Below are 57,671 nucleotides of genomic sequence, written 5' to 3'. Positions count from 1 at the left end.
CCGGCGACTGCCTCTTCCCGGGCGGCATCGGCAACACCCGGAAGGACCCGGACGCCTTCCACAGCCTCTACCGCGACGTCACCGAGAAGCTCTTCGTCCTCCCCGACGAGACCTGGGTCTACCCGGGCCACGGCAGCGACACCACCCTCGGCACCGAGCGTCCGCAGCTGCCGGAATGGCGCGCCCGCGGCTGGTGACGATCCATCGGTTTCCGGAGGCCCGCCCCCACCCGGGGGCGGGCTTCCGGCGTCGACCGGGATATTTCATACCGCCGCAACACCGCTGCCAGATCGGTGCGGAACGATGAATGCCATTCGAACCGCGTCACGAGGGCCGGGAGAGGGGAAGACCATGACCAGTCGCTGTCCGCTTCCCCGTACGCGCTGCTGTTGTCGCCGCAGCCCGTCCGCCCGCTGATTCCGCGCATCCACGTTCCCCCCACCCGCTCGGGCCGAATTCGCCTGCCCGGGGCGGGAGTTCCACCGCACTGTTCTGGAGGACAGCCATGACCACCGCTGCCATCGACCTTCGTCTCACCCCCGCCGCCGGCCGGATCGGCGCCGTCGTGCACGACATCGAGCTGAGCGGCTCGCTCGACCAAGAGACCGTGGCCGCGATCGAGGCCGCGCTGTACCGGCACAAGGTGCTGTTCTTCCGCGGCCAGCGGCACCTGGACGACGCCGGGCACGAGGCGTTCGCGCGGCTGCTCGGACAGCCGGTCGGCCACCCGACGGTGCCGAGCGCGGACGGCCGGTACATCTTCGAGCTGGACGCCACCAAGGGCGTCCGGGCGAACAACTGGCACACCGACGTGACCTTCGTGCCGTCCTACCCGAAGGCGTCCATCCTGCGCTCGCTGGAGCTGCCGGAGGCGGGCGGCTCCACGGTCTGGGCCAACACCGCCGCCGCGTACGAGGACCTGCCCGCGCCGCTGAAGGTGCTGGCCGAGAGCCTGCGCGCGGTGCACACCAACGACTACGACTACGCCGCCAGCCTGGCGCTGACCCCGGAGCTCGCGGACAACAAGGAGATCGCGGCGCTGTTCCGGCAGGTCTTCGTCTCCACCGCGTTCAAGACCGAGCACCCGCTGGTGCGGGTGCACCCGGTGACCGGGGAGAAGAGCCTGCTGCTGGGCGCCTTCGCGCAGCGCATCCAGGGCGTCTCGGGGGCCGACAGCCGGGCGCTGATCGAGCTGTTCCAGCGGTACGTGGAGCGGCTGGAGAACACCGTCCGCTGGGACTGGCAGGTCGGCGACGTGGTGATCTGGGACAACCGGGCCACCCAGCACTACGCCGTGAACGACTACGGCGACCAGCCGCGCCTGGTCCGCCGGATCACCCTGGACGGCGACCTGCCGGTGGGCGTGGACGGCACCCCGAGCCGCCTGCTGGAGCCGACCGAGCCCCCGGCGGTGGCCGGGCTGGTGCCGGCCGAGCAGTTGGAGGCGGCCGCGCTCGGCGCGTGAGCCGGAACGTGGAAGGGGCGCCCCGGCTGACCGGGGCGCCCCTTCCGTCGATCGACCGTCAGGCGTCGATCTCGTCCTTCGCGGCGGCGGCCTCGGCCGCCGCCTGCTTCTTCGAGGCGATCAGGCTGGTGATGGTGGTGATCACCAGCACGCCGCCGATCACGCCGAGCGAGAGCGGGATGCCGATCTCGGGGACGTGCACGCCGCTCTCGTGCAGCGCGTGCAGCACCAGCTTCACGCCGATGAAGCCGAGGATCACCGACAGGCCGTAGCTGAGGTGGACCAGCTTCTTCAGCAGGCCGCCGATCAGGAAGTACAGCTGACGCAGGCCCATCAGGGCGAAGGCGTTGGCGGTGAAGACGATGTACGGGTCCTGGGTCAGGCCGAAGATCGCCGGGATCGAGTCCAGCGCGAACAGCACGTCGGTGGTGCCGATCGCGAGCATCACGATCAGCATCGGCGTCATCAGCCGCTTGCCGTTCTGCTTGATCGTCAGCTTGGTGCCGTGGTACTGGTCCGTCGACGGGAAGCGCTTCTCGATCGACTTGAGCAGGCGGTTCTCCTCGAACTCCTCCTCCTCGTCGTCCCCCATCGCCTCCTTGACCAGCTTGTACGCGGTCCAGATCAGGAAGGCGCCGAAGATGTAGAAGACCCAGGAGAACTCGGAGACCAGCGCGGCACCGCCGGCGATGAAGACCGCGCGGAGCACCAGCGCGATGATCACACCGACCATCAGCACGCGCTGCTGGTAGATCCTGGGCACCGCGAACTTGCCCATGATCAGGATGAACACGAAGAGGTTGTCGACACTCAGCGACTTCTCGGTGATGTACCCGGCGAAGAACTCACCCGCCGGCTGCGAGCCGCCGTACCACCAGAGGAAACCGCCGAAGAGCAGCGCGAGGACGATCCAGACCGTGGTCCAGACTCCCGCCTCCTTGATGGAGACCTCGTGCGGTTTGCGACCACCGATGAAGAAGTCGGCCACGACCAGGGCGATCAGAACCCCGATCGTGCCGACCCAAAGACCTACGGACACGTCCACTAGCTGCTCCTCCGGCAGGTAGGCGAGACACACATCGTCACTGCCGGAGGTCTCTTCCGCCCGTCTGCCGCGCTCGGCCGGACCGGACCAGCGCCCCGGGGCACCCGGAAGGGCGCCCGTGATGACGGGAACGCTGCGGGGGAATACTCCCCTCCGCTGTCGGCAAGCCTAACAGGAACACCAAGAGAAGGTAAAGAAGGTAAAGGGCGAGTCGGGTCAGAGGTACGGCTCGATCGCGGGCAGCATGTCCTGGAACGTCCGCGCCTTCGCCGGGGCGCCGATCGCCTGCATGCCCCAGCCGCCCTCGCCGTCCCGGTACACCTTGGCCATGATCTGCCCGGTGTGCGGGCCGCCGCCGGTCAGCTCGTACCGGGCCAGCTCCTGGTCGGTGGACTCGTCCACCAGCCGGCAGTGCGCCTGCTGCACCTCGGCGAAGCTCTGGCCGGTGTACGAGCTGACCGTGAAGACCACCTGGGTGATGTGGGCCGGCACCTGGGCCAGGTCCACCAGGATCGACTCGTCGTCCTCCGAGCCCGCCCCGCCGACCAGGTTGTCCCCGGTGTGCCGGACGGAGCCGTCGTTGCTGACCAGGTGCTGGAAGAAGACCACGTCGGACGGGGTCCGCTCGGCGTACAGCAGGGCCGAGGCGTCCAGGTCGATCTGCCTGGTCCTGCTGCCGAACAGCCCGCGCTTGGGCGCGGCCTTCCACCCCAGGCCCATCCGGACCACCGTGAGCGACTCGCCCGAGCTCTTCTGCAGACTGACCCGTTGACCCTTGGCCAGATTCACCGACACGGTACTGCCCTCTCTCCTCAGCCCGGCCCTGCCCCGGACCGGCGCAACGGCGGAACACCCCCTTGCCGTCCCCCGGCTGAGGCCCCCTGCACGGGGTTTGCCCGCAGACCACCCTAGAGCCTGCACCCGGGCGCCCCTCGCAAGGGCGTACCCCGTGGCGCGGAAACCGGCTCCGCGCCACGGGGTACGCCCTTGCTGTGCTACTGACGGGCCCTCAGGCCATGCCCGCCTCGCGCATCTGGCGCAGCTCCTTCTTCAGCTCGCCGATCTCGTCCCGCAGCCGGGCCGCCAGCTCGAACTGGAGGTCGGCCGCCGCCGCGTGCATCCGGTCGGTGAACTGCTGGATCAGGTCGGCCAGCTCGGCCGCGGGCAGGCTCTTGGCCGGCTTCCGCCCGGCACCCAGTGCGGGGACCGCGGCCTTGCCCTTGCCGGTGCTCCGGTACCCGGTGGCGAGCAGCTCCTCGGTGTCCAGGTCCTCCCGGGAGAGGGTGTCCAGGATGTCGCCGATCTTCTTGCGGAGCGGCTGCGGGTCGATCCCGTGCTTGGTGTTGTACTCCTGCTGGACGATCCGGCGCCGGTTGGTCTCGCCGATCGCCAGCTCCATCGAGGGCGTGATCCGGTCCGCGTACATGTGCACCTGGCCGGAGACGTTGCGGGCCGCGCGGCCGATGGTCTGGATCAGCGAGGTGCCGGAGCGCAGGAAGCCCTCCTTGTCCGCGTCCAGGATCGCCACCAGCGAGACCTCGGGCAGGTCGAGGCCCTCCCGGAGCAGGTTGATGCCGACCAGCACGTCGAACTTGCCCGCCCGCAGCTCGCGCAGCAGCTCGATCCGGCGCAGCGTGTCGACGTCGCTGTGCAGGTACTGGACCTTGATGTCGAGGCCGAGCAGGTAGTCGGTCAGGTCCTCGGACATCTTCTTGGTCAGGGTGGTGACCAGGATCCGCTCGTCCTTCTCGATCCGCTTGCGGATCTCGTGCACCAGGTCGTCGATCTGACCCTCCGTCGGCTTGACGATCACCTCGGGGTCGATCAGGCCGGTCGGGCGGATGATCTGCTGCACCGTGCCGTCGCCCCGGGCCAGCTCGAACTTGCCCGGGGTCGCCGACAGGTAGACCGTCTGCCCGACCCGCTCCAGGAACTCCTCCCACTTGAGCGGGCGGTTGTCCAGCGCGGACGGCAGCCGGAAGCCGTGCTCCACCAGCGAGCGCTTGCGGGAGGCGTCGCCCTCGTACATCGCGCCGATCTGCGGGACCGTCACGTGCGACTCGTCGATCACCAGGAGGAAGTCCTCCGGGAAGTAGTCGAGCAGCGTGTTCGGCGGGGAGCCGGGCGAGCGGCCGTCGAAGTGCATCGAGTAGTTCTCGATGCCGGAGCAGCTGCCGATCTGGCGGAGCATCTCCAGGTCGTACGTGGTGCGCATGCGCAGCCGCTGCGCCTCCAGCAGCTTGCCCTGCTTCTCCAGCACGGCCAGGCGCTGCTCCAGCTCCTGCTCGATGTCGTTGACCGAGCGCTCCAGCCGCTCCGGGCCCGCGACGTAGTGCGAGGCCGGGAAGACGTAGATCGACTCGTCCTGGCTGATGATCTCGCCGGTCAGCGGGTGCAGCGTGTACAGCGCCTCGATCTCGTCGCCGAACATCTCGATCCGGACCGCGAGCTCCTCGTAGACCGGGAAGATCTCGATCGTGTCGCCCCGGACCCGGAAGGTGCCCCGGCTGAACGCGATGTCGTTGCGGGTGTACTGCATGTCGACGAAGCGGCGCAGCAGCGCGTCCCGGTCGACCTCCTCGCCGACGTGCAGCTGGGCCATCCGGTCGACGTACTCCTGCGGGGTGCCGAGGCCGTAGATGCAGGAGACCGAGGCGACCACGATCACGTCGCGGCGGGTGAGCAGGCTGTTGGTCGCGGAGTGGCGCAGGCGCTCGACCTCCTCGTTGATCGAGGAGTCCTTCTCGATGTAGGTGTCCGTCTGCGGGACGTACGCCTCGGGCTGGTAGTAGTCGTAGTACGAGACGAAGTACTCGACCGCGTTGTTCGGCAGCAGCTCGCGGAACTCGTTCGCGAGCTGGGCCGCGAGCGTCTTGTTCGGCGCCATCACCAGGGTGGGGCGCTGCAGCTTCTCGATCATCCAGGCGGTGGTCGCCGACTTGCCGGTGCCGGTGGCACCGAGCAGGACGACGTCCTTCTCACCCGCGCGGATGCGGCGCTCCAGCTCGGCGATGGCCGCCGGCTGGTCACCGCTGGGCTGGTAGGGGCTGACGACCTCGAAGGGCGCCACGGACCGCTCGATACTCGTGATGGGACGCACGGGGTCAACGGTACGACCCCGCACCGACAGCCCGGGCCCGGTCAGCGTTTCGGGCCCGCCGCCGCGTACAGCAGGGTGCCGGTGACCAGCAGCACCACCGGCGTCCAGGCCGACACCGTGGTGGCCGGGTCGAGCACCGGCCAGTGGCCGATCTCCCCCGCGACACCCGACAGCGGCGGGACGAAGGAGACCAGGGCGTACCACCCGACCGGCAGGGTCCAGGCGTAGTGCACCCCGAACAGCACCGCCCCGAGCGCGCCGAGACCGGCCAGGCCCGCGCTGTCGCGGAGCACCAGCGCGGTGGAGCCGAGCTCCGGCCCGAGGGCCCGGACCGCCAGCACCGCCGCCGCGGCGGACCCGGCGGTCAGCAGGACGTGCGCGGCCCGCCGGGGGGCCCAGCGGATCGCGGCCGTCCGGTCCAGCGCGGCGTCCTGCCCGGCCAGGCCGACGGTGGTGGCGGCCACGTTCGCGGTGAGCATCAGGACCGCGGTCGACGGGGCCGCCGGACCGTCCCCGGCCAGCACCAGCACCGCCAGGGCGACCAGGACGATCAGCGCGGCCGAGAGCGGAACCTGGCGCGAACGCCCGTACAGCAGCAGCCAGTTCACCGGGCCACCGCCCCGGCCGCTGCCAGTGCCGGTGCCGCTGCCGGTTCCGGTGTCGGCGAGCAGGCGAGGGCGGCGGTGCGCACCTCGGCGATCCAGGCGCGCTGCCCGGCCGGCGGCAGTGCCGCCAGCTTCGTCCAGGTGGCCTCGGCCTCCGCCCAGGTGCTGCGGTTGTAGTCGTCGGTGCCCGGCTGCTCCAGCGGGACCAGCCGGGGGTCGCCGAGCGCCCAGCTGGCGACGACGCTCTGCGTGGCGACGCCCTCCAGGCCGCCGCCCTCCCGGTCGTTGTAGCCGCGGCAGTTCGGCGCCAGGCCCTGGCCGACCAGCACCCGGGTCAGGTCCCGGCCGCTCGCCCCGGCGACCAGCCGTTCGTCGAAGTCGAGCAGTACCGTGTCGCCGGAGAGCGGGCGGGGGTCACCCAGCGCCCGGAGCGCGGTGTCCTCCCGGACCGTGGTCGGCGCCTGGTCGCCCAGCCGGTCCCGGAGCACCTGCAGCGCCTCCCGGCCGGACGGGGCGAGCCCGGCGAGCCGGAACCGGTTCGCCTCCGTCACGCAGACCGGGCCGTCGCAGACCGGGCTCGCGGCGGCCCGGTCGACCACGTAGGTGTCGCGCGGGTCGGCGGGGAGCACCAGCAGGGCCAGCGCGGTGAGGGCCATCACGGGCACCAGGGCGAGCAGCCGGGCCTGCCGGGTCCCCGCCGCCAGCAGCAGGAAGCCGGTGGCGAGCAGGCCGAGCAGCCAGAGCGTCTGGCCGAGGTGGACGGAGCCGGACAGGGTCAGCAGCATCTCGCGGGGTTCCGCGGTCACCGGCGTCAGCTGGGCGAACGGGCCGTTCGCCTGGCTGGTCGGCAGCTCCCCTTCGTTGACCGGACGCAGCAGGCCGGTCAGCAGCAGGACCGCCACCGTCAGGGCGGGCGGGGTGAGCACGGAGGGCAGGGCCCGGGCCACGCCCATCCCGAACACGGCACCCGCGACCAGCGCCAGCACCGCCACCAGCGAGATCGGCAGCCAGCCCAGCGGCAGGTAGGTGGTGCCGCCCAGTGCCACCTGGACACCGCCCACCAGGACCAGCAGGCCGAAGCCCACCACCAGCCCGAGTGCCGTCGCACCGGCCGGTACCGCCGCCCGGGCCCGGGCCGGGCGCGGCGTGGTGCCCAGCAGCTCGGTCATCCGCGAGCGGGAGTCGCGCAGCCCGTACAGCGCGCCGAGACCGACCACCAGGGGCCACCAGAAGCCCAGCAGGTACCTGGTCCACAGGGCCATCGAGGTCCACTGGGCGGTCCAGCCGGCGGTGCCGCGCCACCAGATCCCGTCGATCAGGCCGAACACCGCCAGGCTGGCGGCCAGCACGAGCAGGCCGGCCCACGGGGCCGCGGAGCGCCGCAGTTCGATCCCCAGCACACGTCCGTTCACCAGGTGCCCCCGGGCTGCTCGGAGTTGCGGAGCAGCGCCGAGTAGCCGCGCTCCAGCGGGCTGTCGCCCGGGTGTTCGGGGCCGCCCGCCGCGGCCAGCTCCGCCGGGGTGCCCTGGAAGACCAGCCGCCCCTCGGCGAACAGCACCACGTCGGAGCAGGCCGCCGCGACGTCCTCGACCAGGTGGGTGGAGACCACCACGCAGGCCTCCCGGCCCAGCTCCTGGAGCAGCTCGCGGAAGCGCAGCCGCTGCGCGGGGTCCAGACCGGCCGTCGGTTCGTCCAGCAGCAGCAGGTCGGGGTCGTTGACGATCGCCTGGGCGATGCCGGCCCGCCGCACCATGCCGCCGGACAGGGTCTTCATCCGGTGGTCGGCACGGTCCGCCAGACCCACCCGTTCCACCGCGCGCTGGACCGCCCCGGGGATCTCCGCCTTCGGGACCTCCTTCAACCAGGCCATGTACTCGACGAACTCACGCACCGTGAAGCGCTTGTAGTAGCCGAACTCCTGCGGCAGGTAGCCGATCCGGCGGCGCAGCGCCCGGAGGCCGCCCGGGCCGCCCGGGGAGCCGCCGAGCAGCTCCAGCTCCCCGGCGGCCGGGCGCAGCACGGTGGCCAGGGCCCGGATCAGGGTGGTCTTCCCGGCTCCGTTCGGTCCCAGCAGGCCGTGCGCACCGGTGCCCAGGGAGAGGTCGAGCCCGTCGACGGCCATCTTCTTCCGCCCGGCCCGGACCTGCAGGCCGGCGGCCCGGATCTCCCAGGCGTACGTCCTCGGCGCGATGTCGACCGCGCCCGTCGTGCGTGTCATGCGGTGATCCCCTTTCGAGGGGGTCGGATTCGAGGGGGGTCAGCGAGAGTTCCGGGGCACCGCGTACGCGCCCCTTCGGGCGGCCACGGCACCGCAGCCGAGCGCGAACAGCAGCCCCCACAGCGGCAGTTGCTCCGACTGCAGGGCGACCGGGAACCGGCTGGTGGCCAGTGTCGGCAGCACCACGGCGGCGGCCCAGGCGGCCACCAGGGCGAACGCGGCACGGGTCACGTCGACCACGCTGCCGAGCGCCAGGGCCGCCGTGGTGAACGCCAGCGCGGGCAGCAGCCACTGAGCGGCCGTCATGGCCCCGGTCAGCCAGCCCTCCAGCAGCAGCACGGGCAGCACCGCGCCCAGCACCGCCGCGGTGCGCCGGAGCAGCAGCGGCAGCCCGGCCCGGGCGGTCGAGGCGGTCAGCTCGTACGCCGGGTCCAGCCCGCGCGACCAGGAGGCGGCCACCGCGCACAGCGGCAGCACCGGGGCGACCAGCAGCAACGCCGAGGCGCCGCCGAACAGTTCGGGCAGACCGGCGCCGTCCAGCAGCAGCGCCAGCAGGGTGAAGGTGACGGTCATCATCAGCCACGGCGCCGTCGCCGGGGTCAGCCAGGCCGGCACCCGGTACCGGCGGTACCGCCCGGCCCGGGCCGGTCCTGCCGCCAACTCCGGTGCCAGCGCGGCCCGGACCGTCTCCAGCAGGGCGGCGGTGCCGGGCTCCCCGGCGGCCACGGAGGCCGCCAGCCCGGCCCGGCACCGCGCGCACCCCTCCAGGTGGGCCTCCAGCGCCCACAGCGTGTCCGCCGGCAGCTCCCCGCCGCCCGCGTACTCGCCGATCAACTGCAGCGACGCATGCTCCACGCTCATGCCAGTGCCTCCCGCATCGCGATCCTGGCCCGGCGGGCGCGGGTCTTGACCGTGCCCTCGGGGAGTCTGAGCAGGACGGCGGTCTCCCGGACGGACAGTCCGTCCAGCACCGTGGCCTGCAGTACCTGCCGGAGCTCCGGTGCCAGCCGCCGCAGCGCGTCGCCGACGTCACCGCCGACGGTCCCGGCCAGCACCTCCTCCTCGGCCGCGGGCACCACGGCCCGCTCGGCGGCGGCGACCGGGGGTTCGGCGTGGTGGGCCCGGCGCCGGAACGCGTCGACCAGGCGGCGCGCCGCGATCGTCCACAGCCACCCGACGGCCGAGCCGCCGACCGCGCTCCCGGCGAAGGCGCCGGCCGCGCGCCAGACCGCCAGGTAGGTCTCCTGCATCACCTCGGCGACGATCTGCTCGTCCGCGCAGCGGCGGCGCAGCCGGACCGCCAGCCACGGCGAGGTGCGGCGGTACAGCTCGTCGAACGCCCCGCGGTCGCCCTTCGCGACCAGCCGGAGGAGGCGTTCCTCGTCCAGCTGGTCCAGTGCTCTCCTGCGTGTTCTCACACCAGCCAGACGCCCGATCCCGCCTGCGGGTTCTTCCATCGCGGTGATCTGCGTCACAGCGGGGCGGAGGCCGTTCGCACGGCGGTCCGGGGCCGCCCGGACGGGTGCCCCATGCCGCGCACCGTTCCGGCCGGATCCGCCGGACCGGCGCTACGCGGCGCTGTCGCGGGCCAGTGCGACCAGGCGGGAGACGGCCCGGAGGTACTTCTTCCGGTAGCCGCCCTTGAGCAGCTCCTCGGGGAAGACCTGGTCGAACGGCAGGCCGGAGGCGGTGATCGGGAGCTCCCGGTCGTACATCCGGTCGGCCAGCACCACCAGGCGCAGCGCGGTGGACTGGTCGTCGACCTGGTGGACGCCGCGCAGGAAGACCGCCTGGACGTCGTCCAGCATCGCGCCGTAGCGGCTGGGGTGGACGGCCTTCAGGTGCTCCAGCAGCGCGTCGAAGTCGTCCAGGGCCGCGCCGGGGGTGGCGGCGGCGCGTTCGGCGACGGTCGCGTCGGAGTACGGCGGCGGGGCGTCCGGCAGGCCGCGGTGGCGGTAGTCCTGGCCGTCGATCCGGAGCGGGCGGAAGTGCGCCGACAGGCCCTGGATCTCGCGCAGGAAGTCGGTGGCGGCGAACCGGCCCTCGCCGAGCTTCTCCGGCAGCGTGTTGGAGGTGGCGCAGAGCTTGACGCCGTTCTCGACCAGGCGGCCGAGCAGGGTGGAGACCAGCACGGTGTCGCCCGGGTCGTCCAGCTCGAACTCGTCGATGCAGAGCAGCCGGTGGCCGGAGAGGGTCTGCACGGCCTGCTGGAAGCCGAGCGCGCCGACCAGGTTGGTCAGCTCGACGAAGGTGCCGAACGCCTTCGGGCCCGGGGTGGCGTGCCAGAGCGAGGCCAGCAGGTGGGTCTTGCCGACGCCGTAGCCGCCGTCCAGGTAGACGCCGGCCGGACCGGTCGGGGCGGGGGCGGAGCGGCGGAACCAGCCCTTCTTCGCGGGCTCGGCCGCGGCCGAGATCCCGGCCGCGAACTCCTCCAGCACCCGGACCGCCTCGTACTGGCTGGCCTGGGTCGGGTCGGGCAGGTAGCTGCCGAAGCTGACACCGGCGAAGCGCGGCGGCGGGACCATCTCGGCGACCAGGCGCTCGGCGGGCACGACCGGCCGGCGGTCGGTGAGCGCGACCGGGGTCGCGGGGGCGGAGACGGTCGCGGAAGCGGTCGCTATGGCATCGGGGCGGGAGGCTGCGGGCACGTTAGTAGAGGGTACTGCCCGTGGAAGACTCGAACTCATGCAGCAGCTGATCAGCCCGTCCGGCAACCGTCACGACGATCTCCACTCCCTGGAGGCGCTCGCCGAGGTCTACGCGTACCCCGACCAGGTGAACCACGGCCGCCCCTGGCTGCGGGCCAACATGGTCGCCGGGCTGGACGGCGCGGCCCGGCTGGAGGGTCTCTCCGAGGGGCTGTCGGGGGACGCCGACAAGCGGATCTTCGGGGTGCTGCGGGCGCTGTGCGACGTGGTGCTGGTAGGGGCCGAGACGGTCCGTGCCGAGGGGTACCGGCCGGCCAGGGCGCGGGCCGAGTTCGCGGCGGCCCGGGCGGCGGCCGGGCAGCAGCCCGCGCCGGGGATCGCGATCGTCAGCCGGAGCCTCGGACTGGCCCTGACCACGCCGTTGTTCACCGATCCGCCGGTCCGCACGGTGGTGATCACCACCGAGGACTCCCCCGCCGAGACCCGCCGGGAGGTGGCGAAGGTGGCCGATCTGATCGTCGCGGGCGAGCGGTCGGTGGACCTGCCGACGGCCCTGGCCGCGCTGGCCGAACGGGGCTGGACCAGGCAGTTGACGGAGGGTGGGCCCCGGCTGCTCGGGCAGCTGGCGGCGGCCGGGCTGCTGGACGAACTCTGCCTCTCGCTGGCCCCGCTGCTCACCGGTGGCGACGCGCCACGAATCCTCCACCATGCGGAAATGTCTGACACACAGTCGATGCGGCTGGTCTCATTGATCGAGCAGAAAGGTTTCCTCTTCACCCGCTACCTGCGTCCGGCCGAGCCGGCTCCCGTATCCCGCCCTTCCCTGTGATCCGACTCGCACGTGGCCCATGTGGCGCGTGTGCAGCGTGAGGAAAGCCTCCTCCGGGCACTATGGGAAGGGACACCGGACCCGGGGGCCTGCAACTGCGAAGGGACTCACGTGTTCAAGACCGTACTGATGATCGAAAAGGCGCTCTCCGACGCCGACGTGGAGCTGGTCACCACGCTCCACGGCGAGGAGAAGGTCTCCTTCGTCGTCCTGATGCAACCGCGCGGCAGGCAGGACGAGCTGCTCCGCGCACTAGACGACGTGGCACTCGGCCATCTCGACAAGGCGGTGCACGAGCGCGAGGAGAGCGAACACCCCACCCTGGCAAGCGAGTCGCTGGAGCACAGCCTGCGCCACCTGCGCGAGGCCGGGGCCGAGGCGGTCGGCCAGGTGGTCGAGGAGCACCCGTTGGACAAGGTGCGCGCCGTGGTCGAGGAGACCGGGGCGGACGAGGTGCTGGTGCTGACCTCGCCGCACTTCGTGGAGGAGTTCTTCCACCGCGACTGGGCCTCCCGGGCCCGGCACAAGGTGGGCGTCCCGGTGCTCAAGCTGTTCGCCAGCGACTCCTGAGCCCTGCTCCCGGTAGTGCAGAATCGTCCTTGCGGAACGCCCGCGAGGACGATTCGTCCTTGCCCCCGAATCCCCAAGGTACGGAGCCCTCCTTGAACGACGCCGCCCACGACCTGCACGCCCCGCACTTCATCGGCATCGGTGGCGCGGGCATGTCCGGACTGGCGAAGATCCTCGCGGTGCGCGGCGCCACGGTCTCCGGCAGCGACTCCAGGGAGTCCGAGACGGTGCTCGCGCTCCGGGCCCTCGGCGCGCAGGTCGCGGTCGGCCACGCCGCCGAGAACGTCCCGGCCGGGGTGAGCAGCGTGGTGGTCTCCAGCGCGATCCGGGCCGACAACCCGGAGCTGGCCGCCGCCCGCGAGCGCGGCATCCCGGTGGTGCACCGCTCGGACGCGCTGGCCGCGCTGATGGGCGGCCGCCGGGCGCTGGCCGTGGCCGGTACGCACGGCAAGACCACCACCACCTCGATGCTCGCGGTCAGCCTGGCCGAGCTGGGCCTGGAGCCCTCGTACGCGATCGGCGGCGACCTGGACGCACCGGGCTCCAACGCCCACCACGGCGCGGGCGAGATCTTCGTGGCCGAGGCGGACGAGAGCGACCGCAGCTTCCACAAGTACGCCCCCGAGGTCGCGATCATCCTCAACGTGGAGCTGGACCACCACGCCAACTACGCCTCGATGGACGAGATCCACGAGTCCTTCGAGACCTTCGTCGGCCGGATCGTGCCCGGCGGCACCCTGGTGGTCTCGGCCGACCAGGCGGGGGCCCGTGAGCTGACCGCCCGGGTGCGCGGCCTGGAGGGCCTGAAGATCGTCACCGTCGGCGCGGCCGAGGACGCCGACCTGCGAGTGCTCGCGGTCCGGCCGCACGGGATGACCAGCGAGGTGACCGTGCTGGTCGGCGGCGCCGAGCTGACCTTCACCGTCTCGGTGCCCGGCCGCCACTACGCGCACAACGCGGTGGCCGCGCTGGCCGCCGGCATCGCGCTCGGCATCCCGGCGGACGACCTGGCCAAGGCGCTCGGCGCGTACACCGGGGTCCGGCGCCGGCTCCAGCTCAAGGGCGAGGCCGGCGGCGTGCAGGTGATCGACTCCTACGCGCACCACCCGACCGAGATGCTGGCCGACCTGGAGGCGATCCGGGAGGCGGCCGAGGGCCGGGTGCTGGTGGTCTTCCAGCCGCACCTGTTCAGCCGGACCCAGCAGCTGGCCGAGGAGATGGGGCAGGCGCTGGCCCTGGCCGACGCCTCGGTGGTGCTGGACATCTACCCCGCCCGCGAGGACCCGATCCCCGGCGTCACCAGCGAGCTGATCATCGATGCCGCCCGCCGCGCCGGGGCCGACGTCCGCCCCGAGCACACCTTCGCCGCCGCCCCGGCGGTGCTGGCCGGGCTGGCCCGCCCGGGCGACCTGGTGCTCACCATGGGTGCCGGCGACGTGACCAACCTGGGTCCGGAAATCGTGGAGCGCCTCGCGGGCGTTGCACCTTCTGCCTGACGCCTGGTGTCCCCGAAGGAGCGACCGTGAGCTACGAGATCGAGAAGACCGACGCCGAGTGGCGCGACCAGCTCAGCCCCGCCGAGTACCACGTGCTCCGCGAGGCCGGGACGGAGCGCCCGTTCGTCGGTGAGTACACCGACACCAAGACCGTCGGCGTGTACGGCTGCCGTGCCTGCGGGGCCGAGCTGTTCAGCAGCGAGACCAAGTTCGACAGCCACTGCGGCTGGCCGTCGTACTACGCCCCGCTGGCCGAGGACCGGGTCCAGTACATCGAGGACACCACGATGGGGATGCGCCGGGTCGAGGTCCGCTGCGCCCGCTGCGGCGGCCACCTGGGCCACGTCTTCGAGGGCGAGGGCTACGGCACCCCGACCGACCAGCGCTACTGCATCAACAGCATCTCGCTGACCCTCCGCCCGGCGGAGTAGCAGCCGCCGAAGGCCCGGGGCGACCCGGGCCTTCGGCGTGTCCCGACCCCGTGCCAGACTTGATCAACCGTCAGGTGGGGAAGGGAAACAGTCATGGCCAGGCAGCGGAACCACGGGGTACTGGCCATGATCGCCGAGGCGCAGCGCCAGCAGGCCCGCGAGCAGGAGGCCAGGCACCGGGCGGCGGCCGCGGCGCAGCGCCAGTACGAGCGGGCGCAGCGGGAGGCGCAGCGGGCCGCCGCCCAGGGGGAGCGGGCGGCGCTGCGGGCGTACCAGCAGGGGCGGGAGGCCGATGCGGCGCGCCGGACGGCCGAGTTGGAGGAGCAGGTGCACCGGCTGCGGACGGTGCTGGCCACCGGCCTGGCCGGTCGGCCGTTCCGGCTGGCCGATGCCCCGGCCGCGTTCCAGCCGCCGCCGTTCGACCCGGGGCCGCTCGGCCGCCCGGTGGAGATGCCGGACCAGAACCGGTACCTGGTGCCCGCGCCGACCGGCCTGCAGGCGCTGAACCCGGTGGCCCGGCAGCAGTACGAGCAGCAGGCCGCACAGGCCAGGGCCGCCTTCGAGCAGGACTGGTACGGGGCCCGGCAGGCCGAGGACGAGCGGCTGCGCCGACTGGCCGACTACCGGGCGCAGTTCGACACCTGGGTGGCGCAGAACCAGCGGCTGGCCGCCGACCGGGCCGGGCAGGCCGCCCGGCTCACCGCCGACCTGGCGAACGGTGCGCCGGACGCGGTGGTGGAGCTGTTCGAGACGGTGCTGCGGGCCCGGAACGACTGGCCGGAGGACTTCCCCTGCGACGGCAGCGTCGGCTGGGACGCGTCCACCCGCCAGCTGGTGGTGGACTGGGAGCTGCCCGGCCAGGACTGCGTCCCGGCCGTCGCCCGGGTGCGCTACGTCAAGAGCGACGACCGCGAGGCCGAGGTCAACCGGCCCGCCGGGGAGCGCAAGGCGCTGTACCGCGAGGTGCTGGCCCAGTGCGCGCTGCGGGTGCTCGCCGAGCTGTTCCGGGCCGACCGGGGCGGGCTGCTCGCCTCGGTGGTCCTCAACGGCTACGTCGAGGGCACCGATCCGGCCAGCGGGCGGGACGAGCAGCGGTACCTGCTCGCGGTGACGGTCCGGCAGGAGGACTTCCGGGCGGTCGCGCTGGACCGGGTGGCCCCGGTGGACTGCCTGGTGGACGGGCTGCGCGGCCGGCTCTCGGCCCGGCCGGAAAAGCTGGAGCCGGTGCCCACCACCCGGCTGGCCGGGGAGATCGCCGAGTACCGGGAGGCGGGCGAGGACGAGCCCGACCTGTTCGAGATGGACCCGATCGCGTTCGAACACCTGATCGCCGAGCTGTTCCGCCGACGCGGTTTCCGGACCAGGACCACCGCCCGCAGCGGCGACCAGGGCGTGGACGTGATCGCCGAGGACCCGGACCCGGTGACGGGCGGTCAGATCGTGATCCAGGCCAAGCGCTACCGCCGGACGGTCGACCCGACGGCGGTCCGCGACCTGGACGCCACCCGGGTCCACCACGGCGCCACCAAGGGCATCCTGGTCACCACCGCCGGTTTCGGCCCCGACTCCCGCCGCTGGGTGGAGGGCAAGCCGCTGACCCTGGTGGACGGGCCGATGCTGGTCGGGCTGCTGCGCGAGCACGGGCTCTCCGGCCGGCTCGGCAGCGGCGGTGGTGGCGGCATCCCGGCCAGGCCCACCCAGCCGCCCGCCCCGGTCGGCGCGGTGGGCGCGGCCGAGCCGACCGTGCTGCTCCCCCGGGAGGACCTCGGGCTGTCGGCGCCGACGGGGCAGGAGCCGACCGTGCTGCTCCCCCGAGAAGACCTCCGGCCGGAGCCCGTCGAGCTGCTGCCCGGGCAGAACACCCGACTGTCGGAGGCGCAGGCCGCCGAGCTCTCGGTGTGCTTCGAGTCCGCCGGGCCCGAGACCGACCTGACCCTGCTGCTGCTCACGGCGGACGGCACGGTGCGCAGCGACGCGGACTTCGTCTTCTACCACCAGCCCGACGCGGCGGACGGCGCGGTGCGGCTGGCCCCGAGGGAGCACGCCGGGGAGCAGCACAGCGAGACCGCCACCGTCCGGCTGCCGGGCCTGCCGGCGGCGGTGGAGCGGGTGGCGGTCTCGGTCAACATGGACGCCGACGGTTCGGCGACCTGCGGCGAACTCCGCTCGGCCCGGCTCTCGGTGCGCGCGGCGGACGGAACGGCCTGGGACTTCCGCCCGCCGGCCGACCCGGAGGTCTCGGCCATGCTGGTGGCGGAGCTCTACCGGCACCAGGGCGGCTGGAAGCTGCGCGCCATGGGCCAGGGCTGGGCCGACGGCCTGGCCGGGCTGGCCCGCGCCCACGGCGTGGACGTCGGCTGAGCGGCTCCTCGGCGCACGCCCACCGGCTCGCGCAACGCCGGTGGGCCGGCCGGTCGTTGTCGGCCGGCATCGGGGCGTTGGTCGCGTCGTTGTTGCTGTACGCCTCGGCGCAGCCGCTCGGCCGGCTTGGCCAGGCCCCGGCCGTGGACCGCCCCCCGGCCGCTCCGCGAAGGCGATCGGGTCGGGGACGGCGGAGTCGACCCGGTGCCGGACGGCTGCCGGGCTCATCCGCGGGTGCGGGCGGCCGGCGCTGCAGAGGGCGGCGGCCGCCTCGGCGACGGCGGGCGGCGGTCACGAATCAGCGTCGTCGGCGGCCCACGGTAAGGTGCCGTCTGCCGCCCGGCCACTGAATATTCGGGTGACCTGAAGAAAGCTCAAGTTCAGCTCTGAGATTGGCTCTCCCGGGTTGGCAGCGGGGGCCGGGGGATACACCCTCTAGCAACGGGACGGCGTGCGAGGAAGCCGCCGGTCCCGTACTTGGATCTCCTCTCCGCCGGCCTTTCCGGCGAGCCCTCCGAAGGGGGCGTCACATGACATCTGCTGCACTCGGGGTCGGCATCGGCTGGCGCGCCGAGATCGACACCGTGGTGGAGCGGCTGCCCGGCCTGGACTGGGTCGAGGTGGTCGCCGAGAACCTCTGCACCGACGAACTGAGGGCCGGGCAGCTGCCCGAGTCGCTGCGGATCCTGCGCGAGCGCGGCGTCCGGGTGGTCCCGCACGGGGTCGCGCTCGGCCTCGGCGGGGCCGACCTCCCCGACCGGGCCCGGCTCGAGCGGCTCGCGACGACCGCCGAGGCGCTGGGGTCGCCGCTGGTCACCGAACACCTGGCGTTCGTCCGGGCGGGCGGGCGGGAGGCCGGGCACCTGCTGCCGGTACCGCGCTCCCGGGACGCGCTGCGGGTGATCGCGGAGAACGTCCGGATCGCCCAGCAGGAGCTGCCCGTCCCGCTCGCGCTGGAGAACATCGCCGCCCATCTGAGCTGGCCCGACGACGAACTGACCGAGGGCGAGTTCCTGGCCGAGCTGGTCGAGCGGACCGGTGTCCGGCTGCTGATCGACGTCGCCAACCTGCACACCAACCGGGTCAACCTCGGCCTGGACGTGGCGGCCGAGCTGGACCGCCTGCCGCTGGAGGCGCTCGCCTACGTGCACGTCGCGGGCGGCGTCGAGCGGGACGGCGTCTGGCACGACACCCACGCCCACCCGGTCACCGAACCGGTCCTGGCCGTCCTGGCCGAACTCCGCGCCCGGGCGGTACCGCCCGGCGTACTGCTGGAGCGGGACGACAACTTCCCGCCGCCCGCCGAGCTGGCGGGGGAACTGGACGCGATCCGACGGGTCCTGGAAGGGGCGCCGCACCATGTCTGAGCACGACGAGTACCTGATCCGGACCGGCGACCCCGCCCTGGTGCTGGCCCGGGCCGAACTGGCCCGGAAGCAGGGAGAGTTGCTCGACGCCCTGGTGGCCGGCGGGCCGATCCCGGCCGGCTTCGACCCGCGGCAGGTGCAGATCCAGGTCCGGGGCCTGGCCGCCAAGCGCCGCGACACCGTCGCCCGGGTCGACCCGGCCCTGGAGCTGATCCTCGGCCATGAGTTCGGACCGCTGTTCCTGCAGTACGCCGCCGACCACCCGATGGCCGACGGCTACCGCGCCGACGCCCGCTCCTTCGCCGCCTGGGCCGTCACCACCCGCCCCACCGCCGCCTGGCGCTCCGCCCTGGAACGCCACCTCCGCCCCACCGGCCCGTCGCACCGCCGCTGGTGGCGTCGCTGAGATTCCGACCGGGGCTCCGGAAACGTTCACCGTGCCGACCGGGCCGGGCGCTCCCGCCCGCTGCCCCGCACACTCGACCGCCGAGCCCCTGAGCACCGCACCAGTTCATCGAGATACGGGGGAAAGACCCATGTGGTACACCGAGTACGCCATCGCGGCCGGCGCCCAACTGCTGACCGGCGTGAACGCGTCGGTCGCCCTGAGCCGGATGCGCCGCGTCCCGCAGCCCCAGGGCCTCTCCGGCCGGGGACTGCCGCTGCTGGAGACCGCCTTCCTGGCCGGCGGCCCGGCCCGGGTGGTCGACACCGTGATCGTCCGGATGCAGCAGGAGGGCCGCCTGATCGTCTCCCGCTCCGGCCAGGTCACCGTGACCGACCGGAGCGCCCGGGACGCCGTCGAGGCGGTGGTCATCACCGCCGCCGGCGCGTACGGCCGGGTGGAACTGTCCGCGCTGCGGCGCGAGGTGATGCGCAGTGAGCACGTCCAGCGGATCGGCGACGGTCTGGCCGCCCGGGGGCTGATGCGCCGGCCCGACCTGCACCGGAAGGCGGTGAACGCCCGGCGGCTGCTCTGGTTCGCCCAGTTCGTCGTGGTCTTCCTCGGTGCGGTGGCCGGTTTCTCCTGGGCGACGGCCGCGCAGGCCACCGAGGTCGCGCCGTTCTTCCCGTTCCTCGCCCTGCTGCTGGTCGGCGTGATCTGGCTGGCCGTCGCCCGGCCCGAGCGGCGCCGGATCACCCCGGCCGGGGTGCGGCAGCTGGAGCTGATGCAGTCCGGCTCCCGCCCGTGGGAGCCGCACGACCTGGCGATGGCGGGCGGGGCCGTGCTGCTCGGCGCGGTCGCCCTGGAGGGCCTCGACTCGCTGGAGGACCAGGAGTTGCGGGCCGCACTGGCGGCCCGGCCGCTGGCCTCCAGCTCCTCCTCGTCCTCGTCCTCGTCCGACTCGGGTGCGGCCACCTGGTGCTCCTCGGGCGACCCGGGCAGCTCCGGGGACTCCGGGTCCTCGTCCGGCTGCGGCTCGTCGTCCAGCTGCGGTTCGTCCGGCAGCAGCTGCGGCTCCTCGGGCAGTTCGTCCAGCTGCTCCAGCAGCTCGTCCAGTTGCAGTTCGTCGAGCAGTTGTGGGAGCAGCTGCGGGGGCAGCTGATCCGGTACTCAACGGGGGGGAGAGCACCAATGCCGTACACCGAACTCATCATCGCCACCGGCCTGTTGGCCCTGACCGGGCTCTGGGCCGGCTTCACCGGCCGACGGATGGAGCGGGCCGGGAAGCACCCGCACCGTCCGCAGAACGGGCTGCCGCTGCTGGAGGCGGCCTACCTGGCCGGCGGCCCGGTGCGGGTCGCCGACGCCGTGATCGCGCGGATGGAGCAGGAGGGGCGCCTGATCGTCCCCCGCACCGGCCAGGCCACGCTGACGGACCGCACCTCGCACGAACCGGCCGAGGCCGACCTGATCCGGGTGGTCGGCCCGACCGGCCGGGCCCATCTCGCCACCATGCGGCAGGCCGTCCTGCGCAGCCCGCAGGTCCGCCGGATCGGCCGACGACTGGCCGACCGGGGGCTGTTGTACCAGCCCCGGCGGCAGCGGCGGGCGCTCCGGGCGAACCGGCTGCTGCTGATCGCCCTCGGGCTCGGCACGGCACTCGGCGTGCTCGCGGGCGTCCGACGGCTGCTCACCCCGGGCGGGAGCCTGCTGCCCGCGCTCGGCTTCGTGCTCCTGCTGCCGCTCGGCCTGCTCTGGCAGCGCCTGACCGCCCCCGCCCGGAGCCGGATCACCCCGGCCGGGATGGAACAGCTGGAGCACCTGCGCAAGGGCGTCGGCTGGGACCCGCACGGCCGCCCCAGGGCCGCCCGCACACCCGCCCGCCCCAGCACCGCGCCGCTCGGTTCGGCACCGAACTCGGGCATTCAACTGGGCGTCGCTCTGGCCGAGTTGGTGCTCTACGGAACACTGGCCCACGACCCGGACACCGACGGGTCCGACGGGTCCGGCGGCTCCGGCACGTCCGACGGACCGGACTGGTCGGCCTGGTCCGACTGGTCCGACTCCGGCGCGGCCGACGGCGGCAGCTCCTCGGACTTCGGCGGCTCCTCCTCCGACTCCTCCGACGGCGGCAGCAGCTGCGGAGGTGGCGGAGGCGGCGGCGGCGACTGAGCACCACCGGCGGTTCGGCGGGGCCCTGCGCGTGCTGCGGGACCGTCACAGTTCGGTACCGCAGTCCGGGAATCCTTTCCAACCGCGCAGGTGCCGGTCTAGAACGAACTCATGTGGTTGCTCCTGCTCGTCCCTGCCCTGCTCGCGGCCGTGCTGTCCTGCCTGCGGCTGGTCCGGGCCGCAGCCACCGCCGACTCGCTCGCCGGACCGGCCCGTTCGCACCCCGTCGACCAGGTCGGGGTCGGCCTGTACGAGACCGCCTACCTGGCCGGCGGCCCGGTCCGGGTGGTCGAGCTGGCCCTGGTCCTGATGACCGGCCGGGGGCGCCTGCACCTGGCCCACACCGGCTGGACCACGGTGGTCGACCCGCACGGCCGGAGCCGGCTGGAGCGGGCCCTGATCGCCGCGATCGGCCCCGAGGGCCAGTGCCGCACCGGCGAACTGCGGGACCGGCTGGCGACCCACCCGATCGTGCTGGAGATCGGCGGCCGCCTGGTCCAGGCCGGGCTGGCCACCCCGGCGATGATCCGGGAGAACACCGCGCTGGCGGTCCGCCAGGTCCGCCAGGCCCTGCTGCTCTCGGTCGTCCTGCTCGGCACCTCGCTGGCGCTGGCCGCCCCGGGCACCGGTGACGCCGGCTCCTCGGTCGCCTGGTTCTCGCTGCCGATCATCCTCACCAGCGGCACCCTGCTGATGGCCCGGGTCGACGTCCGCCCCTACACCCGCTGGGCCACCCCGGCCGGCCAGCACGTCCTCAACGCCGCCCGCCTCCCCCGCCAGGGCGGCGCCCCCGACGTCCCCCCGGCCGGACTCCCCGACGCGGCCGAACGCGAACTCCTCACCGCCGTCGCCGTGGTGGGCCCCGCCGCGCTCCCGGACGCCCGGCTCCGGGCGGCCCTGCGGAGCTGACGCCGTACCAACGGACCGGCCCCGCCCGGCGAAGTGCCGGACGGGGCCGTGACGGTCCGTCGACCAGGCCTGGAAGAGGGTCAGGCCAGCCCGTTGAGCAGGTCCGCGATCGGCTTGCGGCGCCCGGTGTAGAAGGGCACCTCCTCGCGGACGTGCAGCCGGGCCCGGGACGGCCGCAGGTCGCGCATCAGGTCGACGATCCGGTGCAGCTCGTCCGCCTCGAAGGCGAGCAGCCACTCGTAGTCGCCGAGCGCGAACGAGGCGACCGTGTTGGCCCGCACGTCGGGGTAGCCGCGGGCCATCTTGCCGTGCTCGGCGAGCATGCCGCGCCGCTCCTCGTCCGGGAGCAGGTACCACTCGTAGGACCGGACGAACGGGTACACGCAGACGTAGTCGCGCGGCTCCTCGTCGGCGAGGAACGCCGGGATGTGCGACTTGTTGAACTCGGCCGGACGGTGCAGCGCCATGTTCGACCAGACCGGCTCCAGCCGGCGGCCCAGGGCGGTGCGGCGGAAGCGGTTGTACGCCTCCTGGAGGTCGTCCGAGTCCTCGGCGTGCCACCAGATCATCAGGTCCGCGTCGGCGCGCAGGCCGGAGACGTCGTAGCTGCCGCGCACCGTGACGTCCTTGGCGGCGAGCTGCGCGAACAGCTCCTCGACCTCGGCGGCCAGCGCGGCCCGGTCGTCCGGCAGCTCGCTCTTGAGCTTGAACACCGACCACATGGTGTAGCGGATGACCTGGTTGAGGTCGCGGGCCTTCTTCTTCGCGGGCTGCTGTTCAGTGGACTCAGTCATGCGCCCATTCTCCCTTCCGTGACAGCCGCACCGGCGCCCGGGGTCAACACCTCGTTGACGGCGCGGCGCGCGCTGGCGATGCAGGCCGGGACACCGACCCCGTCGTAGGCCGCCCCGCAGACGGCCAGACCGCCGACCCCGGCGACGGTGGCGCGGATCCGGGCCACCCGGTCCAGATGGCCCACCGGGTACTGCGGCAGGCCGCCGGCCCACCGGGTCACCGCCGAGTCGTACGGCTTCGCGCGCAGGCCGACCGCCTCGGCCAGGTCGGCCAGCGAACGGGCCACCAGTTCCTCGTCCGCCAGCTCCAGTGCCGCCTCCTCCCGGTGCCGGCCGAGCGAGGTGCGGAGCAGGAAGGCGTCGGGGGCGGAACGCTCCAGCCAGCCCCACTTGTTGGAGGAGAAGGTGGAGGCCTTGATCTGCCGGCCGTCCACCGGCGGCACCAGGAAACCGCTGCCGGACAGCTCGGTCCCGAGGTCCGCGCGGCGGAACGCCATCGTCACCAGGGCCATGCCCGCGTACTCCACCGCGCCCAACTCGGCCGCCGCCACCGGGACCTCGGCCGCCAGCAGCCGGGCGGCCTGCGGGGCGGGGACGGCCAGGATCACCGCATCGGCGTACAGCACCTCGCCGTTGCTGACGATCCGCCAGCCCTCGGGGGTGCGGCTCAGCTCCTCCACCGGGCTGTCGGTGCGCAGGTCGGCGCCGTTCTTCCGGCAGGCGTCCGCCACCGCCTCCGGCAGGGTGCCGAGACCGCCGCGCAGACCCTGGAAGACCGGGCCGCCGCTGCCGGGCCGGCCGATCAGCTCGCGGACCCCGGCGGCCAGCGACCCGCCGGCCTGGGCCACCGGCAGCAGGGCCGGAACGGCGGCGCGCAGCGAGATCTCGTCCGCGTGCCCGGCGTAGACCCCGCCGAGCAGCGGCTCCACCAGCCGGTCCACCACCTCGCGGCCGAGCTTGGCCGCCACGTACGCCCCGATCGCGACGTCGGAGCCGACCTCGGCCGAGCCCTCGTGCCCGGCCCGCTCCACCCCGGCGGCGGTGAGCACCCCGGAGGCCGCCAGCGCCGCCAGGTCCCCCGGCACACCCATCAACTGCCCACCGGGCAGCGGCCGCAGCTCACCCCTGGTCCAGATCGCCGCCTTCGCCGTGGTCGGCGGCTCCAACTCCCCCGCCAGCCCGACCTCCCGGGCCAGCTCCACCGCCTCCGGCCTGCGCGCCAGCATCGACTCGGCCCCGAGGTCCACCCGGACCCCACCGACCTCACCCGCCAGCAGCTTGCCCCCGAACCGCCCGCTCGCCTCCAACAGCGTGACCTTCGCCGCCCCACTGCCCAGCCACGCCGCGGTCAGCCCCGCGATCCCGCCACCGACCACCACGACCCGCTGTTCTGCCATGCCTCGCAGTCTGGCAGAGCTCACCCAAAACCCATCAATCAGGGCGTTGTCCGGTCAGCAGGACGTCGAGATCCAGCGTGACCGGGAAGGGCACCGGCCGGGCCAACTCACCCCGGAAGATTCCCGCAGGCGCATAGCCGCCGGTGGGCCGGTCGAGCTCGTACACATGGACCACCGGCCGGTTGTCCTCGCGCTCGATCAGCCAGTAGTGGCCGATCCCCGCTTCGGCGTACTTGCGCATCTTCACCGTACGGTCCCGGTCCGCCGACTCGGGCGAAACCACCTCGGCCACCAGCAGCACATCGGACGGCGCGAACCAGGTGCGGTCCGGGTCGAACTCCGCCGAGGTGATCAGCAGGTCCGGTTCCGGCCGGTTCCGCCGGTCCAGGCGGATCGTCATCTCCCGCTCGACGGTGAGCCCCTCCGGTGCCAGCGCTCCCAGGGTGACCGTCAGGGCCGTTACGACCCGCCCGTGCCAGGCACGCTGCGGAGACATCATGAAGATCAGCGCTCCATCGATCAGTTCGGTGTGCCGGGGCGCCTCGGTCAGACGGTCGAGGTCCTCCGCGAACCAACCCTCTTCGCGCGGTGGGTACATCCAGTCGGGCAACACGCTCATGCGCTCAGCCTGTCACAAACGGATCGGCTGTTCAGTCTCCCTGACAGGACGTGTCGACGAGGAGGCAGAGATGACCGACGTGATGCTGGTGACCGGTGCGACCGGGGTGCTGGGGCGGGAGGTGCTGGCGCGGGTGCGGCGGCTGGGGGTGCCGGTGCGGGCGCTGACGAGGCGGGCGGAGCTGCCGGTGACCGAAGGGGTGGAGTGGGTGCGGGGGGACCTGCTGACCGGGGCCGGGCTGGCGGCGGCGTTCGCGGGGGTGGGGACGGTGATCCACTGCGCGACCGACATCCGGCACCCGAAGAACGACCTGCCCGGGTTCGAGCGGATGCTCGCGGCGGCGAAGGCCGCCGGGGTGGGCCACGTCGTGAACATCTCGATCGTCGGGGTGGACCGGATCCCGTACTTCTACTACCGGATCAAGCTCGCGGGCGAGCGGCTGCTCGCGGACTCCGGGATCGGCTGGACCAACCTGCGGGCCACCCAGTTCCCGACCCTGCTGAACGCGGCCTTCGGGGTGCTGTCCAGGCTGCCGGTGCTGGTGGTGCCGGCCGGGACGGACTGCCAGCCGGTGGACCAGGGCGAAGTGGCGGACCGGCTGGTCGAGTTGGCCCAGGGCGCACCGGTCGGACAGGCCCCTGACCTGGGCGGGCCGAAGGTGTACCGGGCCGAGCAGTTGGCCGAGGGCTGGCTGCGGGCGGCCGGGAAGCGGCGCCGGGTGCTGGCGGTCCGCCTGCCGGGCGGAGCCGCGGCCGGCTTCCGCAGCGGCGCGCTGACCACGCCGAACGCGGACGGGGTGCGGACCTGGGAGGAGTACCTGGCCGCCGAGGTGGCCCGCTGAGCGGACGCGGACGGCCGGTGCCTGACCTCAACGCGACCACGCCGTAACCGAGTTGCGATCACCGGAACGGATCCCCGGCGGGCCGGGCCGCGTCCAAGGTGCGCAAGCAGCGGACCACGGAGCGGGGAGAAGCAGATGACGGCAGGCACGGGATCCGGCAGAGGGCGGGCGGCACTGGCGGCGGCGGGGGTGGCGGTGGCCGTCCTGCTGGCCGGATGCAGCGCGGAGGCCGGTCACAGCGATGCGGCGGCCCGGTCGGCCCCGAAGGCCGAGGGGGCTGCGGCGGCGGCCCCCGCCGCGGGCGACACCAAGCCCGGAGCGGGCGGGGCCTCCGCCGCACCGACCGCACCGATCGCGCCGACCGGGGAGGCGAGCGCGGTCGCGGTGCCCCGGTTGATCGCGTACACCGCCCAACTCTCGCTCCGGACCAAGGAGATGGCGAAGACCCTGGGCGAGGCGCAGAGCCTGGCACTCGCGGCCGGCGGCTACGTCGGCGGCGAGAGCACCGGCGGCAAGGGCAGCGACGGCGTACCGACCGACGCCCGGCTGACCCTCAAGGTGCCCTCGGCCTCGTACCAGCAGACCCTGGACCGGCTCTCCGGGCTGGGTGAGGTGCTGTCCCGCTCCAGCCAGGCGGACGACCTGACCGAGCAGGTGGCCGACGTGGCGAGCCGGGTGAAGACCCAGCAGGCCAGCGTGGACCGGGTCCGCAAGCTGCTGGCGGAGGCCAAGTCGCTGTCCGAGGTGGTCTCGCTGGAGAGCGAGCTGACCCGCCGTGAGGCGGATCTGGAGTCGCTCCAGCACCGGCAGCAGGAGCTGTCCTCGCGCACCTCGCTTTCCACCATCACGCTGCAGGTGTACGGCGAGAGCGCACCGGTGCCGACGGCGCCCAAGGCCGAGGAGGGCTTCTGGGGGTCGATCGGCCACGCCCTGGGCGGCGGCTGGAACGCCCTGGTCACCCTGGTCCGCGGCCTGCTGATCGGGGTCGCCGCCGTGGCGCCGTTCCTGCTGGTGCTCGCCCCGCTCGGCGCCCTCGCCTGGTGGCTCCGCCGCCGCCGGGCGCCGAAGCCCCAGGACTAGTCCGCACCACCAGGGGCCCGGAGCGCCGCCGACGGGCGGCCCCGGGTCCCTGGGCGGTGGCTAGCGGGCGCTGGACCGGTGGACGAAGTCGACCAGGCGGCTGAGGGCGTCCGGGTCCATGCTCGGCATGACGCCGTGGCCGAGGTTGAAGATGTGGCCGGTGTCGCTGATGGCCGCCGCGGCGTCGAGCACCTCGCGGGCCTTGGCCTCCACCACGGCGGTAGGGGCGAAGAGGACGGCCGGGTCGAGGTTGCCCTGGAGGGCCTTGCCGGGGCCGACCCGACCGGCGGCGACGTCGAGCGGCACCCGCCAGTCGACTCCGACCACGTCCGCGCCGGCCTCGCCGAGCAGGCCGAGCAGCTCGCCGGTGCCGACGCCGAAGTGGATCCGGGGGACGCCGTAGCCGGCGACCGCGTCGAAGACCTTGGTGCTGGCGGGCATCACCGAGCGGCGGTAGTCGGCCGGGGCGAGGGCGCCGACCCAGGAGTCGAAGAGCTGGACCGCCGAGGCGCCCGCCTCGATCTGGATCTTCAGGAACATCGAGGTGATGTCGGCGAGCCGGTCGACCAGCGCGGCCCACAGGTCGGGGGCGCCGTACATCATCGCCTTGGTCTTCTCGTGGCTCTTCGACGGACCGCCCTCGACCAGGTAGCTGGCCAGCGTGAAGGGGGCGCCGGCGAAGCCGATCAGCGGGGTCGACCCGAGCTCGTCCACCAGCAGGCCGACGGCCTCGGTGATGTACGGCATGTCGGCCGGCTCCAGCGGGCGCAGCCGCTCCAGGTCGGCGAAGGTGCGGATCGGGTCGGCGATCACCGGGCCGACGCCGGGCTTGATGTCGACGTCGATGCCGACTGCCTTGAGCGGGACCACGATGTCGCTGAAGAAGATCGCGGCGTCCACCTTGTGCCGGCGGACCGGCTGCAGGGTGATCTCCTTGACCAGCTCGGGCCGCATGCAGGAGTCGAGCATCGGGATGCCCTCGCGCACCTTCAGGTACTCGGGCAGGGAGCGGCCGGCCTGGCGCATGAACCAGACGGGGGTGTGCGGCACCGGCTCCCGGCGGGCGGCGCGCAGGAACGCGGAGTCGTACGCGGCGCCACGGCGCGCGGCGGGCTGCTGACCGGACTGGGCTGCGGTTGTCTCACTCACGCCCCGAATCTTCGCACGCGGCCCGGGCCCGGCCGTCACCAGCCGGTCGTGGCTTCCTCCAAGGAGTGGCAGGGAACGATCGGACAACCGTCACGCCACACCGGCCGAAATTACTCGGATTGCGGGCCCGGCCGACCTAGGCTCTCGGTCATGGCAGCGGTCGGCGGGCACCCCGCACAAGGTGGCGGAACGGGTAAGGAGTCGGCGCCGATCGAGTTCCGCGATGCGGTCGAGGCGTTGGCGGGCGCGAGGCTGCGCCCCGAGGTCGAGCTCTCCCCCGCGCCCGCGCCGAAACGGATGGCCCCCTTCGCCTACGCACTGACCGCCACCGTCGAGGTCGACGGCGAGGAGCTGGCCGACGGCCGGCTGGTGCTGCTGTACGACCCGGCCGGGCAGGACGCCTGGAACGGCGAGTTCCGGCTGGTCTCGATCACCCGGGCCGACCTGGAGCCGGAGATGGCGGGCGACCCGATGCTCTCCGACGTCGGCTGGGCCTGGCTGACCGACGCGCTGCAGGCGCACGGTGCCGGGTACGTCGAGCCGAGCGGCACCGTGACCAGGTGCGCCTCGCAGTACTTCGGCGGCCTCGGCGACCGGGAACCGTCCACCGAGATCGAGATCCGGGCGTCCTGGACGCCGGCCGACGGCCGGTTCGACCGGCACCTGGCAGCCTGGGCCGACCTGCTCTGCGTCTGCGCCGGGCTGCCCCCTGCCACGCCGGCCCCGCTCGGGGTTCCCGACGCACCGTCACTCGGCGGAGTGGTCCCGATGCCCGCACGGCGCCGTCCGCGCTCCCACTGAGCACCTCGCGCTCTCCCCTCCAGGAGTGTTCGGCCGCCGCGCGGCCGAACACCACCCCTAGGGCTGACTCCGTGTGACTTGTGCTGCGCGCACTGTCAATGACCGCCCGAAACTGCTCGGGTCGGTACCGAACACGACCTATTTCGTTCGATTCCAGGGCATGTCGCATCACTCGCCTGCGCGATTTGTCCGTATTGTTACTCACTAGATCGTGATCATTCGCTAAAGCCGGGCACTGATGATGCCGAAGGTGTCTGTGACCCTTTCCAAACGCGGAACACTCCGACCGCCCCCATCGGGGTTCCGTCCGCCACTCCCGCCAGGAGGCACGGTGTCGGTCCTTCTCGAACACCCCGCAAGCGTGGTCGCCTACCGTCCGACGAAGCCCACCGCCATGGTGGTCATCGCTGATCCCCGCGTCCGAAACACCGTCACCCGGCACCTCTGGGCGCTCGGTGTCCGGGACGTCATCGAGGTCTCCTCCATCGCCGAGGCCCGCCCCCGGGTCTCGACCCCGCGCGACATCTGTGTCGCCGACGTCCACCTGCCGGACGGCTCCGGCCTGACCATCCTGGCCGAGACCAGGGCCGCGGGCTGGCCCAACGGCCTGGCCCTGTCGGCCGCCGACGACATCGGCGCCGTGCGCAGCGCGCTCGCCGGCGGCGTCAAGGGCTACGTGGTCACCGGTACCCGGACCAACGTGGCCATGCCCGGCCGCCCCGGGCTGCCGATCGGCGCGGGCGGCCTGGCCGGCCGGATGCGGCGTCCCGGCATGCCGGGGATGCCCGGTGCGACCGGAGCTCCGGGTGCGCCCGGTGCCCCCGGGGCGCCGGGGGTCCAGCCGACCACCTACCGGGAGCTCTCCGGCCGCGAGGTCGAGGTGCTCCGGCTGGTCGCCGAAGGCCAGTCCAACAAGGCCATCGGCGTCGCGATGGGCCTCTCCGCCCTGACCGTGAAGAGCCACCTGGCCCGGATCGCCCGCAAGCTGGGCACCGGCGACCGGGCGGGCATGGTCGCGGTGGCACTGCGGACCGGCATCATCCACTGAGCCCCGGTCAGCCGACACTCCGTCAGCCGACCCACGGCCCGGAAGCATCGCAGGTGGTGGCCCGGAGGAACGTTTCCTCCGGGCCACCTGCCCGCCCGGTTCGCCCCGGCCCGTCCCCCCGACCGGCCCGTGAACACCGCCCGGCATATGTCGGTACGGTGGCTGACCAGTCCGAGGACCTTCCGGTGCGCACGTACCGTCGTACTCTTGGTGGGTGACCGACGCCGTAGCCATCCCAGAAGAGACAGCCCCGGTCCCGCTCCTCGAACCGAGGGAGGGGCTCCCGCCCGTCGTGGTGGACGAGACCGCGCTCGCCGAGACCATCGCCGCCTTCGCGGCGGGTACCGGCCCGGTCGCTGTCGACGCCGAGCGGGCCTCCGGCTACCGCTACGGCCAGCGCGCCTATCTGATCCAGCTCCGCCGGGCCGGTGCGGGAACCGCACTGATCGACCCGATCGCCTGCCCCGACCTCTCCGGTCTGGGCGAGGCGCTGGCCGACACCGAGTGGGTGGTGCACGCCGCGACCCAGGACCTGCCCTGCCTGGCCGAGGTCGGGATGAAGCCCCGGGAGCTGTTCGACACCGAGCTGGCCGGGCGGATCGCCGGCTTCCCCCGGGTCGGCCTGGGCCCGATGACCGAGAACGTGCTCGGCCTCTCGCTGGCCAAGGAGCACTCGGCGGTCGACTGGTCCACCCGCCCGCTGCCCGAGCCGTGGCTGCGCTACGCCGCCCTGGACGTCGAGGTGCTGGTCGAGCTGCGCGACGCACTCGAACAGGAGCTGGACGCCCAGGGCAAGCTCGGCTGGGCGAAGGAGGAGTTCGCGTCGATCGTCGCGGCCCCCAAGCCCGCCCCCCGGACCGACCCCTGGCGCCGCACCTCCCAGCTGCACAAGGTCCGCCGCCGGCGCCAGCTGGCCGCCGTCCGCGAGCTCTGGCTGGCCCGCGACCGGATCGCCCGCGACCGGGACGTCTCGCCCGGCCGGGTGCTCTCCGACGTGGCGATCGTGAACGCCGCGCTCGCCATGCCGCTGAACGCACCGGCACTGCAGGCCGTCCAGGGCTTCGGGCCCCGGGTGAACCGCCGTCAGCTGGACCAGTGGATGGCCGCGCTGCAGCGGGCCCGGGAGATCCCGGAGGCCGAGCTGCCGCCGTCCACCGCGCCGCACGAGGGGCCGCCGCCGCCGCGCGCCTGGGCCGAGAAGGACCCGATCGCGGCCGCCCGCCTCTCCGGCGCCCGCGCCGCGGTCTCGGAGCTGGCCGAGCAGCACAGCCTGCCGGCCGAGAACCTGATCACGCCCGACCTGGTCCGCCGCGTCTCCTGGGAGCCGCCGGCCGTGGTCGACGCCGCCTCGGTGGCCGCCGCCCTGCGCAAGCTCGGCGCCCGCCAGTGGCAGGTCGACCTGGTCGGCCCGGTGATCGCGGACGCCTTCGTCAACGCAAGGGTCCCGGCCCCGGCTCCGCAGGAGTAGACGGCGGGCGCCACCGAAGGGCAGCACGTGCAAGTGGCTCGTCGAGTCCGGCTTGCGGGTGCTGCCCTTCCGTTTTCGCGCAGTTCCCCGCGCCCCTGTTCATTGACCCCGCCCCGGAGAAGAGGTGGTGACGGGGGACACATGGGGTGGCGACTATGGGCAAGGTAGTTACCGGCGGGTAGCATGGCGGTTGAAGCAGCGCCGCTCCGTCGTGGGCCGGGGTCTGCACCCACTGTCGTGTCCCCTGGGAGGAGAGCCCCCGTGCCTCGTACCTCGAGGGACGTCGTCTTCGTTGACGGCGTCCGCACCCCGTTCGGCAAGGCCGGCCCGAAGGGCATCTACCACGAGACCCGCGCCGACGACCTGGTCGTCAAGTGCATCCGTGAACTGGTGCGCCGCAACCCGAGCCTGCCGACCGACCGGATCGACGAGGTCGCCATCGCGGCCACGACCCAGATCGGCGACCAGGGCCTGACCATCGGCCGGACCGCCGCCCTGCTGGCCGGTCTGCCGAAGTCCGTCCCCGGCTACTCGATCGACCGGATGTGTGCCGGTGCGCTGACCGCCGTCACCGCGACCGCGGGCGGCATCGCCTTCGGCGCGTACGACGTCGTGGTCGCCGGTGGCGTCGAGCACATGGGCCGGCACCCGATGGGCGAGGGCGTGGACCCGAACCCGCGCTTCGTCTCGGAGAAGCTGGTCGACGAGTCCGCCCTGTTCATGGGGATGACCGCGGAGAACCTGCACGACCGGTTCCCGCACATCACCAAGGAGCGCTGCGACGCGTACGCGGTCCGCTCGCAGGAGAAGGCCGCCAAGGCGTACGCCAACGGCGACATCCAGCCGGACCTGGTGCCGATCTCGATCCGCAACACCAACCCCGAGGTCGGCGAGACCGGCTGGGGCCTGGCCACCACGGACGAGCCGATGCGCCCGGGCACCACGATGGAGTCGCTGGCCGGTCTGAAGACCCCGTTCCGCCCGCACGGCAACATCACCGCGGGCAACTCGGCCGGTCTGAACGACGGTGCGACCGCCTCGCTGCTCGCGGCCGAGGACGTCGCCGAGGAGCTCGGCCTCCCGGTCAAGATGCGCCTGGTGAGCTACGCCTTCGCGGGTGTCGAGCCCGAGGTCATGGGCATCGGCCCGGTGCCGGCGACCGAGAAGGCGCTGGCCAAGGCCGGTCTGACGATCGACGACATCCAGGCCTTCGAGGTCAACGAAGCGTTCGCGGTCCAGGTGCTCGCGTTCCTCGACCACTACGGCATCGCGGACGACGACCCGCGGGTCAACCCCTACGGCGGCGCGATCGCGTTCGGCCACCCGCTGGCCTCCTCGGGCGTGCGCCTGATGAACCAGCTGGCCCGCAGCTTCGAGCAGCGCACCGACGTCCGCTACGGCCTGACCACCATGTGTGTCGGCTTCGGCATGGGCGCCACCGTCATCTGGGAGAACCCGCACTTCGAGGGTGGTAAGTGACCATGAGCACCACTGAGCTGCTGAAGCGCGCCGCCGAGCTGTTCCCCGGCGAGGTCGTCACCACCGCGCACGTGCGCCACCTGGACCTGCCGCTGGGCGCGGGCCGGATCGCGCTGATCACCCTGGACAACGGCTTCGACCACACCAAGCCGACCACCTTCGGCCCGGGCTCGCTCGCGAAGCTCTCCGAGGCGCTGGACCAGGTCGAGGCCGAGGCGGCCGAGGGCACCATCAAGGCCGTCGCCATCACCGGCAAGCCGTTCATCTTCGCGGTCGGCGCCGACCTCAAGGGTGTCGAGGTGCTCAAGGAGCACAGCGACGCGCTGGCCATCGGCAAGGGCGGCCACGACGTCTTCAAGCGGATCGCCGCGCTGCCCGTCCCGAGCTTCGCCTTCTACAACGGCGCGGCGATGGGCGGCGGCGTCGAGGTCGGCCTGCACGCCAGCTACCGCACCGTCAGCTCCGGCGTCCCGGCGTTCTCGCTGCCCGAGGTCTTCCTCGGCCTGGTCCCCGGCTGGGGCGGCTGCACCATCCTGCCGAACCTGATCGGCCCCTCGAAGGCGATCAAGGTCATCATCGAGAACTCGATGAGCCAGAACAAGCAGCTCAAGGGCACGGACGTGTTCGAGCTCGGCATCGCGGACGCGATCTTCGAGCCGGCCGACTTCCTGGAGCAGTCGCTGCTCTGGTCCGCCAAGGTGCTCACCGGCGCGACCGTGGTCGAGCGCGAGGAGATCGACCGGGGCAAGGCCTGGGACGACGCCGTCGCCTGGGGCCGCCTGGTCGCCGACGCCAAGGTGCACGGGGCCGCTCCGGCCGCGTACAAGGCGCTCGACATCATCCAGCAGGTCAAGGACCAGGACTTCCAGGCGGGCTTCGACGCCGAGGACGTCGCGCTGGCCGACCTGATCATGACCGGCGAGCTGCGCGCGGGCCTGTACGCCTTCAACCTGGTGCAGCGCCGGGCCAAGCGTCCGTTCGGTGCGCCGGACAAGTCGCTGGCCCGTCCGGTCACCAAGGTCGGCGTCGTCGGCGCCGGTCTGATGGCCTCCCAGCTGGCGCTGCTGTTCGCCCGCCGGCTCCAGGTGCCGGTGGTCCTCACCGACATCGACCAGGAGCGGATCGACAAGGGCGTCGGCTACGTCCACGCCGAGATCGACAAGCTGCTGGCCAAGGGCCGGGTCAACCCGGACAACGCCAACCGCCTGAAGGGCCTGGTCACCGGTTCGCTGGACAAGGCCGCGGCCTTCGGCGACGCCGACTTCGTGATCGAGGCGGTGTTCGAGGAGATGGGTGTCAAGCAGACCGTCTTCGCGGACCTGGAGGCCGTGGTCTCGCCGACCTGCGTGCTGGCGACCAACACCTCCTCCCTCTCGGTCTCCGAGATGGCCTCGAAGCTGAAGCACCCCGAGCGGGTCGTCGGCTTCCACTTCTTCAACCCGGTCGCCATCCTGCCGCTGCTGGAGATCGTCCGCGGCGAGCAGACCGACGACGCCTCGCTGGCCACCGCCTTCGGCGTGGCGAAGAAGCTCAAGAAGACCGCCGTGCTGGTCAAGGACGCCCCGGCGTTCGTGGTCAACCGGATCCTGACCCGCTTCATGGGCGAGATCCAGGCGATCATCGACGAGGGCACCCCGATCGAGACGGTCGAGAAGGGCGTGCTCCCGCTCGGCCTGCCGATGTCCCCGATCGTCCTGCTCGAGCTGGTCGGCCCGGCCATCGCGCAGCACGTCTCGGAGACCCTGAACCGGGCCTTCCCGGAGCGCTTCGGCGTCTCCGAGAACCTCGGCAAGGTGGTCAAGGCCGGCAAGCGCGGCTTCTACATCTGGGTGGACGGCCAGCAGGTCCTCGACCCCGAGGTGCTGGAGCTGCTGACCTTCGGCGACACCGTGCTGACCGAGCAGCAGGTCCTGGACCGCGCGCTCGACGCGGTGGCCCAGGAGATCGGCCTGATGCTGGACGAGGGCGTCGTGGGCGAGGCCCAGGACATCGACCTCTGCATGATCACCGGCGCGGGCTGGCCCTTCCACCTCGGCGGGATCACCCCGTACCTGGACCGCGCGGGCGTGTCCGAGCGGGTCAACGGCAAGAAGTTCCTGGCCCCCGGCCTGGCCTCCGTGCCGGTCTGAGCCTGAACCGACACACACCGTCGGGCGGCACCCCTGTGTTCAGGGGTGCCGCCCGATCGGCGTTTCCGGCGGTTCTCAGGGCAGCCGGATGTCGCGGAACTCGACGTGGGCGTCCTCGGTGTACAGGCCGACCTGGCCGCCCTGGTACGGGCGCTCCTGGTCGGTGAAGGTGACCACCGGCCGGCCGTCGACCTCGACGCTCATGGTGGCGCCGGTCTGCCTGACCTCGACCCCGTGCCAGGGGCCGACCGGGTACTGCGGCAGGCCGGTGGCCAGGAAGCGCTGGTAGCCCGGGTATGCCGGGTCCTCCTTGCCCAGCTCCCAGCCGGTGGGCTTGAGGGCCAGGTAGTAGAAGTGCTGGGGGTCGGTGTAGTTCCAGACCACCCAGGCGACCTCCCAGGCGTTCGGAGCCGGGTCGCGGAGCTGGTCCGTGGTGCGCACCTGGAGCCGGTAGTCGACCGTCTGCCAGGAGTCGGTGGACACCACCAGGGCGGCGTGCGTCTCGGCCGGCTGGAGCGAGCGGCGGGGTTCGAGGACCAGGGTGCCGCCCCGCTGTCCGGTGTAGCCCTCCCCGTTGAAGACCGAGCGCCAGGGCCCGTGCACCGAGCCCTCCGGCCAGTGCTGGAGCTGCGCCTCGGGCCGCACGGCCAGCACGATCGCGACCGCGGTGAGGACGGCGAGGCAGGCGGCCATGACGATCCGCCAGGTGCTCGACGCACCGGACGGCCGCACGGGCGGGTCCGTTCCGGGCCGTTCCGGGCACACCAGCAGCCCTCCTGTGGTCGCAGCCGGGTCACCAGTCTGCCAGTGAGGGGACATGGGAGTCGGTGTGCAGGAGGGGGGCGGTGCAGTCCTCGGCCAGCCGAGTGACGATCCGCTGTGCGGCGTAGCCGTCGCCGAAGGGGCTGGGGGCCTCCGCCATGCTCTGGTAGAGGGCCGGGTCGTCCAGCAGGTTGTTGGCCTCGGTGTGGATGTGCTCGGGGTCGGTGCCGACCAGCCGGGCCGCGCCGGTGGCGACCACCTCGGGGCGCTCGGTGGTGCTGCGCAGCACCAGGACCGGCTTGTTCAGACTGGGTGCCTCCTCCTGCACGCCGCCGGAGTCGGTCAGGACGACCTCGCAGTCGGCCAGCGAGGCGGTGAAGTCGAAGTAGTCCAGCGGCTCGGTCAGGGTGATGTGCGGTTCGTGGGCGAGCGCGCCCTCCAGCACCTCCCGGACGGCGGGGCTGCGGTGCATCGGCAGCAGGATCTCGACGTCGCCGCGGCGGGCCAGCCGCAGCAGGGTGGCGGCCATCGCCCGCATCCGGTCCCCCTGGTTCTCCCGCCGGTGCAGGGTGACCAGCACGCCCCGGCGGCCGGTCCGGAAGGCCGACCGGCCGACGCCGCGGCGGCGGACCCAGAGCAGGTTGTCGATCACGGTGTTGCCGGTGACGAAGACGTTGTCGGCCGGGATGCCCTCGGCCTGGAGCAGCGCCCCGGCCTGCTCGGTGGGGGCGAAGTGCCAGCGGGTGAGCTTGCTGACCAGCCGGCGGTTGAGCTCCTCGGGGAAGGGGTCGTCGAAGACGCCGCTGCGCAGCCCGGCCTCGACATGGGCCACCGGGATGCGTTCGTAGAAGGCGGCGAGCGCGCCGCAGAGGGTGCTGCTGGTGTCGCCCTGGACCAGCACCACGTCGGGTTCCTCCTGGCGCAGCACCTCCCCCAGCCCCTCGATCAGCCGGGCGGTCAGGGCGGAGAGCTCCTGCCGGTCGCGCATCACGTCCAGGTTGTGACGCGTCGTCAGCCTGAGCCGGGACAGCATCGGGTCGAGCATCTCGCGGTGCTGGCCGGTGTTGATCACCAGCGGCTCGAACCGGGGGGCGGCCTCCAGGGCCCGGACGACGGGGGCGAGTTTGACGGCCTCCGGGCGGGTGCCGAGCACCACGGCGACCCGTACGGGCCGGTTCGGGTCGGTGCTGACGGGGCCGGGAAAGGGCAGCTGGGACATGACGACCTTCTAGGGCAGCGGAGGGTACGGGCAGGCCCCGGGAGGGAACAGGGGCGGGGCATGCGAGGGGACACGGGCCGACCGGGGCACGGCCGTTGACACGGCGTCAGGTGCGGGCGGTCTTCAACCAGGAGGTGCGGCCGCTCACCGTGCGGCCGATGGCCCACCAGCCGGCGGCGAACCAGAGGTAGCCGTAGGCCACGAACAGGTGCGCCAGGAGCAGGCAGCGGAGCAGGCCGAGACCGCTCTCCCGCCGCCGGTACACGTAGGCGTACGCGTAGGCGGGGGCGAAGGCCAGCAGGTAGAGCGGGACCAGCCAGATCGGTGCGAAGGTGCTGTGGCCGGCCACGACGGAGTCGGAGACGAATCCGATCGCCCCGGCCACGAAGGCGAGCGGCAGGAAGGAGGTGAGCAGCAGCAGGGCCGGGCTGGACAGGTGGTAGACCAGGTCGACGGCGGCCCGCCCGGGGATCTCCCGCAGGACCAGCGGCACCAGGCGGGAGGCCTGGATGTGGCCCTGGAACCAGCGGGAGCGCTGGCGGACCAGCGGACGGACCTTGAGCACGGCCTGCTGGTGGACGGCTGCGCCGGAGCAGAACTGGTTCTCCCAGCCCGCCGCGATCAGCCGGATGCCCAGGTCGAGGTCCTCGGTGAGCTGGTGGCTCCACGGCTCGGCGCCGAGCGACTGCAGCGCGCTCAGCCGCATGAACTGGCCGTTGCCGCCCAGTCCGACGCTGCCGAGGTGCCGGCGGCCGGTCTGGAAGATGTCGGTGTAGACGACGAACTCCATGTCCTGCATCCGGGCCAGCAGGCAGTCCTGCCGGTTGTACATCCGGACGCCGATCTGGACCGCGCCGGTACCCGGGTCGGCGAAGTACCGGTCGGCCCGGTCGATCGCCTGCGGTTCGAGCCGGCCGTCCGCGTCGAGGATGCAGACGATCACGTCGTCGGGGTTCCGGTCCCCCAGCACGCCGCTGTCGACCAGGTGGCGCAGGCCGTCGTTGAGGGCGGCCCCCTTGCCGCGCCGCGCCTCCGGGAGCCGCCGCTGGTGCAGCAGCACCCGGTGCGGGTCGGCGGACCTGGCGATCTCGGCGGTGCGGTCGTCCGACGCGTCGTCAACCACCAGGGCCAGCAGGTCCTGCTGCGGCAGCGCCATCAGCCGGTGCAGGCTCTCGGCCAGCACCCGGTCCTCGTTCAGGCAGGCGAGCATGAAGACGTAGAAGCGCTCGCGCTCCCCGTCCCCGGCCGGCTCGGCGGCGAACCGGGACAGGGCGAACATGCCGGTGTTGTAGGCGATGGTCGTCGCGATGACGGCCGTGCTCAGCCAGAGCAGGACGGTGGTCACCATGACGCACCCCGGCGGAGTGCGGTCGCCCCGGAGGCGGTGCCTTCGTCCGGTTCGGGACCGGGCGGGACCGGGCGGGACCGGCGGTGACGGAGCACCAGGCCGGTCGCCAGCAGGACGAGGCAGGTCACGGTGTAGAGCCCGAAGCCCGCACCCGCGACCTGGAGCAGGAGGCGGGCGAGGCCGGCCCCGGACATACCGGTGGGCATCACGGATGCCGCGCTGTAGCAGAGCCCGCTGGTGGCCCCGCAGTTCACCCCGTACATGGGAGTTCAATCCAGAGAATGCGATCGGATGCCGGACATGACACAGCTCTCGCGGTTCGCGGTTGGAGGGGGCCGGTCTCGCCACTCACTCCCCGAGCCAGGAAAAGGCAACCGTCTGGCCGGCTCGGATCATCGCGCGCCCCATCGGACCAATCACCGCCAACGTACCACAGCACCGAGAGTGATTCAATGATCGGAATTCCCCCGGAATTACCGGCCAGGCACCCCGGAAAGGATTACCGGGAGTGACACCGGCGCACATCCGGTGATACCTCGCCAGAGGGGATTGACACACCGTCGGACCAGTGACAACGTCACTTATATCGCCTGTACTGCGACCGAGGGCAGCGCTACCAGCTGCACCGAAGCGGCTCCAGGCCCGTTGCGAGACGCCGTTCCCGAGCGCCGCGCGGGCCCTCTGTGCGAGACGCCGGGAATCAGGTCGCCGGGCATTGATCAGGGGTGGGAAAGAACGGTCGGGAGACAGGTGGGGGAATTTCACACCTGTGCGCCGTTCCCGCTTCCGGGCCCCCGTGGCCCACATCCATGTCCATGACTGAATCCGTCATTCATCCAAGGGGCAATCATGCCTTTGCACTCACAGAACTGGAGTTGGCGCCGACCGACAATCGTGGCAGCGCTCGCTCTGGTTCTCAGCGTGGGATTCGTTCCGCCGTCCGCCGTCTCCGCGAAGCCGCCTCCGGATCACCAGCAGTCCCGGGAGGCCGTCCAGCAGGGGCAGAACCCCGCTGACCTGTCCTCCGCCTTCGGCGGCAAGCAGAAGACGGCCGAGAAGACCCGGAAGTTGAATCCCCATCAGAAACTGAAGCCCGACAAGGCGCTGAAGGCCCTGCCGGCGGCACTGAGCCAGGTGCCCAACAACCCCGCGCCCGCCACCGGGAAGAGCACCCTGGTGCTCTACGACACCACCGGCCCGTACGGGTTCCTGGGCGAGCTGTACGCGATGACCACCGCCAACCTGGCCGGCCACTTCGGGACGGTCACGCCCAAGCCGGTCTCCTCGTACCAGCCCGGCGAGGTCAACAACTACACCGCCACCATCTACTTCGGCTCCACCTACTACGGTGCCCCCGACAACAACGGCCAGCCCATCCCCGACGGTGTCCCGGCCGCCTTCTACAGCGACGTGACCACCACGACGCACCCGGTCGTCTGGCTCTACGACAACATCTGGAACCTGGCCAACAACGTCGGCCCGGCCCAGTTCTCGTCGACCTACGGGTGGGACCCGACCAACTCCTTCTTCAACTACAACCCGATCACCTCGGTCAACTACAAGGGCCAGGCCCTCAGCCGCGACCCGCTCAACGGCGGCGGCGTGCTGGCCGACACCATCACGGACCCGGCCAAGGTGACCGTGCTCGCCTCCGCCACCGACAGCGCCGGGGCCAGCGTCCCGTGGGCGATCCGCTCGAACAACCTCACCTACATCGGTGACGTCCCGTTCTCCTACGTGAGCGCCAACGACCGGGTGATGATCTTCAGCGACCTGCTCTTCGACGCGATCGCGCCCGACACCGCCGCCCGGCACCGTGCCATGGTCAGGCTGGAGGACATCAGCCCCGCCGACGACCCGGTCCAACTGACCCAGACCGGCCAGTACCTGAAGTCCCAGAACATCCCGTTCAGCTTCGGCGTCATCCCGGTCTACACCGACCCCAAGGGCACCTACAACAACGGCCGGCCGGAGACGCTCCGGCTCTCCCGCACGCCGCTGATGATCGCGGCGATCAAGTCGCTCATCGCCAACGGCGGCACCATGGTGATGCACGGCTACACCCACCAGTTCAGCAACATCGCCAACCCGTACAACGGTGTCAGCGGCGACGACTTCGAGTTCTACCGGGCCCAGTGCTCGGTCACCCGGACCCCGCCCTACCAGTTCCGCTCCCCCTGCCAGAACACCGACTGGGTGATCCATCAGGGACCGGTCCCCGGTGACTCCGCCGCCTACGCGCAGGGCCGCATCACCGCGGCGGCCAACGAGTTCAAGGCCGCCGGGCTCCCGGTGCCGACCATCTTCGAATTCCCGCACTACGCGGGCTCGGCCGTGGACTACCGGGCCATCGAGCCGACCTTCGCCGCCCGCTACGAGCGCTCGCTGTACTTCAGCGGCGTCCTCAGCGGCGGGCCGATCGACTACAGCATGCTGATCGGCCAGTTCTTCCCCTACCCCGTGCGCGACGTCTACGGCGAGACCGTCCTGCCGGAGAACCTCGGCAACTACGAGCCCGAGGTGTCCAACAACAACCCGCCGCGACTGCCCGCGGACATGGTCAACTCGGCCAAGCTGAACCTGGTGGTCAGGGACGGCTACGCCAGCTTCTTCTACCACCCGTCCTACGGGCTGAACCCGCTGAAGCAGACCGTCACCGGCATCAAGGCACTCGGCTACACCTTCGTCTCACCCGCCACCGTCATGGCTCCCTGACGTGGCATCACTCCTGCTGCCGGCCCGCGCTCCTGGGGACGGCAGCAGGAACCCATCCCGAGAGGTACTGATCCCGATGTGCGGAATCGTGGGATACGTGGGGTGCGAAGCGGCCCTCGACGTCGTGCTCGAAGGACTCGAACGGCTGGAGTACCGGGGGTACGACTCGGCCGGCGTCACCGTCCTGGCGAGCGGCTGCCTGTCCACCGAGAAGCGGGCCGGCAAGCTGACCAACCTCAAGCAGACCCTGGCCGAGTACCCGTTGCCGAGCGCGCCCCTCGGTATCGGCCACACCCGTTGGGCCACCCACGGTGGTCCGACCGATGCGAACGCCCACCCTCACCTGGACGACGGGCGGCGGGTCGCGGTGGTGCACAACGGCATCATCGAGAACTTCGCGCTGTTGCGGGCGGGGATCGCGGAGCGGGGTCACACGCTGCGGTCGGAGACCGATACGGAGGTGGTGGCGCACCTGTTGGCGGAGGCGTTCGCGGGTGATCTGGCGGAGGCCATGCGGGTGGTGTGCCGTCAGTTGGACGGTGCGTTCACCCTGGTGGCCGCCCACGCCGACCAACCCGGCGTGGTGGTCGGCGCCCGCCGCAACTCCCCACTGGTGGTCGGACGCGGCCGGGGCGAGAACTTCCTGGCTTCGGATGTCTCGGCGTTCATCGCGCATACGCGGGAGGCGGTGGAGTTGGGGCAGGACCAGGTGGTGGAGCTGCGGGCGGAGTCGGTGACGGTCACCGATTTCGAGGGGCGGCCGGCGGTGGTGCGGGAGTACCACGTGGACTGGGATGCGTCGGCTGCCGAGAAGGGTGGTTACGACTACTTCATGTTGAAGGAGATCGCGGAGCAGCCGAAGGCGGTGGCGGACACGCTGCTGGGGCGGATCGACGGGGAGGGGCGGCTGTCGTTGGACGAGTTGCGGATCTCCGATCGTGAGCTGCGGTTGGTGGACAAGGTGGTGATCGTGGCGTGTGGGACGGCGTTCCATGCGGGGATGATCGCCAAGTACGCGATCGAGCACTGGACGCGGATTCCGTGTGAGGTGGAGGTGGCGTCGGAGTTCCGGTACCGGGATCCGATCCTGGACGACCGGACGCTGGTGGTGGCGATCTCGCAGTCCGGCGAGACGATGGACACGCTGATGGCGCTGCGGCACGCGCGTGAGCAGGGTGCCAAGGTGCTGGCGATCTGCAACACCAACGGCTCCACCATCCCGCGCGAGTCCGATGCGGTGCTCTACACCCATGCCGGGCCCGAGGTCGCGGTCGCCTCGACCAAGGCCTTCCTCACCCAACTCGTCGCCTGCTACCTGGTCGCCCTCCGCCTCGCCCAGGTGCGCAGCATCGGGGAGAACCGGGAAGTCCTCGGCATCGTCGAGCAGTTGGGCGACGCTCCGCGCCAGGTCGGCCGGGTGCTCACCACCATGGAGCCCGTCCGCGAACTGGCCCGCTCACTCGCCCGCGCCCACTCCGTGCTGTTCCTGGGGCGGCACGTGGGGTACCCGGTGGCGTTGGAGGGTGCGCTGAAGCTCAAGGAGCTGGCGTACATGCACGCCGAGGGCTTCGCGGCGGGCGAGCTCAAGCACGGGCCGATCGCGCTGATCGAGGAGGGTCTGCCGGTCGTCGTGGTGGTGCCGTCCCCGCGTGGGCGGTCGATCCTGCACGACAAGATCGTCTCCAACATTCAGGAGATCCGGGCCCGTGGCGCCAGGACGATCGTGATCGCGGAGGAGGGCGACGAGGCCGTCGTCCCGTACGCCGACCACCTGATCCGCATCCCCGTCACGCCCGTGCTGCTCCAGCCGCTGGTGTCGACGGTGCCGCTCCAGGTCTTCGCCTGCGAGCTGGCCACCGCCAAGGGCCACGAGGTCGACCAGCCCCGCAACCTGGCCAAGTCCGTCACCGTCGAATAGCCGGTGCTGGATCCCTTCGCGGCAGAAAGGCACTCCGATGGCTGCTCGTGCCCCTCGCACCCGGTCGGCCCGGGCCGTGGCCCTGCTGCTGGTCTGCGTGCTGGCGTCCTGTTCGGCCTCGGACCCCGGCCCGGCCGATCCCTCGCCGCCCGCGACTCCCCCGGCCGCCGCCCGCCCGCTGCCCGACCTGCTCAACGGGGTGACCCTGGACGACGTGAGCAGGCTGCCCGAGCTGGTCGCCTCGCTGAAGGCGCTGCCGCAGCGGCCGACCGAGCGGATCGTCTTCGACCCCGGCACCGATCCCTCCGCCTACACGGCGGCCGTGGACGCGCTGCACCCGATCAGCTACCTGATGGCCCAGCCGATGGACTCCACCTCGGTGGGCGGGACCTCCCTGACGGACCTGCACGACCGGACGGCCGACCTGCTCGCGCGGTTCGGTCCGCAGATCGACATCTGGGAGGTCGGGAACGAGGTCAACGGGGAGTGGCTCGGCCGCACCGCCGACGTCACCGCGAAGGTGTCCGACACCTACCGGCAGGTGGTCGCGGCGGGCGGACGCACCGCCCTCACCCTCTACTACAACCCGGGCTGCGCGGAGGACCAGGCCCACCGGATGCTGCCCTGGACCAAGGAGAACGTGCCGCAGGACCTCAAGAACGGCCTGGACTACGTCCTGGTCTCCTACTACGAGGACGACTGCAACGGCTACCGGCCGCCGATCGACGAATGGAACGCCGTCTTCACCGAACTGGCCGGCCTCTTCCCGCACGCGCGGGTGGGCTTCGGCGAGAACGGCACCGACGAGCACGCCCCGCTCGACACGAAGCTGGAGCAGCTCACCCACTACTACGCACTGCCGGTGACCGCGCCCCGCTACCTGGGCGGTCACTTCTGGTGGTACTACGCCGAGGACATGCTGCCGTACCCACCGGCCAACGACCTGTGGACGGCCCTGGCCGCCGCGCTGAAACCGCCGCCGCAGTGACCGACCGCCGCCCGCACCCGAGGACGAGACGATGAGTACCCCGACCACCATCACCAGCCCACCCGCGCTCCCGTCGCTGGACGACGCCTCGTTCGCGGCCGTGCGGGCCGTCATCACCACCTTCGCCCCCTACCGGCTGCTCGAACTGGAGCGGGAGCGGGACCAGGCGTTCGCCCAGGCCCTGGGCACGGACAGCCTCGGTCCGGTGCAGCTCTTCCTCCGGCGCTGGCGTGCCGTCGCCACCGCCGAACGCGACCTGGCCGCCGCCGCCGAGCTGCACCTCGCGGCCGGCGCCGGCCGGGCCGGCCTGGACCCCGACCAGCGGCGGGAGAGCGCCCTGGAGATCGCCGCCGTCCTGCTGACGGTCGCGGCCGAGCTCACCGCGCCGGACGGCAGGCGTCCGCGTCGGCCCTGAGCGCCCGTCAGGCCGGCCTCAGCGCTTGAGGCGGTAGATCACGGTGTCCGCGTTGACCGCGACCACCTCGTAGCGGGTCTCCAGCAGGCTCTCGATCCGGGGGATGTGCACCGGCTGGTACGGGGCCAGTCCCGAGTCGTCGACCACGATCTCGGGGAGGCCCTTGTCGGCCAGCTCCTTGTCGAAGGTCTGCCAGGCGTTGGCCATGCTGAACTGCTCGCCGACGTCCTTGCCGTCCTTGCCGCCGCTGAAGTTGGTCAGGAACCCGGCCGTCAGGTACCGGGTGACGGGGCGTCGGTCGGCCAGCCAGTACAGCTCCGGGTGCATGCCCCAGACCAGCACGGTGTCCTTGGCCGTGGTCTGCTCGGCGATCGTGGTGGCGACCTCGGTGGAGTGGTCCAGCCGCTGGCCCGGCCAGAAGACCGCCAGGCCCCAGAACGCCGTCGCCGCGACCGTGCTGTACACCAGCACCGGCCGCCAGCTGATCACCGAGGTGGTCACCGCGCCGACGCCGAGCAGCACCAGCGGGGGCATCAGCTGGAGGTAGTAGTGGCCGAAGAAGTGGAACCCGGTGCTGACCGCCACCACCGAGGAGAGCAGCCAGACCCAGAGGTCGGAGCTGGAGCCGTGCTCCTCGCCCCGGAGGGCGGGCAGCGCCCGGTGCCTGAGCTTCAGCCAGAGCCGGTGGCCCAGCGGGGCCAGGAAGCCCAGACAGGCCGCCAGCAGGATCGCCGAGTTGCCCAGCGCCCGGCCGGACATCTGCAGCCAGGCCCCGCCCATCGAGGCGTAGTCGCCGCTTCCGGTCACCACCCAGAACAGGAAGCCCTTGGGTTTGGTGAGGATCACCGCGACCAGCGCTATCGGCAGCGCGAAGCCGAAACAGATCTTGAACAGGGCAGGCTGCCAGCGCACCCCGCGCAGCCGGATGTCCTGGAACAGCATCCAGAGCACCGGCAGCATCACCGCGCCGCCGGTCTGCTTGGTCAGCGAGCAGAGCGCCACCGCGATCCCGGCGGCCAGCCAGCGGCGGCGCTCGGCGTAGCGGAAGGCGGCCACCATGGCCGGCAGCATGAAGACCTCGAAGGTCGCCGCCTGGGTGTCCTCGGGGGACAGCCCGATCGAGACCAGCAGGTAGAGCCCGCCCGCCACGGCGCCGGCCCGGTTGCCCCAGCGGCCGCGCGCGATCGAGGCGAGCAGGATCGCGGTGGCCAGGTGGGCCACGATCGCCAGGGTGCGCAGCGGCCAGAGCGAGGTGGAGCCGAACAGCGCGAAGCAGGCCTCGTACAGCCAGGGCAGCAGCGGGGGCTTGCGGTCCACCACGGTGTCGTACAGCACGCCGCCGTCGGCCAGCATCCGCGCCTGGGTGGCCAGGTAGCCCTCGTCGGGGCTCCAGACCGGGCGGAGGAAGGACGGCAGGTGGGTGGCCACCGCGAGCAGCGCCAGCACCGGCACGACTCTGGTCCAGTAACCCGTCCGGACGCGCTCGGGCAGCCGACCGGTCAGGGCGGCGAGTGGTCGTGGGACGGCGATGGGCACGTTGACAACCTACCGGGCGGGGCCGTGGGCCAACGCCCGGGTCCGGCCATTCGATGTGACGATCGGACAGAAGTGTGACGTGTGACGCAGAGCGTTCGCGACCCGTTTTCCGGCGGGACGCCCGAGGGCGCGGCGCCCGCACGGATGCGGGGCGCCGCGCCCTCGGTTGTCGGAGCGTCAGACCCGGGCCGTGGCCGTCCGCGTCACCAGGGCGGTGACCTGCTCGGCGATGGCCGGGGCGGTGAGGCCGATCTCGGTCAGGATCTGGTCCCGGGTGGCGTGGTCCAGGAACTCCTGCGGGATGCCGAAGTCGCGCAGCGGCACGTCCACCCCGGCGTCGCGGAGCGCCTGGGAGACGGCCGAGCCGACCCCGCCCGCGCGGCCGTTGTCCTCGACCGTGACGACCACCCGGTGCTCGGCGGCCAGGCCGGGCAGGGCCGGGTCGACCGGCTTGACCCAGCGCGGGTCGACCACGGTGGCGGTGATGCCCCGGGCGGCGAGCAGGTCGGCCACCTCCAGGCACATGGGCGCCATCGCGCCGACCGAGACGATCAGCACCTCGGCCTCGCCCTCGGGGGCGGAGCGCAGCACGTCCATGCCGCCGATCCGGCCGACCGCCGGGACGGCGGGGCCGACGGTGCCCTTGGAGTAGCGGACCACGGTCGGGGCGTCGTCCACCTCGACCGCCTCGCGCAGCTGGGCCCGGAGCTGGTCGGCGTCACGCGGTGCGGCGAGCCGCAGGCCGGGGACGACCTGGAGGATCGACATGTCCCACATGCCGTTGTGCGAGGCGCCGTCGGTGCCGGTCACGCCCGCGCGGTCGAGCACGAAGGTGACGCCCAGCTTGTGCAGCGCCACGTCCATCAGGACCTGGTCGAAGGCCCGGTTCAGGAAGGTCGCGTAGACCGCGAAGACCGGGTGCAGGCCGTTGGTGGCCAGGCCGGCCGCGCTGGTGACGGCGTGCTGCTCGGCGATGCCGACGTCGAAGGTCCGCTCCGGGAAGGCCTTGGCGAACGGGGCCAGGCCGACCGGGTGCAGCATCGCGGCGGTGATGCCGACGATGTCCTTGCGCTCCCGGCCGAGGGCGACCATCTCCTCGGCGAAGACCGAGGTCCAGTCCTTGCCCGAGGTCTTGATCGGCAGGCCGGTCTCCGGGTGGATCACGCCGACCGCGTGGAAGCGGTCCTCGTCGTTGTTCTCGGCGGCGTGGTAGCCGCGGCCCTTCTCGGTCAGGCAGTGCACGATCACCGGGCCGCCGAAGCCGCGCGCCTTGGTGAGGGCGGACTCCAGCGCGGTCAGGTCGTGGCCGTCGATCGGGCCGATGTACTTGAGGCCGAGGTCCTCGAACATGCCCTGCGGGGCGATGAAGTCCTTCAGGCCCTTCTTGGCGCCGTGCAGGGTCTCGAACAGCTGCTGGCCGACCACGGGGGTGCGCTGCAGCGCGTCCTTGCCCCAGGACAGGAAGCGCTCGTAGCCCTGGGTGGTGCGCAGGGTGGCGAGGTGGTTGGCCAGGCCGCCGATGGTGGGCGAGTAGGAGCGCTCGTTGTCGTTGACCACGATCACCACCGGGCGGTCCTTGGCGTCGGCGATGTTGTTCAGCGCCTCCCAGGCCATGCCGCCGGTCAGCGCGCCGTCGCCGATCACCGCGACCACCGGGCGGTCGTGGTGGCCCTGCAGCTGGTTGGCCTTGGCCAGGCCGTCCGCGTAGCCGAGCACGGTGGAGGCGTGCGAGTTCTCGATCACGTCGTGCTCGGACTCGGCCCGGGACGGGTAGCCGGACAGGCCGCCCTTCATCCGCAGCTGCGAGAAGTCCTGCCGGCCGGTGAGCAGCTTGTGCACGTAGCTCTGGTGGCCGGTGTCGAAGAGGATCCGGTCGCGCGGCGAGTCGAAGATCCGGTGCAGCGCGATGGTCAGCTCGACCACACCCAGGTTCGGCCCGAGGTGGCCGCCCGTCTTGGAGACCTCCTCGACCAGGAAGGTGCGGATCTCCTCCGCCAGCGCGGCCAGCTGCACCGGGGTGAGCCGGTCGAGATCGCGCGGTCCCCGAATGCGGGTCAGCAGCGCCACCCGTTCCTCCTCGTTCAAAGTTCTCGGGCCGCGGACGGCCTGCCGGGCCTCGCTGCCCCTGGTGCCGAACCCGGCCGACGTACCCCATCGGTCGGCTTCGACTGCCCGAGTCTAATGTCCGCCTGCCGGACGCCGCGCAGCGCGCCTGTGGTTGACCGGTGTTGACCGACATGACGAGTCTCGGCACCCGATCGGTTCGAGTGCCGCGCCTCACACGGACGAAAGCGGTCAACCTCCGTCGGCACGGGCGGCACCCCGCATTTCGACGGGCGGAACCAGCGGAAATCACCATTCGGCGTGCGAAATCCGATCCTTGACGTGTGCGCACCGACGATGCAAGGATCTGACGGAGAATCAGTCGGGAATCCCCACCGGGAACACGGCTTGAATTCACCAAGGGGGAAAAGAATGGCCGACGAAATGGTGCGGCGGGCACAGGCGTTCGTGAATTCGACCTACGGCAGCCGCATCGGCATGACGGTCGAGGAGGACGGGATCACCGGCTGGTCGACGATGTACGCGCTGACCCGGGCGCTCCAGCTGGAGCTGGGCATCACCAGTCTGTCGAACACCTTCGGCCCGACCACCCTGTCCACCCTGACCACCAGGTACCCGCGCCTGAACAGCGGGAACGTGCCCTCGGCGAACTTCTGCCGGATCATCCAGGCCGGCCTGTACTGCAAGGGGTACGACGGCGGCGGCCTGGACGGCAGCTACAACTCCGCGGTCCAGGCGGGCGTGACCGGGCTCAAGACCGACCTCGGGGTGATCGGCCTCTCGCCCGGCAGCGACCTGACGCCGAAGGTGTTCAAGGCCCTGCTGAACATGGACGCGTACGTCCTCGTGAACGCGGGGTCGAATGCGGTCCGCGGCGTTCAGCAGTGGCTCAACGGCCGTTATCTGAACCGGCAGGACTTCTTCGCCGTCCCCTGCGACGGGCACAACTCGCGCGATGTCGCCAAGTCCATGCTGTTCGCCGTCCAGTACGAGCTGGGAATGGCGGACGGGGTCGCCAACGGCGCCTTCGGGCCCGGCACCCAGGCGGGCCTCAGGTCGCACCCGGTGTCGGCGGGCTCACAGGGCACCTGGGTGTCGCTGTTCTCGGCGGCCATGGTCCTCGGCGGCCTGCCGACCGCGCTGACCTCGTCCTTCGGCACCGCGCTGGCCGACACCGTCCGGGCGTTCCAGTCCTTCGCCGGGCTGCCCGCCACCGGCGGCGGCGACTTCTCGACCTGGGCCTCGCTGCTGGTCTCGTACGGGGACCAGTCGCGCAAGGGGGCGGCCTGCGACGGCGTCACCCGAATCACACCGGCCAGGGCAGCGGCCCTGCGGGCCGAGGGCATCGGCTACGTCGGCCGCTACCTGACCAACCCGAGCGTGACCAGCCTGCCGGAGAAGGCGATCCAGCCCGGCGAGCTGGCGACCATCGCCGACAACGGCCTGCGCTGCTTCCCGATCTACCAGACCTACGGCCGGGACGCCGCCGCCTTCAACTACACCGCCGGGCGCACGGCCGGGCAGGCCGCGGTCAACGCGGCGCTGGACCACGGGTTCAGGCCGGGCACCCGGATCTTCTTCGCGGTCGACTTCGACGCGATGGACTCCGACGTCACCGCCAACGTGCTGCCGCACTTCAAGGGCATCCAGGAGGCGGTCGCCGCCGACGGCAACGGCTTCCTGATCGGCGTGTACGGCCCCAGGAACGTGTGCAGCCGGGTGGCCGGGGCGGGGTACTCCACCGCCTCGTTCGTCTCGGACATGTCGGCCGGCTTCTCCGGCAACTACGGCTACCCGCTGCCGGCGGACTGGGCGTACGACCAGATCGTGACCCGCACGGTCGGTTCCGGCGACGGCGCGATCAACATCGACAACAACATCGCCTCGGGCCGCGACACCGGCCAGGGTGCCTTTAACCCGCCCCGCCCGGTCCGGCCGGACGTCCGGCTCGACCCGGCCCTGACCGCCGCCGCGCAGACGGACGTCGGCAGGTACATGGAGTCGATCGGCTACCCGAACGACGGCGGCACCCGGTCCTACCCGCACCTGCGGTGCTTCCAGGGCGCGGTGGCCGACCACGACGACCTGGTCACCGAGCTGTCGGTCCGGTACTCCCTCCGCAAGGCGCTGGTGCAGACCTCGGTCTACTGGGCGCTGCGGCAGACCGGCCCGCAGGACCTGGCCGCCCAGAGCGCCACCATCGCCGCCTTCACCGGCACCGGCCGGTTCCAGGACACCCCGGTGGGCCTCGGCGGACAGCTCGGCCGCACCCTGCTCGGCGCGTGGAACCACGCGCTGCGCAAGGGCTACGCGACCGGCCGGCCGATCCTCGACCCGGCCGACCAGACCCAGCTGTACGGGATCTGGAAGGAGGCGTACGACTCCGAGGCCTTCGCCCTCACCAGTGCCTTCGTGACCGACCTCTGGGTGATCGACGGCAAGCCGGGCGGTGACGACACCTCGGCCGCCCTGCGGGCACCGCGTCCGGACTACCAGGACGAGGAGGTCTACGAGGTGCTCCGGCGCTACCAGGGCCCGCAGGAGCCCGCGTTCAGCGAGGCGAAGAAGCGGATGGGCCTCTACTACGTGCTGGAGAAGTACAACGCCCTCTCCCGGAGCAGGTGACCCGGTGTCAGACCCGAAGCAAGCCACCCAGCAAGGAGGAAAGCCCGTGACGCTCCAGATCTCCCGGCGCGGGGTGCTCCGCGGCGCCACCGTGGTCGCGGCCGGGGCCGGCCTCGGTCCGCAGCTGCTCGCCGCTCCCGGGTACGCGGCCGCTCCGGAGCCGGGCCCGGCCGCGCCCGCCCGGGCCGGTGCGCCCTCGAAGAACGGCTGGCCGACCGAGCACTCGGCCGACAGCCGGGGCCACGTCTACACCCGGCCCGTGCCCGGCACGCCGGTGCAGGTCCAGGTGCGGATCGGCGAGGTGGAGACGGTGCTGGTGCACGTGGTCCGCCGGTTCCACTACGAGATCGACGCCCTGCGCGCGGGCGACGTGGTCGGCTGGCGACCGCCGGGCTCGGTCCGCCGCGAGCTGGCGGAGTCCAACCTGGCGTCCGGCACCGCGGTCCGGATCCGGCCCGGCTCCTACCCGGCCGGGGCGCGGGGCGGCTTCTACCCGCTCGAACTGCTGACGATCCGGGCCGTGCTGGCCGAGTGCGACGGCGTGGTCCGCTGGGGCGGCGACGACCGGGTGCCGGACGAGTCGCTGTTCCACCTCGACGTGGCCCCCGACTCCCCGCGCCTGGCCCGGCTGGTGGAGCAGCTCCGGGCCCGGGAGGCCGCCCCCGGCCAGGGCGCGGGCGTACTGGTCTGATCCTCCCCCGGACCCTCCCCCGAACACGACGGTGCCGGCCCTCGATGAGGGCCGGCACCGTCGGAGCGGGAAGGGGTCAACCCCGTCCGGAGGACTTCTGGGTCCGGCGGGAGACCGAGTCCAGCACCACCGCGGCGAGCAGCACCGCGCCGGTGATCATGTACTGGATCGACTGGTTGACGTGCACCAGGTCGAGGCCGGTGATGATCGACTGGATCACCAGGATGCCGAGCAGCGCCGACCAGGTCTTGCCCCGGCCGCCGAAGAGGCTGGTGCCGCCGATGACGGCCGCGGCGATCGAGTTCATCAGCACGTTGCCGGAGCCGAGCGCCTTGTCGGCGGAACCCTGCTGGCTCATGATGAACAGCCCGCCGAGGGCGGCCATGCCGGCCGAGATCATGAAGACCGAGATCCGCACCCAGGCCACGTTGATACCGGCCCGGCGGGCCGCCTCGATGCCACCGCCGACGGCGAAGATCTGCCGGCCGTAGGAGGTGCGGCGGAGCACGAAGTCGGTGATGACCACGATGCCGAGGAAGATCACCAGCGGCAGCGGCAGGCCCTGGCTCTGGTTCAGGGTGTACGCGGCGGCGACCGCGATCAGCGCGATCACGCCGGTGCGCAGGGCGATCTCGCTGACCGGGCGGGCCGACAGCCCGGCGGCGGTGCGGCGCTTGGCGTCCAGCAGCTGGCCGGCCAGGAAGAGGCCGACGCCGGCCAGGGCGAAGATCCAGGTGACCGCGATGTCGCCGTCGCCGACGAAGTAGTGGTCGAGGTCGGCGATCACGCCGTCGTTGAGCACGTTGGCGGTGCCCTTGTCGCCGAGCACGTACTGCTGGAGACCGCTCCAGGCGAGCAGGCCGGCCAGCGTGACCACGAAGGCCGGGACGCCGATCTTGGCGAAGAAGAAGCCGTGCAGGGCGCCGATGGCGACACCGGCGGCGAGCGCGATCAGGATCGACAGCCACTCGTTCACGCCCGAACGGGCCGACAGCACACCGGCGATGGCGGCCGACACACCGGCCACCGAGCCGAGCGAGAGGTCGATCTCGCCGAGCAGCAGGACGAACACGATGCCGACCGCGATCAGGCCGGGGCCCGCGATCCAGAGCGTGATGTTGGTGAGGTTGTCGGCGTTCAGGAAGTCGCCGGTCAGCCCCTGGAAGATGGCCGCGATCAGGATCAGGCCGAGCACGACCGGGACGGAGCCCAGGTCGCCGCTCTTCATCTTCTGCTTGAACTCGCCGAGGTAGCCGGCGAAGCCGCGCTCGCGGACCAGCAGGCGGGGGTCGATCGCGGGGGCCGGGGTCTCGGCCGTCTGGTTGGTGCTCACTTCGCTTCCTCCGCGATGCGTGCCTGACGCCGGGTCACGGCGTTCTCGGTGGCTCCGGTGATGGCGGAGATGATCTCTTCGTGGCTGGTGCCGGCCACCGGGAAGGACCCGTTGTTGCGGCCCAGGCGGAGCACCGCGACGGTGTCGGCCACGGCCCGCACGTCCGCCATGTTGTGGCTGATCAGGATGACGCCGAGGCCCCGCTCGCGGAGCCGCTCGACCAGGTCGAGGACCTGGGCGGTCTGCTCCACGCCGAGCGCGGCGGTCGGCTCGTCCAGGATGACGATCTTCGGGTCGCCGACCAGGGCACGGGCGATCGCGACCACCTGGCGCTGGCCGCCGGAGAGGGCGGCGATCGGGATCCGGACGCTGGGGATGCGGATCGACAGGGTGTCGAGCAGCTCCTTGGCCCGCTTCTCCATCGCGACCTCGTCGAGCGTGCCGAAGCGGCGCAGCTCGCGGCCGAGGAAGAGGTTGCCGACCACGTCGAGGTTGTCGCAGAGCGCGAGGTCCTGGTAGACCGTCGCCACCCCGAGGCCCTGCGCGTCCTGCGGACGGTTGATCCGGACCTCGCGGCCCTCCCACTCGATCGAACCCTCGTCGATCGGGTGGACGCCGGCGATGGTCTTCACCAGCGTCGACTTGCCGGCGCCGTTGTCGCCGACCAGGGCGACCACCTCTCCGGCGTGGACCTCCAAGTGGACATCGGTGAGCGCCTGAACGGCACCGAAGCGCTTGGAGACTCCGCGCAACGCCAGTACGGGTGCGCCTGTCACGTGAACCATCTCCTTCGATCCGTGCCGCCGATCCCTGACGAGGGCCGGCACGGCCTGCCGCGCGCCGACATCCCGGGCGCGAGGGGTAGTGCGAGAACGATGAGGGGCGCGGCGGTACGAAGCCACACCGCGCGGTGGGCCGGCGCTCCGTCAGGAGCGCCGGCCCGTACCGGACTTACTTCAGACCGGCCGCGGCGCAGGCGGCGGCGTAGTCGGCGGTGCAGATGTCGGCGGCCTTGTAGAGGCCGTCGGCGATCACGGTGTCCTGGATGTTCGCCTTGGTGACGACCTTCGGCGACAGCAGCTTGGCCGGGATGCCCTTGTCGGTCGGGCTGTCCACGGTGGACGAGGCGGTGCCCTTGACGTCCTTGCCCTGGAGCAGGTTGACCGCGAGCTCGGCGGCCGAGTCGGCCAGCGGCTTGTACGCCTTGTAGATGGTGTAGGCCTGGTCGCCCGCGACGATGCGCTGGATGGCGTCCACGCCCGCGTCCTGGCCGCCGACCGGGACGTTGATCCCGGCGGCCTTCAGCTGGGTGATGATGGCGGCGGCCATGCCGTCGTTGGCGGAGTAGACGGCCTGGAAGCCGTCCTTGCCCAGGCTGGTGATCGCGGTGCCGATCTTCTGGCCGGCCACGGTGGGCTTCCACTCACCGGAGGCCTCGTAGACGATCTTCTTGACCTTGCCGTCGAGGGCCTTCTTCGCGCCGGACTTGAAGTAGGCGGCGTTCGGGTCGGCCTCGTCACCGTTGATCATCACGACGTTGGCGTCGGCGGCCTTGGCACCCAGCGCGGTGACCAGCGCCTCGCCCTGGAGCTCGCCGACCTTCTCGTTGTCGAACGAGACGTAGGCGGAGACCGGGCCGGTGGCCAGACGGTCGTAGGCGACGACCTTGACACCCTTGGCAGCGGCCTCCTTGACCCAGGACTGGGTCGAGGTCGCGTCGAAGGCGTCCAGGATGATGACCTTCACGCCCTGGGCGATCAGGGTGTCGAACTGCTGCTTCTGCTTCGAGGCAGAGCCCTCGGCGTTGCTGTACTTGACGTTGCAGTCACCGCACAGCGCCTTGACCTTGGCCTCGATGAACGGCTTGTCGAAGGACTCGTACCGGGTGGACGAAGCGTTCTCGGGGAGCAGCAGGCCGATCGACTTGGTGTCACCGGACGCGGCGCTGTCCTTCTTGTCGTCACCGGCCTTGCCACAGGCGGCCATGGAGAGGGCCATCGTGACAGCGGCGGTACCGATGACTGCGCGACGCATCATTGCGTTCATGTGGGGGGTGCCTCCCTGACGGAGCCGCAGCGTTGCGGCGAGGTGAGGTGGAGTCAACCCGTGAGGCTCGCTTGTCGTCAATAAGTAAAACCAGCCGAACGCGGATCCGAACCTTTTCGTTATCTTCCTGAAGGCGAAGCCGAGACCAAACGGCCTCGGCTTCGCCATTTTCGAACGCTGGAGAGCGATTTCCGGTGTCAGGCGCCCACCGAGGCCTTCTGTCGGATTGCGCCCGATTCGCCCATCTCACTCATCACCAGGGCGAGCGCCCCGAGCACCTCGGCCCGGCCGCCCAGGGTGCCCGGCACCACCGAGAGCTGGCGGGCCGCGGACGGGATGGCGTACCGCGCCACCGAGTCCCGGATCGGGGAAAGCACCAGCTCACCGGCCTCGGCGAGGTCTCCGCCGAGGATCACCCGGCGCGGGTTGAGCAGGTTGCACAGGGTGGCCACCCCGCTGCCGATCTGGCGTCCGGCGTCCGCGATCACCCGGCGGCAGCCCAGGTCGCCCTGCTGGGCCAGCTGCACCACCTTGGTCAGGGTCAGCTCGCCCGGGTGGTTGGCGTTCAAGAGATTGAGCAGGTAGCGGGAGCCGACGAAGGTCTCCAGGCAGCCCCGGTTGCCGCAGCGGCAGACCGGCCCCGCCTCGTCCAGCGTGATGTGGCCGATCTCGCCCGCCGTGCCGCCGGGGCCGCGGTAGATCTGACCGTTGATCACCAGGCCGGAGCCGACGCCGCTGGCCACCTTGATGTAGGCCAGGTCGCTGAGCCCCCGGCCCGCGCCCCAGACCAGCTCGCCGAGCGCACCGAGGTTGGCGTCGTTGTCGACGTACACCTCCATGCCCAGGCGCTGGGAGAGCTCCCGGCCGGGCGTGATGCCGGTCCAGCCCGGCAGGATCGCGGTGGAGCCGAGCTCGCCGGTCTCCTGGTCGATCGGGCCCGGCACGCCGAGGCCGACGCCGATCACCTTCTCCGGCTTGAAGCCGGCCTGCGCCAGTAGCCGTGCGACCAGGGCCTCGGCGCGGTCGAAGCCCTGCTGGGCCGAGACGTCCACGTCGATCGGCTCGCTCTCCTCGGCCAGCACCCGGTGGGCCAGGTTGCCCACCGCCACCCGCAGGTGGGTGTGGCCGAAGTCGACCCCGACCACGATCCCGGCGTCCCCGCTGAGCGAGACCGACCGCGCCCGCCGCCCACCTGACGAAGTGTCGGCCACCACGACGGTGCCGCTCTCCTTCAGCTCCCGGACGATGTTGGACACCGTGGCCGCGGAGAGTCCGGTGGACCGGGCGATCTCCGCCTGGGTCAACGAGCCCGCCATCCGGACCGCGCGCAGCACCCGTTCGAGATTGGCCCGGTGCAGCGACGACTGCGATCCCGGTGTGTCCATCGACATGATTCACCCTTCCTGGGCACGGGTACTCGACCGTCCCCGTCCCAGCCGCGCCATTGCGGCGGTGCCCAAATGTTCACCTTCAACTTCTGAACTCTATGGTCCGCCTCCCGTCCGCGCCCGCGTCAAGAGCGAACCGGTGCTGAACGGAGATCGAACACGGATCGTTGCCGAAGCGTCCCCGGGACCGCCCCGCGTGCCCGGGATACTCCCGGGCGCACGGGAGCGCCCGCGTGGGAGGATGCCAGGCATCCATGCCTGACGAAGGAGTCCTGCGAGTGCCTGGCACCAACTTGACCCGTGAGGAGGCCCGCACCCGGGCCACGCTCCTGCACGTGGAGTCGTACGACATCGAGCTCGACCTGAGCTCGGCCCGGGACGGCGGGACCTTCCGTTCCACCACCGTGGTCCGGTTCTCGGCCACCACTCCGGGCGCCGCGAGCTTCATCGACCTGGTTGCACCGAGCGTGTCCGAGCTGGTGCTGAACGGCGTAACGCTGCCGCTCGACAGCTTCGCCGACAGCCGGATCGCACTGCCGGGCCTGGCCGCCGAGAACGAGCTGAAGGTGGTCGCCGACTGCGCGTACACCAACACCGGCGAGGGCCTGCACCGCTTCGTCGACCCGGTGGACGGCGAGACCTACCTCTACACCCAGTTCGAGGTGCCGGACGCCCGCCGGGTGTTCGCCTCGTTCGAGCAGCCCGACCTCAAGGCCGCCTTCACGTTCACCGTGACCGCCCCCACCGGCTGGGCCGTCATCTCCAACTCCCCCACCCCGGCCCCGGTCGGCGACGGGGACACCCAGGTGTGGCGGTTCGCGCCGACCGGCCGGATCTCGACCTACATCACCGCGCTGATCGCCGGCCCCTACGTCGGGGTCTTCGACGAGTACCGCAGCGGCGACCAGGTCGTCCCGCTCGGCGTCTACTGCCGCCCCTCGCTGCGCGAGTTCCTGGACGCCGACGCGATCTTCGCCGTCACCCGGCAGGGCTTCGACTTCTTCCAGGAGAAGTTCGACTGCGCCTACCCGTTCGAGAAGTACGACCAGCTCTTCGTCCCCGAGTTCAACGCCGGGGCGATGGAGAACGCGGGCGCGGTCACCTTCCGCGACCAGTACGTGTTCCGGTCCAAGGTGACCGACGCCGCGTACGAGTCGCGGGCCGCGACCATCCTGCACGAGCTGGCCCACATGTGGTTCGGCAACCTGGTCACCATGGAGTGGTGGAACGACCTCTGGCTGAACGAGTCGTTCGCCACCTACGCCGAGGCGGTCTGCCTGGCCGAGGCGCCCGGCTCGCAGTGGCCGGACTCCTGGACCTCCTTCGCCAACGACATGAAGACCTGGGCGTACCGGCAGGACCAGCTGCCGTCCACCCACCCGATCATGGCCGAGATCAACGATCTCGAGGACGTCATGGTCAACTTCGACGGCATCACCTACGCCAAGGGCGCCTCGGTGCTCAAGCAGCTGGTGGCGTACGTCGGCCAGGACGAGTTCTTCAAGGGCGTGCAGGCCTACTTCAAGGCGCACGCCTGGGGCAACACCCGGCTGAGCGACCTGCTCGGCGCGCTGGAGAAGACCAGCGGCCGCGACCTGAAGGCCTGGTCGAAGTCCTGGCTGGAGACGGCCGGCATCAACGTGCTGCGCCCCTCGGTCACGCTGGCCGAGGACGGCACCATCGCCGCCTTCTCGGTGCTCCAGGAGGCCCCGGCGCTGCCCGCCGGCGCCAAGGGCGAGTCCGTGCTCCGCCCGCACCGGATCGCGATCGGCTGCTACGACCTCCAGGACGGCCGGCTGGTCCGCACCGAGCGGATCGAGCTGGACGTGGACGGCGCCGAGACCCCGGTGCCGCAGCTGACCGGACGTCAGCGCCCCGCCGTGCTGCTGCTCAACGACGACGACCTGTCGTACGCCAAGGTCCGCCTGGACGAGGCCTCGCTGGCCGTGGTCACCGAGCACCTCGGCGCCTTCACCGCCTCGCTCCCCCGCGCGCTCTGCTGGTCCTCGTCCTGGGACATGGTCCGCGACGGCGAGCTGGCCACCCGCGACTACCTGGCGCTGGCCCTCTCCGGCCTGGCCCGGGAGAGCGAGATCGGCGTGGTCCAGTCGGTCCAGCGGCAGGTCAAGCTGGCGCTCGACGTGTACGCCGACCCGGCCTGGCGCGAGCAGGGCCTGCTGCGCTGGTCCACCGCCGCCGAGGAGCGGCTGCGCGCCG

At 72.0% G+C, this 57,671-nt stretch carries 47 protein-coding genes and 1 pseudogene (2 of these 48 cut by a window edge); 25 read left to right on the top strand and 23 right to left on the bottom strand.

Annotation, left to right across the window (positions count from 1 at the left end; translation table 11 throughout):
* Together ABT118_RS18735 and ABT118_RS18730 are read left to right on the top strand one after the other, a co-directional pair.
* Positions 1 to 197: the end of an MBL fold metallo-hydrolase gene (locus ABT118_RS18735; protein ID WP_350669862.1), read on the top strand. Its footprint begins 454 nt before the window's first position; 197 of the gene's 651 nt are visible here — the last part of the coding sequence; its start codon lies beyond the left edge, outside the window; the stop codon is at positions 195 to 197.
* 308 nt (positions 198 to 505) lie between these two features.
* Positions 506 to 1,465: a TauD/TfdA dioxygenase family protein gene (locus tag ABT118_RS18730; RefSeq protein WP_350669861.1), complete on the top strand. Its 960-nt coding sequence runs from the start codon at positions 506 to 508 to the stop codon at positions 1,463 to 1,465.
* 58 nt (positions 1,466 to 1,523) lie between these two features.
* On the opposite strand, the gene ABT118_RS18725 is transcribed toward ABT118_RS18730, so the two are convergent.
* The 9 genes from ABT118_RS18725 to zapE form a co-directional block, all read right to left on the bottom strand.
* The gene (locus ABT118_RS18725) at positions 1,524 to 2,510 is read right to left on the bottom strand and encodes a TerC family protein (RefSeq protein ID WP_350669860.1); all 987 of its coding nucleotides are present in this window, start codon (positions 2,508 to 2,510) and stop codon (positions 1,524 to 1,526) included.
* 216 nt (positions 2,511 to 2,726) lie between these two features.
* Positions 2,727 to 3,305 (bottom strand): TerD family protein, encoded by a 579-nt coding sequence (locus ABT118_RS18720; RefSeq protein ID WP_350669859.1) that lies wholly within the window; start codon positions 3,303 to 3,305, stop codon positions 2,727 to 2,729.
* A gap of 214 nt (positions 3,306 to 3,519) precedes the next feature.
* Complete coding sequence (gene uvrB, locus ABT118_RS18715; RefSeq protein ID WP_350669858.1) at positions 3,520 to 5,610, bottom strand: excinuclease ABC subunit UvrB; 2,091 nt, start codon at positions 5,608 to 5,610, stop codon at positions 3,520 to 3,522.
* A gap of 41 nt (positions 5,611 to 5,651) precedes the next feature.
* Positions 5,652 to 6,218 (bottom strand): hypothetical protein, encoded by a 567-nt coding sequence (locus ABT118_RS18710; protein WP_350669857.1) that lies wholly within the window; start codon positions 6,216 to 6,218, stop codon positions 5,652 to 5,654.
* Complete coding sequence (locus ABT118_RS18705) at positions 6,215 to 7,627, bottom strand: hypothetical protein (RefSeq protein ID WP_350669856.1); 1,413 nt, start codon at positions 7,625 to 7,627, stop codon at positions 6,215 to 6,217. The genes ABT118_RS18710 and ABT118_RS18705 overlap by 4 nt, the downstream gene beginning before the upstream one ends.
* Positions 7,624 to 8,433, bottom strand: a complete 810-nt coding sequence (locus ABT118_RS18700; RefSeq protein ID WP_350669855.1) for an ABC transporter ATP-binding protein — start codon at positions 8,431 to 8,433, stop codon at positions 7,624 to 7,626. Before ABT118_RS18700 ends, ABT118_RS18705 begins: the two co-directional genes overlap by 4 nt.
* 39 nt (positions 8,434 to 8,472) lie before the next feature.
* Positions 8,473 to 9,294, bottom strand: coding sequence for a zf-HC2 domain-containing protein (locus ABT118_RS18695; protein WP_350669854.1), 822 nt, complete (start codon positions 9,292 to 9,294; stop codon positions 8,473 to 8,475).
* On the bottom strand, positions 9,291 to 9,890 hold the full coding sequence (locus ABT118_RS18690) for an RNA polymerase sigma factor (protein ID WP_502884582.1): 600 nt from the start codon (positions 9,888 to 9,890) through the stop codon (positions 9,291 to 9,293). The genes ABT118_RS18695 and ABT118_RS18690 overlap by 4 nt, the downstream gene beginning before the upstream one ends.
* A 111-nt stretch (positions 9,891 to 10,001) precedes the next feature.
* Positions 10,002 to 11,120, bottom strand: coding sequence for a cell division protein ZapE (gene zapE, locus ABT118_RS18685; RefSeq protein ID WP_350669852.1), 1,119 nt, complete (start codon positions 11,118 to 11,120; stop codon positions 10,002 to 10,004).
* Here zapE and ABT118_RS18680 point away from each other — a divergent pair.
* The 9 genes and pseudogenes from ABT118_RS18680 to ABT118_RS18640 all read left to right on the top strand — a co-directional run bounded on the left by ABT118_RS18680 (position 11,119) and on the right by ABT118_RS18640 (position 21,601).
* The gene (locus ABT118_RS18680; RefSeq protein WP_350669851.1) at positions 11,119 to 11,910 is read left to right on the top strand and encodes a pyrimidine reductase family protein; all 792 of its coding nucleotides are present in this window, start codon (positions 11,119 to 11,121) and stop codon (positions 11,908 to 11,910) included. The two genes, zapE and ABT118_RS18680, sit on opposite strands and share 2 nt — an antisense overlap.
* 111 nt (positions 11,911 to 12,021) lie before the next feature.
* Positions 12,022 to 12,480: an indole-3-glycerol phosphate synthase gene (locus tag ABT118_RS18675; RefSeq protein ID WP_350669850.1), complete on the top strand. Its 459-nt coding sequence runs from the start codon at positions 12,022 to 12,024 to the stop codon at positions 12,478 to 12,480.
* Between the two features lie 92 nt (positions 12,481 to 12,572).
* Positions 12,573 to 13,976 carry a UDP-N-acetylmuramate--L-alanine ligase gene (murC, locus tag ABT118_RS18670; RefSeq protein WP_350669849.1) on the top strand — a complete coding sequence of 468 codons (1,404 nt, stop codon included), beginning with the start codon at positions 12,573 to 12,575 and terminating at the stop codon, positions 13,974 to 13,976.
* 26 nt (positions 13,977 to 14,002) lie between these two features.
* Complete coding sequence (msrB, locus tag ABT118_RS18665; protein WP_350669848.1) at positions 14,003 to 14,407, top strand: peptide-methionine (R)-S-oxide reductase MsrB; 405 nt, start codon at positions 14,003 to 14,005, stop codon at positions 14,405 to 14,407.
* 93 nt (positions 14,408 to 14,500) lie between these two features.
* Positions 14,501 to 16,768 (top strand): restriction endonuclease, encoded by a 2,268-nt coding sequence (locus tag ABT118_RS18660; protein WP_350669847.1) that lies wholly within the window; start codon positions 14,501 to 14,503, stop codon positions 16,766 to 16,768.
* Positions 16,769 to 17,298: 530 nt separating this feature from the next.
* A pseudogene (locus ABT118_RS18655) lies at positions 17,299 to 18,541 on the top strand (MbnB/TglH/ChrH family RiPP precursor modification enzyme).
* Positions 18,542 to 18,671: 130 nt separating this feature from the next.
* On the top strand, positions 18,672 to 19,682 hold the full coding sequence (locus ABT118_RS18650) for a TIGR04222 domain-containing membrane protein (protein ID WP_350669846.1): 1,011 nt from the start codon (positions 18,672 to 18,674) through the stop codon (positions 19,680 to 19,682).
* Positions 19,683 to 19,711: 29 nt separating this feature from the next.
* Complete coding sequence (locus ABT118_RS18645) at positions 19,712 to 20,692, top strand: TIGR04222 domain-containing membrane protein (RefSeq protein ID WP_350669845.1); 981 nt, start codon at positions 19,712 to 19,714, stop codon at positions 20,690 to 20,692.
* Positions 20,693 to 20,803: 111 nt separating this feature from the next.
* On the top strand, positions 20,804 to 21,601 hold the full coding sequence (locus tag ABT118_RS18640; RefSeq protein ID WP_350669844.1) for a TIGR04222 domain-containing membrane protein: 798 nt from the start codon (positions 20,804 to 20,806) through the stop codon (positions 21,599 to 21,601).
* An 80-nt stretch (positions 21,602 to 21,681) separates the two neighbouring features.
* Here ABT118_RS18640 and hemQ read toward each other — a convergent pair whose 3' ends face one another.
* The 3 genes from hemQ to ABT118_RS18625 are packed head-to-tail and all read right to left on the bottom strand — an operon-like array spanning position 21,682 to position 24,411.
* A complete protein-coding gene (gene hemQ, locus ABT118_RS18635; protein ID WP_350669843.1) occupies positions 21,682 to 22,395 on the bottom strand; it encodes a hydrogen peroxide-dependent heme synthase in 714 nt (237 codons plus the stop codon).
* Positions 22,392 to 23,792 (bottom strand): protoporphyrinogen oxidase, encoded by a 1,401-nt coding sequence (hemG, locus tag ABT118_RS18630; protein ID WP_350669842.1) that lies wholly within the window; start codon positions 23,790 to 23,792, stop codon positions 22,392 to 22,394. Before hemG ends, hemQ begins: the two co-directional genes overlap by 4 nt.
* Before the next feature lie 34 nt (positions 23,793 to 23,826).
* Positions 23,827 to 24,411, bottom strand: a complete 585-nt coding sequence (locus ABT118_RS18625) for a Uma2 family endonuclease (RefSeq protein ID WP_350669841.1) — start codon at positions 24,409 to 24,411, stop codon at positions 23,827 to 23,829.
* A 70-nt stretch (positions 24,412 to 24,481) separates the two neighbouring features.
* Here ABT118_RS18625 and ABT118_RS18620 point away from each other — a divergent pair, with 70 nt between their 5' ends.
* Together ABT118_RS18620 and ABT118_RS18615 are read left to right on the top strand one after the other, a co-directional pair.
* Positions 24,482 to 25,252: an SDR family oxidoreductase gene (locus ABT118_RS18620; RefSeq protein WP_350669840.1), complete on the top strand. Its 771-nt coding sequence runs from the start codon at positions 24,482 to 24,484 to the stop codon at positions 25,250 to 25,252.
* A gap of 135 nt (positions 25,253 to 25,387) precedes the next feature.
* Positions 25,388 to 26,332 (top strand): DUF4349 domain-containing protein, encoded by a 945-nt coding sequence (locus ABT118_RS18615; RefSeq protein ID WP_350669839.1) that lies wholly within the window; start codon positions 25,388 to 25,390, stop codon positions 26,330 to 26,332.
* 60 nt (positions 26,333 to 26,392) lie between these two features.
* Here the strand turns inward: ABT118_RS18615 and hemE are convergent, their stop codons facing one another.
* A complete protein-coding gene (hemE, locus tag ABT118_RS18610) occupies positions 26,393 to 27,481 on the bottom strand; it encodes a uroporphyrinogen decarboxylase (protein WP_350669838.1) in 1,089 nt (362 codons plus the stop codon).
* Positions 27,482 to 27,631: 150 nt separating this feature from the next.
* Between hemE and ABT118_RS18605 the strand changes: the two genes are divergently transcribed.
* The 5 genes from ABT118_RS18605 to ABT118_RS18585 all read left to right on the top strand — a co-directional run bounded on the left by ABT118_RS18605 (position 27,632) and on the right by ABT118_RS18585 (position 34,406).
* Positions 27,632 to 28,282, top strand: coding sequence for a DUF3000 domain-containing protein (locus ABT118_RS18605; RefSeq protein WP_350669837.1), 651 nt, complete (start codon positions 27,632 to 27,634; stop codon positions 28,280 to 28,282).
* A gap of 331 nt (positions 28,283 to 28,613) precedes the next feature.
* A complete protein-coding gene (locus ABT118_RS18600; protein WP_350669836.1) occupies positions 28,614 to 29,330 on the top strand; it encodes a LuxR C-terminal-related transcriptional regulator in 717 nt (238 codons plus the stop codon).
* Positions 29,331 to 29,544: 214 nt separating this feature from the next.
* Complete coding sequence (locus tag ABT118_RS18595) at positions 29,545 to 30,798, top strand: HRDC domain-containing protein (RefSeq protein ID WP_350669835.1); 1,254 nt, start codon at positions 29,545 to 29,547, stop codon at positions 30,796 to 30,798.
* 261 nt (positions 30,799 to 31,059) lie between these two features.
* A complete protein-coding gene (locus ABT118_RS18590; RefSeq protein ID WP_350669834.1) occupies positions 31,060 to 32,277 on the top strand; it encodes a thiolase family protein in 1,218 nt (405 codons plus the stop codon).
* 2 nt (positions 32,278 to 32,279) lie between these two features.
* A complete protein-coding gene (locus ABT118_RS18585; RefSeq protein ID WP_350669833.1) occupies positions 32,280 to 34,406 on the top strand; it encodes a 3-hydroxyacyl-CoA dehydrogenase NAD-binding domain-containing protein in 2,127 nt (708 codons plus the stop codon).
* Positions 34,407 to 34,481: 75 nt separating this feature from the next.
* Here the strand turns inward: ABT118_RS18585 and ABT118_RS18580 are convergent, their stop codons facing one another.
* From ABT118_RS18580 to ABT118_RS18565, 4 genes are all read right to left on the bottom strand, one after another.
* Positions 34,482 to 35,138, bottom strand: coding sequence for a 3-keto-alpha-glucoside-1,2-lyase-like domain-containing protein (locus tag ABT118_RS18580; RefSeq protein ID WP_350669832.1), 657 nt, complete (start codon positions 35,136 to 35,138; stop codon positions 34,482 to 34,484).
* A 61-nt stretch (positions 35,139 to 35,199) separates the two neighbouring features.
* Positions 35,200 to 36,387, bottom strand: a complete 1,188-nt coding sequence (gene wecB / locus ABT118_RS18575; protein ID WP_350669831.1) for a non-hydrolyzing UDP-N-acetylglucosamine 2-epimerase — start codon at positions 36,385 to 36,387, stop codon at positions 35,200 to 35,202.
* A gap of 106 nt (positions 36,388 to 36,493) precedes the next feature.
* A complete protein-coding gene (locus tag ABT118_RS18570) occupies positions 36,494 to 37,735 on the bottom strand; it encodes a glycosyltransferase family 2 protein (protein WP_350669830.1) in 1,242 nt (413 codons plus the stop codon).
* Positions 37,729 to 37,998 (bottom strand): hypothetical protein, encoded by a 270-nt coding sequence (locus tag ABT118_RS18565; RefSeq protein WP_350669829.1) that lies wholly within the window; start codon positions 37,996 to 37,998, stop codon positions 37,729 to 37,731. The genes ABT118_RS18570 and ABT118_RS18565 overlap by 7 nt, the downstream gene beginning before the upstream one ends.
* Before the next feature lie 658 nt (positions 37,999 to 38,656).
* On the opposite strand from ABT118_RS18565, the gene ABT118_RS18560 reads away from it, so the two are divergent.
* From ABT118_RS18560 to ABT118_RS18545, 4 genes are all read left to right on the top strand, one after another.
* Complete coding sequence (locus ABT118_RS18560; RefSeq protein ID WP_350669828.1) at positions 38,657 to 40,450, top strand: DUF2334 domain-containing protein; 1,794 nt, start codon at positions 38,657 to 38,659, stop codon at positions 40,448 to 40,450.
* Positions 40,451 to 40,526: 76 nt separating this feature from the next.
* Positions 40,527 to 42,368: a glutamine--fructose-6-phosphate transaminase (isomerizing) gene (gene glmS / locus ABT118_RS18555; RefSeq protein ID WP_350669827.1), complete on the top strand. Its 1,842-nt coding sequence runs from the start codon at positions 40,527 to 40,529 to the stop codon at positions 42,366 to 42,368.
* Between the two features lie 37 nt (positions 42,369 to 42,405).
* Complete coding sequence (locus ABT118_RS18550; RefSeq protein WP_350669826.1) at positions 42,406 to 43,356, top strand: hypothetical protein; 951 nt, start codon at positions 42,406 to 42,408, stop codon at positions 43,354 to 43,356.
* Positions 43,357 to 43,387: 31 nt separating this feature from the next.
* Positions 43,388 to 43,771 (top strand): hypothetical protein, encoded by a 384-nt coding sequence (locus tag ABT118_RS18545; protein WP_350669825.1) that lies wholly within the window; start codon positions 43,388 to 43,390, stop codon positions 43,769 to 43,771.
* A gap of 18 nt (positions 43,772 to 43,789) precedes the next feature.
* Here the strand turns inward: ABT118_RS18545 and ABT118_RS18540 are convergent, their stop codons facing one another.
* A complete protein-coding gene (locus ABT118_RS18540) occupies positions 43,790 to 45,307 on the bottom strand; it encodes a glycosyltransferase family 39 protein (protein WP_350669824.1) in 1,518 nt (505 codons plus the stop codon).
* Positions 45,308 to 45,484: 177 nt separating this feature from the next.
* A complete protein-coding gene (gene dxs / locus ABT118_RS18535) occupies positions 45,485 to 47,374 on the bottom strand; it encodes a 1-deoxy-D-xylulose-5-phosphate synthase (RefSeq protein ID WP_350669823.1) in 1,890 nt (629 codons plus the stop codon).
* A gap of 408 nt (positions 47,375 to 47,782) precedes the next feature.
* On the opposite strand from dxs, the gene ABT118_RS18530 reads away from it, so the two are divergent.
* Together ABT118_RS18530 and ABT118_RS18525 are read left to right on the top strand one after the other, a co-directional pair.
* On the top strand, positions 47,783 to 49,996 hold the full coding sequence (locus ABT118_RS18530; protein ID WP_350669822.1) for a glycoside hydrolase domain-containing protein: 2,214 nt from the start codon (positions 47,783 to 47,785) through the stop codon (positions 49,994 to 49,996).
* A 46-nt stretch (positions 49,997 to 50,042) separates the two neighbouring features.
* The gene (locus tag ABT118_RS18525; RefSeq protein ID WP_350669821.1) at positions 50,043 to 50,687 is read left to right on the top strand and encodes a twin-arginine translocation signal domain-containing protein; all 645 of its coding nucleotides are present in this window, start codon (positions 50,043 to 50,045) and stop codon (positions 50,685 to 50,687) included.
* A 76-nt stretch (positions 50,688 to 50,763) separates the two neighbouring features.
* Here the strand turns inward: ABT118_RS18525 and ABT118_RS18520 are convergent, their stop codons facing one another.
* The 4 genes from ABT118_RS18520 to ABT118_RS18505 form a co-directional block, all read right to left on the bottom strand.
* Positions 50,764 to 52,020, bottom strand: coding sequence for a sugar ABC transporter permease (locus ABT118_RS18520; RefSeq protein WP_350669820.1), 1,257 nt, complete (start codon positions 52,018 to 52,020; stop codon positions 50,764 to 50,766).
* The gene (locus tag ABT118_RS18515; RefSeq protein ID WP_350669819.1) at positions 52,017 to 52,805 is read right to left on the bottom strand and encodes an ATP-binding cassette domain-containing protein; all 789 of its coding nucleotides are present in this window, start codon (positions 52,803 to 52,805) and stop codon (positions 52,017 to 52,019) included. Before ABT118_RS18515 ends, ABT118_RS18520 begins: the two co-directional genes overlap by 4 nt.
* A gap of 166 nt (positions 52,806 to 52,971) precedes the next feature.
* On the bottom strand, positions 52,972 to 54,066 hold the full coding sequence (locus ABT118_RS18510; protein ID WP_350669818.1) for a sugar ABC transporter substrate-binding protein: 1,095 nt from the start codon (positions 54,064 to 54,066) through the stop codon (positions 52,972 to 52,974).
* A 197-nt stretch (positions 54,067 to 54,263) separates the two neighbouring features.
* The gene (locus ABT118_RS18505; RefSeq protein WP_350669985.1) at positions 54,264 to 55,451 is read right to left on the bottom strand and encodes an ROK family transcriptional regulator; all 1,188 of its coding nucleotides are present in this window, start codon (positions 55,449 to 55,451) and stop codon (positions 54,264 to 54,266) included.
* A gap of 281 nt (positions 55,452 to 55,732) precedes the next feature.
* Here ABT118_RS18505 and pepN point away from each other — a divergent pair, with 281 nt between their 5' ends.
* Positions 55,733 to 57,671, top strand: partial view of an aminopeptidase N gene (gene pepN / locus ABT118_RS18500; RefSeq protein WP_350669817.1) — the 5' portion only. 653 nt of this gene lie beyond the right edge of the window; 1,939 of the gene's 2,592 nt are visible here — the first part of the coding sequence; its start codon is at positions 55,733 to 55,735; the stop codon falls past the right edge of the window.

The sequence above is a fragment of the Kitasatospora sp. NPDC002040 genome (genome assembly GCF_040296785.1).
Taxonomy (GTDB): domain Bacteria; phylum Actinomycetota; class Actinomycetes; order Streptomycetales; family Streptomycetaceae; genus Kitasatospora.
This window is presented reverse-complemented; position numbering and strand designations above follow the sequence as displayed.

What these genes read in the sequence shown, in the direction of transcription:
- ABT118_RS18730 (WP_350669861.1), top strand. Translation starts at nt 506, where the DNA reads ATGACCACCGCTGCCATCGACCTTCGTCTCACCCCCGCCGCCGGCCGG.
- ABT118_RS18700 (WP_350669855.1), bottom strand. Translation starts at nt 8,433, where the DNA reads ATGACACGCACGACGGGCGCGGTCGACATCGCGCCGAGGACGTACGCC.
- ABT118_RS18695 (WP_350669854.1), bottom strand. Translation starts at nt 9,294, where the DNA reads ATGAGCGTGGAGCATGCGTCGCTGCAGTTGATCGGCGAGTACGCGGGC.
- ABT118_RS18690 (WP_502884582.1), bottom strand. Translation starts at nt 9,890, where the DNA reads ATGGAAGAACCCGCAGGCGGGATCGGGCGTCTGGCTGGTGTGAGAACA.
- ABT118_RS18680 (WP_350669851.1), top strand. Translation starts at nt 11,119, where the DNA reads ATGCAGCAGCTGATCAGCCCGTCCGGCAACCGTCACGACGATCTCCAC.
- zapE (WP_350669852.1), bottom strand. Translation starts at nt 11,120, where the DNA reads ATGAGTTCGAGTCTTCCACGGGCAGTACCCTCTACTAACGTGCCCGCA.
- ABT118_RS18660 (WP_350669847.1), top strand. Translation starts at nt 14,501, where the DNA reads ATGGCCAGGCAGCGGAACCACGGGGTACTGGCCATGATCGCCGAGGCG.
- ABT118_RS18650 (WP_350669846.1), top strand. Translation starts at nt 18,672, where the DNA reads ATGTGGTACACCGAGTACGCCATCGCGGCCGGCGCCCAACTGCTGACC.
- ABT118_RS18645 (WP_350669845.1), top strand. Translation starts at nt 19,712, where the DNA reads ATGCCGTACACCGAACTCATCATCGCCACCGGCCTGTTGGCCCTGACC.
- ABT118_RS18640 (WP_350669844.1), top strand. Translation starts at nt 20,804, where the DNA reads ATGTGGTTGCTCCTGCTCGTCCCTGCCCTGCTCGCGGCCGTGCTGTCC.
- hemQ (WP_350669843.1), bottom strand. Translation starts at nt 22,395, where the DNA reads ATGACTGAGTCCACTGAACAGCAGCCCGCGAAGAAGAAGGCCCGCGAC.
- hemG (WP_350669842.1), bottom strand. Translation starts at nt 23,792, where the DNA reads ATGGCAGAACAGCGGGTCGTGGTGGTCGGTGGCGGGATCGCGGGGCTG.
- ABT118_RS18625 (WP_350669841.1), bottom strand. Translation starts at nt 24,411, where the DNA reads ATGAGCGTGTTGCCCGACTGGATGTACCCACCGCGCGAAGAGGGTTGG.
- ABT118_RS18620 (WP_350669840.1), top strand. Translation starts at nt 24,482, where the DNA reads ATGACCGACGTGATGCTGGTGACCGGTGCGACCGGGGTGCTGGGGCGG.
- ABT118_RS18615 (WP_350669839.1), top strand. Translation starts at nt 25,388, where the DNA reads ATGACGGCAGGCACGGGATCCGGCAGAGGGCGGGCGGCACTGGCGGCG.
- ABT118_RS18605 (WP_350669837.1), top strand. Translation starts at nt 27,632, where the DNA reads ATGGCAGCGGTCGGCGGGCACCCCGCACAAGGTGGCGGAACGGGTAAG.
- ABT118_RS18585 (WP_350669833.1), top strand. Translation starts at nt 32,280, where the DNA reads ATGAGCACCACTGAGCTGCTGAAGCGCGCCGCCGAGCTGTTCCCCGGC.
- wecB (WP_350669831.1), bottom strand. Translation starts at nt 36,387, where the DNA reads ATGTCCCAGCTGCCCTTTCCCGGCCCCGTCAGCACCGACCCGAACCGG.
- ABT118_RS18570 (WP_350669830.1), bottom strand. Translation starts at nt 37,735, where the DNA reads ATGGTGACCACCGTCCTGCTCTGGCTGAGCACGGCCGTCATCGCGACG.
- ABT118_RS18565 (WP_350669829.1), bottom strand. Translation starts at nt 37,998, where the DNA reads ATGTACGGGGTGAACTGCGGGGCCACCAGCGGGCTCTGCTACAGCGCG.
- glmS (WP_350669827.1), top strand. Translation starts at nt 40,527, where the DNA reads ATGTGCGGAATCGTGGGATACGTGGGGTGCGAAGCGGCCCTCGACGTC.
- ABT118_RS18550 (WP_350669826.1), top strand. Translation starts at nt 42,406, where the DNA reads ATGGCTGCTCGTGCCCCTCGCACCCGGTCGGCCCGGGCCGTGGCCCTG.
- ABT118_RS18545 (WP_350669825.1), top strand. Translation starts at nt 43,388, where the DNA reads ATGAGTACCCCGACCACCATCACCAGCCCACCCGCGCTCCCGTCGCTG.
- ABT118_RS18530 (WP_350669822.1), top strand. Translation starts at nt 47,783, where the DNA reads ATGGCCGACGAAATGGTGCGGCGGGCACAGGCGTTCGTGAATTCGACC.
- ABT118_RS18515 (WP_350669819.1), bottom strand. Translation starts at nt 52,805, where the DNA reads ATGGTTCACGTGACAGGCGCACCCGTACTGGCGTTGCGCGGAGTCTCC.
- ABT118_RS18510 (WP_350669818.1), bottom strand. Translation starts at nt 54,066, where the DNA reads ATGAACGCAATGATGCGTCGCGCAGTCATCGGTACCGCCGCTGTCACG.
- ABT118_RS18505 (WP_350669985.1), bottom strand. Translation starts at nt 55,451, where the DNA reads ATGGACACACCGGGATCGCAGTCGTCGCTGCACCGGGCCAATCTCGAA.